Source organism: Lysobacter sp. TAB13 (assembly GCF_052113885.1).
Taxonomy (GTDB): Bacteria; Pseudomonadota; Gammaproteobacteria; order Xanthomonadales; family Xanthomonadaceae; genus Lysobacter; species Lysobacter gummosus.
Window position 1 is genome coordinate 56,131 of sequence record NZ_JBFRDR010000013.1, and the last position, 56,441, is coordinate 112,571.

Here is a 56,441-nt window from a genome sequence, read left to right on the forward strand (position 1 = left end):
CCGCCGGCTTCCATCGGCGGCGGCTGGTCGCGGATGAACAAATCCAGGTTCACGCCGCCCAGTCCCTTGACCAGCAGCGTCCACAGGATCCAGCCCAGGAACGCCAGGCCGAACACCGCGGCCGCGCAGGCCAGGGTGAGGGCGATGACGTTGACGACGCGGCGGCGGCGATACAGCTTGTCCGCGGCCCGGCTGCGGGCATCGGTGGCGAAGGCGGTGGCCATCAGTTGCCCTCCTTGCGGGACAGTTGCATCAACATCAGGCGAGCGGCGGCCAGCACCACGAAGGTGACGATGAACAGCACGAAGCCGAGCAGCACCAGCGCCGAGCGATAGGTTTCCGAGGCCTCGCCGAAGTCGTTCGCGATCAGCGCGGCGATGGTCGTGCTCGGATCGATCAGCGACGGGGTGAACTGCACCGCGTTGCCGATCACGAAGGCGACCGCCATGGTCTCGCCGAGCGCGCGGCCCAGGCCGAGGAACACGCCGCCGATCACCGCCGAGCGGGTGTACGGCAGCACGATGTCCCAGCTCACTTCCCACTTGGTCGAGCCCAGCGCGTAGGCCGATTCCTTGAGCCGGGTCGGCACGGTCAGGAAGACCTCGCGCATCACCGAGGAAATGAAGGGGATGATCATGATCGACAGGACCAGGCCCGAGGTCAGCATGCCCACGCCGATCGGCGGTCCCTGGAACAGCGGCCCGATCAGCGGCAGCGGGCCGAGGTGGTCGATGAGCCAGGGGATGATGTGTTCGCGCATCACCGGCATCAGCACGAAGAAGCCCCACATGCCGTAGATGATCGAGGGGATGCCGGCGAGCAGTTCGATCGCGGTGCCGATCGGGCCGCGCGCCCAGCGCGGCGCGACTTCGGTCAGGAAGAAGGCGATGCCGAAGCTGATCGGCACGGCGATCACCATCGCGATCAGCGCGGTGACGATGGTGCCGTAGATCGGCACCAGCGCGCCGTACTTGTCCGCGGCCGGGTTCCAGTCGCTGGAGGTGAAGAAGTTCAGGCCTTCCGATGCGAGCACGGCGCGGCCGCCCCACAGCATCGACAGCGCGGCGCCGGCCAGCGCGACCAGAACGAAGATGGCGGTGGAGGTGACGAAGTAACGGAAGAATCGATCGTTGCGCGCGTCGGTGCGATCGCGGGCTGAGACGCCGTTTGAAGCAGGTAGGGCGGTCGCGTTCATTGCGAGGGGAGATCCGTCTTGGCCGGGCTTGCGGTGGCGGGCTTGGTGCTAGTCATGAAGCAGGGTTTGCTGAGCGGGGCGGTTGCGCGAGGCTGACTGATCGGTGTGGGGTTCTTGCTCGTCATTCCCGTGAAAGCGGGAATCCAGCGACTTCATGGTGTGTGGCTGTTGCTGTAACTGGTGCCGGTGCGATTGCAGTTGTTGTTTCTGCTTTTGTTGCTGCTGCTCTACCGCTTCTGTTTTTGCCGTCATCCCCGCGAAGGCGGGGATCCAGGGCTTCACCGCGGCTGACCTTTCACGTGGGTGGTGGGGGTGCGCGGCGTGCTGAAGTAGGTGGGGTGGCGCTTAAGTCTCTGGATCCCCGCCTGCGCGGGGATGACGTTCCGGCAAAGCCGCGCCCGCAAAGCGGGCGCGGGCCGGAACGTCACTTGAACTCAGCCGCCCAATAAGCCTCGATCTGCTTGACCAGTTCCGGCGGCAGCGGCACGTAGTCCAGCGACTTGGCCTGCTCCTGGCCGTTCTCGAAGGCCCACTTGAAGAACGCGCGAGTGTCGGCGCTGCGCTTGGCGTCCTTGGGCTGCTTGTACATCAGGATGAAATTGGTCGCGGTGATCGGCCAGGACTTCTCGCCGGCGGCGTTGGTGATGATCAGGTTGAAGTCTTTCGCATTGGCCCAGTCGGCGGTGGAGGCCGCGGCGGCGAAGGCTTCCGCGTTGGGCTGCACGAACTGGCCGGCCGCGTTCTGCAGCTGGGTGTGCGCCATCTTGTTCTGCACCGCGTAGGCCAGCTCGACGTAGCCGATCGAGCCCTTGATCTGCATCACGTAGGAAGCCACGCCTTCGTTGCCCTTGCCGCCGACGCCGCCCGGCCACTGCACCGAGGTGCCTTCGCCGACCTTGGTCTTCCACTCCGGGCTGACCTTGGACAGGTAGTTGGAGAAGTTGAAGGTCGTGCCCGAACCGTCGGAACGATGGACGACGTTGATCTTCAGGTCGGGCAGGGTCACGCCCGGGTTGGCCGCGACGATGCTCGGGTCGTTCCACTTGCTGACCGTGCCCAGGAAGATGTTCGCCAGCAGCGGGCCGGTGAGGCGCAGCTTGCCGGCTTCCACGCCGTCCACGTTGATCACCGGGACCACGCCGCCGATCGCGGACGGGAACTGGCCCAGGCCGGCCGCGGCGAGTTCATCGCTCGGCAGCGGCTTGTCGGAGGAGCCGAAATCGACCGTCGCGGCCTTGATCTGGGCGATGCCGCCGCCGGAACCGATCGACTGGTAATTGACCTTGGCGCCGCTGGCCTTGTTGTAGTCCGACGACCACTTGGAGATCAGCGGGTAGACGAAGCTCGCGCCGGCGCCGGTGATCTGCGCGCCGACCTGGTCGCCGGCCGGAGCGGCCGCGTCGGTCTTGGCCTCGCCCGCGGCGGGGGACGGATTCTGTTTGCCGCCGCATGCGGCGGCCGCCAGCGCGATGGTGAGAGAGAGGACGGCGATGCGGGCCGGCGAGGATTTCATGCGGAACTCCGTGAGGGGAGGGGCCGGCATGGGCGCCGGCTTGGTGGCGCCATTTGATGATCTTTTTGTTACACCGCTATGACATCGATTCGTCATCAATCTGTAGTGAAAGGCCGGGGGTGGTGCCGAACGTCGCGGTTTTGCGTGGTTTCAAGATGATCGGAACGTAACAATCGGCTTGGCTGGGCGGGGCAGCCGCAGGCAGGCGGCCCTCATCCGGCCCCTTCGGGCCAGCTTCTCCCGCCAGCGGGAGAAGGGGCGTTGCCGCCCGGGGACTGGGGGAACGCCAAGCGCCCGGGCCAGGGGCGAAGGCCCGCGAGCCCCGCCCCTGAACACGCCCCACAAAAACAAAACGGGCCCGAAGGCCCGTTTCGTCCGATCTCCCCTGGTCTGCCGGAACCCCCCGGATCCGGCCGGCTTGCGCCGGACGACCTGGCCGATCAGTAGTTCATGTTCGCCGACCAGTAGCTCTCGACCTGCTTGACCAGGGCGTCGGGCAGCGGCACGTAGTCGAGCGACTTGGCCTGCTGGTCGCCGTTGGCGTAGACCCAGCGGAAGAATTCCTTCGCGTTCTTGGCGCCTTCGGCGTTCTTGGGCTGCTTGTACATCAGGATGAAGTTGGTCGCGGTGATCGGCCAGGAGTTCTCGCCCGGCGCGTTGGTCATGACCAGGTAGAAGTCCTTAGCTCCAGCCCAATCGGCGCTGGCCGCGGCCGCGCCGAAGGTCTCGTCGGTCGGCAGCACGAACTTGCCGTCGGCGTTCTTCATGCGCGAGTACGACATCTTGTTCTGCAGCGCGTACGACAGCTCGACATAGCCGATGCCGCCCTGGATCTGCTTGACGTAAGCGGCGACGCCTTCGTTGCCCTTGCCGCCGATGCCGGTCGGCCACTTCACGGCGGTGCCTTCGCCGACCGAGGTCTTCCACTCGGCGTTGACCTTCGACAGGTAGTTGGCGAAGTTGAAGGTGGTGCCCGAACCGTCGGAGCGGTGCACGACGGTGATCTTCTTGTCGGGCAGCTGCAGGCCGCCGTTGAGGGCGACGATGGCCGGGTCGTTCCAGTTGGTGATCTTGCCCAGGAAGATGTTGCCCAGGGTCTCGCCGTCGAGCTTCATCGCGCCCGAGGCCACGCCCGGCACATTGATCACCGGCACGACGCCGCCGATCACCGACGGGAACTGGGCCAGGCCGAACTTGGCCAGTTCGTCAGGCTTGAGCGGGGCGTCGGAGGAACCGAAGTCCACCGTCGCGGCCTTGATCTGGGCGATGCCGCCGCCGGAACCGATCGACTGGTAGTTGACCTTCTTGCTGGTGGCCTTGGCGTAGTCGGCCGACCACTTGGACATCACCGGGTAGACGAAGGAAGCGCCGGCGCCGGTCACGTCGGCGGCCTGCGCGCTGAATGCTGCGAACGAGACGGCCAGTGCAAGCGCGGTCACGCGGAAGGAACGGGAGTTGAACACGATGGGGCTCCTGAAGAGAGACGGCTGGCACGAATCCGTTGCGGCGAATTGCATAACAGTTCGATGACAGTCGCGGGTCGGAATCATGACAATCAGATGACTTGCCCGACTGGCCGATGCGCGGTAGCGGTCATTGCTCGCCGAATCGGGCGCCCGGCGGGCGCACGCCCGCGACGAGGGCGCGAGCAAAAAAAGGGCGCGGCACTGCCGCGCCCTGGAGTGACCGAATTCGATCGAGGGGGAGAGAGATGCATCCGCCGGCGCGAACGGGTCCGCGCCGGCGGCCTTGCCTTACCAGTAGAACTGCATGCGCGCTTCGAAGACGTTCGGGTTGTCTTCGGCCTTCGCGCGCAGCGTGGTGCTGTACTTTTCCTGCTCGACCATCACGTAGTTCAGCATGAACTTGAAGTTCGAGCGCCAGTACCAGTTCACGCCGAGCGTCCAGGAATCCATCTTGCCGCCGAGCACGCCGTTGACGCGGTTGGTGCCGACGATCGGGCTGCCGTCGTTGAGATCGATGGTGTCGTAGCGCAGGCCCACCTGCCACATGCCCTTGGCCGGATCGTTAGGCAGGGGCGTGGTCGGGGTGCCGGCCTTGTAGCCCCAGGTCTCGCCGCTGATGTTCCACAGACCCGAGACGTAGAAACCGTCGCCGCTGAAATCGCTCAAGCCGTTGAGGCGCTTGACGTCGATGGTCATGTACTCGCCCTGCAGCTTGAACGGGCCCTTGACCCACAGGCCTTCGGCGCCGATCACGCTGACGCGGTCGCTGCGGTTGTTGAGGGTGTTGGCGCTGGTGACGCTGCTGCCGGTGTCGATGAAGCGGGTCGCGACCATGTCGGCCATCGGACGCGCGCGCAGACGGATGCCGTCGGCGTCGGTGTCCTTGTCCGAGTAGGACGCGCCGAAGTGCAGGATGTTGCCGGCTTCGTTGATCGGAGCGTAGTAGCCGCGCAGGCCGTAGCCGGCGCCGTGCTCGCGGTTGCGGGTCAGCTCGCGGCCGAAGTAGCTCGCGGTCAGGCCCCAGTTGTTGTCGCCGTAGTTGTACTGCGCGCCGACGCGGCGCGCGGTGCCCAGGCTGTTGGTGATCGAGGACTTGGAGATGAAGTCGTTGTTCTTGGTCGAGGACAACTCTTCCATCGTCGCGCCCGGCTGCTTGAACTGGCCGACCTGGATGAAGTGGTTGGCGTTGTTGCCGAACTTGTACTTGACGTTGGCGTCGAGGAACTTGTCGTCCTTGGCGTCGTAGCCCAGCACCCATTCGATGTTGCCCGGGCCCTTGCCCTTGAGCACCAGCTCGGCGCGGCGCAGTTCGTTGAGCGAGTCCTTGCCGTCGACGTCGGTGCCCGGCACGTCGGCGCCGTAGTCGATGGTGTCGGTGTCGAACTTGTAGAAATCCGCCTGGACCAGACCTTCGAAGGAGACTTCCGAGTTGCCGATGACGTCGAGAGCGACTTCGGCGTGTGCGGCCGGCGCCACGAGGGCGGCGAGCAGCGCGACGGCAAGGGTGTTGCGCGAGAGTTTCATGGTCTAGCCCTGAGGCGTGGAGAGATGCCGCGCAGGCTAGGGTGTGAAAGTTGCGTAAATGTGACAGAACTGACTTATTTCGCGGGCATGACGGAGCGATGACCGTCGGGCAACGGCGGTGTTGCCGTTCCAATTGCCTTTGCGATCAAGCAGCTACGGGGTCGGGCTCGCCCGGCGTCTTGTCCGGAAAACGACAAAGATCACGGATCGCACAGTGCGGACAATCCGGTTTTCGTGCCTTGCAAACGTAACGTCCATGCAGGATGAGCCAGTGATGCGCATCCTGAAGGTAGGCATCGGGCACCACTTTGAGCAGCTTATGCTCGACCGCCAGCACATCCTTGCCCGGCGCCAGACCGGTGCGGTTGGAGACGCGGAAGATGTGCGTGTCCACCGCGATGGTCGGCTCGCCGAAGGCGGTGTTGAGCACCACGTTGGCGGTCTTGCGGCCGACGCCGGGCAGCGCTTCCAGCGCGGCGCGATCGCGCGGCACTTCGCCGCCGTGCAGCTCCAATAACTGTTGCGACAGCGCGACCACGTTCGCGGCCTTGGTGTTGAACAGGCCGATCGTGGCGATATAAGGCTTGAGCCCCTCGACCCCGAGGGCGGCGATCTGCCGCGGCGTATTGGCGATGGGAAACAACTTGCGTGTGGCTTTGTTGACGCCGACGTCGGTGGACTGCGCCGACAGCGCGACGGCGACCAGCAATTCATAAGGCGTGGTGTATTCGAGCTCGGTGGTCGGCGCGGGGTTGAGCGCCTGCAAGCGCGCGAACATGTCCTCGATCTGCGCCGGCTTCATCTGCGCGCCGCTGCGCTCCTTGACCGGCGCGTCGGCGGCGGCCACGCGCCTGGACGGTTTCGCGCCGGCGGTCTTGGCCGTGGCGCGTCCGGCGGACGCGGCCTTGCTCGCAGCGCGGGCGGTCTTCGCCGGCTGCTTCGTCGTCGGCGTGGACGCGCGGGTCAACGTTTTCTTTTTCGCCGCCGCGCCGGCCGGGGACGGCGCAGCCTTCGCCGCTTTCTTCGCCGGACCTTTGACGTCCGCGGGTTTGGGGGTGGTGGCCGACTTGGCTGGCTTCTTGGCGGGCGCGGTCTTGGGCATGCGGGATTCGTGACTCAGGTGGGTCCGCGCTGCGCGGCTTTGGCCTTGGCGCGCGCGAGCGCGGCCGCGGCGGCGTTGGGCAGGGCGGGGCGCGGCGGCGGTGTCGCTTCGATAACCGCATCGGCGGCATCGGCGACTTCGCTCGCAGCGACCGGAGCGGCGCCGGCACGTTGCGCCGCGCGTTCGTCGGCGCGGCGTTGCAGGCGTTGCGCGCGGGCGCGATAGCGTTCGCGCGCGGCCAATGCATTTAATCGATTCTCGCGCGCCTGGTCGATGGCGAGCGCGCACGCGGGCGTGCAATGCGCGCAGGCGCGCGCCGGGTCGGCGTCGTCGTTCAACAGGCCCAGGGCGATGGCGCGATCCAGATCATCGCGCGCCAGCGCGCGCGCGATCGCATGCGCCGCCGCGCCGAGCGGATCGGCGCAGCCGCACGCGCAGGCGGCATCGACCGGCGCGTCGCCGCTATCGGATGGACGATGGCCCGATGCGCTCACGCCGGACTCAACGGCCGTGGAACGCCGGCTTGCGCCGTTCCAGGAACGCGGTGGTGCCTTCGCGCATGTCGTCGGTGGAGAACATCAGACCGAATTGCGCGGTCTCGTATTCCAGGCCTTCCTCGATGCCGCATTCGCCGCCGACCGCGACGCAGTCGAGCACGCCGCGCAGCGCCAGCGGCGCGGATGCGGCCAGTTGCTCGGCCAGTTTGAAGGTTTCCGCTTCCAGTTCGGCCGCGGCGATGACCCGGTTGACGATGCCCAGCTCCTTCGCCCGCGCCGCGTCGATCGGCGCGCCGAGCAGGCACAGCTCCAAGGTGGCGGCGCGGCCGGCCAGGCGCAGCAGGCGCTGGGTGCCGCCGAAACCGGGGATCAGGCCGAGATTGATCTCGGGCTGGCCGATCTTGGCGCTGTCCGCGGCCAGGCGCAGATGGCAGCCCATCGCCAGTTCCAGGCCGCCGCCGAGGGCGAAACCGTTGATCATGGCGATCACCGGCTTGGGCATTTTCTCGATCCGGCGCATCAGTTTCTGCCCGCGCAGGGAGAAATCGCGGCCCTGGACCGGGGTCAAGGCGTTCATTTCCGAGATGTCGGCGCCGGCGACGAAGGCCTTCGGGCCGGCCCCGGTCAGGACCACGGCGCGCACCGCCGGGTCGGCCGCGGCGGCCTCGAAGGCGGCCAGCAGGGCGTCCAGGGTGGCCGCGTTGAGCGCGTTCAGCTTGTCCGGACGGTTCACGGAGATCTGGCGCACGGCGCCGCGATCGGCGATCAGCAAGGGCGATTCGGTCATGTGATGGCCGTAGGATTCTCGAAAATTGCGGGGGATGGGGATTGCGACCGCCGTTGAACTCCGCGGCCGCGGCGCTGTCATAGGCGGGCGGCGTCAGTGGCGGTTAAGCGCTGCCGCCGGTATCCTAACCCGTCCTGTCCGGGGCTTTCGACCGCAGGGCTTTACACATTGGGGCATTGGAAAGTGCTCCCAGCTGATCGGGGCGGCGAAGGTCGCCCCGTGCCATTACCGGAGGTTTCACCGAATGAAGTTGCGTTTGATTGCTGCCGCCGTCGCGGCCCTGGCACTGACCGCCGGCAACGCCGTCGCGCAGGACACTTCTTCCGAGAAGGGCAAGCTGAGCTACGCGCTCGGCTACGACCTCGGCAGGAATGCCGTGGAAAGCGGCGAGCAGGTTGATGTGAACACCATCATCAAGGGTCTGCAGGACGGCTATTCCAAGAAGCAGCCGTCCGTGCCGGTCGAACAACTGCGCACTGCCGTGCAGAACATGCAGAAGCGCCAGACCGAGCGCGCCAAGGCCGAGTGGGACAAGGCCGCGGCCGAGAACAAGACCAAGAGCGAAACCTTCATCAACGCCAATAAGTCCAAGGCGGGCGTGAAGGTGCTGCCGAGCGGCGTGCAGTACCGCGTGATCGACAACGGCACCGGCGCCAAGCCGACGTCGGCGAGCACCGTGGCGCTGGAAGTGGCCGGCCCGTTCCCCTGGGGCGAGCGTCCGGCGCAGCCGCGTCCGGCCAACTCGATCCCGTCGATCAAGGTCAGCGACATCGAAATGAAGGCGATGCAGGAAACCCTGCTGCAGATGCCGACCGGTTCCAAGTGGGAAGTGACGCTGCCCTCGGCCCAGGCTTACGGCGCCGATCCGCGCACCCCGTTCCCGCCGAACGTGGCGGTGCAGTTCGAAATCAAGCTGGTCAGCGTCAAGTAATACGACCACGAAGCTCGAACGCAGTTGTGTGACGCACTTGCGCCGGCCCGTCCGGCGCAAGTCGTTTGTGGGGTCCGGCGGCGCATGCCAGGCATGGCGCCGATTTCCCGTTCTGCTTGCCGCTTGCGCGGCGAGGCTTTACCCGGCCGGCCCGCCAGGCAAAATGGCGGCATGGCCCCGGTGGACGATATGACGACTTTTCGCGCGGTGCTGAGCCCCTGCATCGGCGTATGCCAACTCAGCGACGACGGCCTGTGCATGGGCTGCCATCGCACCACCGCGGAAATCGCGCGCTGGTCGCAAATGAACGACGACGAACGCCTGCGCCTGATGGAAGACGTGCTGCCCAAGCGCGAGGCGGGGTTGCGGTGAGTTCCGACGCCGCCTCCGGCTCCGGTGCGTCGTCCGCGTTCGCCGGCAATTTTCTCGACGGCGATTCGCGCGCGCGCACGCGCTTGCTGGCGGCGCTGCATCCGCTCGACGCCGCGCCCGAGAGCGACGGTTGGAATCTCGACGATGTCACCGACCTGCTGCCCGACAACGCCCTGCACGCGCAGGCCGCGGTGCTGGTCGGTCTGGTGCCGCGCGGCGACGGCGTGCAGGTGCTGCTGACCCGGCGCACCGACGGATTGCGCCAGCACGGCGGGCAGGTCAGTTTTCCCGGCGGACGCATCGAGCCCAGCGACGAAGACGCGGTCGCCGCGGCGCTGCGCGAGACCGAAGAAGAAATCGGCGTGCCGGCGGCGTTGATCGCGCCGCTGGGGTTTCTCGATCCGCTGGTCACCATCACCGGTTTTCGCGTGTTGCCGCTGGTGGCGGTGATCGACCCGGCTTACGTGGCGCGGCCCGATCCGGCCGAAGTCGCGGAAGTGTTCGAAGTGCCGCTGACCTTCCTGCTGGACCCGGACAACCTCAGCACGCGCACGCTTGAATACAAGGGCCGCGCACGCCACGTGCTGGAATACCGATATCCGAGCCAGCGCATCTGGGGCGCGACCGCGTCGATGCTGCTCAACCTGCGACAACGACTGGAGGCTGCGCGATGACCGCTTGGACCACCCTGGTATCGGCCGAGGATCTGGCCGCGGCGCTGGGCCGCGAAGATCTGATCGTCATCGATACCCGCACCTCGCTCACCGATCGCGCGGCCAGCGAGAACGCTTACCGGCAATCGCACATCCCGGGCGCGCGTTACGCCGACCTGGATCGCGACCTGTCGGATCATCGCAAGACCTCCGGCGGCCGCCACCCGTGGCCGGACGCCGCCGATTTCACCGCCACCCTGGGCCGCTGGGGCATCACGCCGCAGCATCAGGTGGTGGTCTACGACGCCGCCGACGGCGCACTCGCCGCTTCGCGCCTGTGGTTCCTGCTGCGCGTGCTCGGCCATCGGCGCGTGGCCGTGCTCGACGGCGGCTGGCAGCGCTGGAGCGCGCTCGGCTTGCCGACTGACGCTGAAATTCCGACGCCGCAAGCGACGCAATACGAAGCGAGCTTCGATGCGCGCCGCCTGCTCGATGCGCAGGACGTGCGCGCTTTGCTCGACTCCGGCGGCCTGCTGATCGATGCGCGCGCCGGCGAGCGTTTTCGCGGCGAAGTCGAACCGCTGGATCGCGTCGCCGGGCACGTGCCGGGCGCGAGCAATCGCGCGTACTCCACCAACCTGGCCGACGGCCGCTTCAAATCGCCGGAAGCGCTGGCGTCGGAGTTCGCGCCGTTGCTTGGCGGGCGCGAGCCGGCGCAAGTCGCGGCGATGTGCGGCTCGGGCGTGACCGCTTGTCATCATCTGCTGGCGATGGCGCACGCCGGTTTCGACGGCGCGGCCTTGTACACCGGTTCCTGGAGCGGCTGGATCGAAGATTCGCGGCGGCCGATCGCTACCGGCGAAGGCTGACGGCTCCGTCGCCGGCGTCCGATCCGGTCGCACAGCGAGCAGTTGCTTGTTTCGAGTAGTTCGTTCGCGACGACAAGTGCGACGCAAATCGACGCCTGCATCGTTTTTTGCGCCGCGAATTGTGCGATTGCCGCACGCGCGGCGCGTTCGCGCGACACCACCCAACTGTGCGGAATAAGTCGATCGCTTAACGTTATTGAAGTGACGCACGTCGCGTAACGGCCGCGTCACAGGCCGCGCCCATCCTTGCGCGCAATTCGCACAGGGGGAGTGCGCGCCATGCTGCGTGCCGTCGTTTCGCCGTTCTTGTTGGTTTTTGCCTTCGTCCTTTCAGCCTTCGCCGCGCCCGCCGACGCGCAGGACGCCGAGCGTGTGCGCATCCGCGGTTCCAACACCCTGGCGCATGCGCTGGTGCCGGAGGTCGCGCAATCGTGGCTGCGCGATATCGGCTACACCGGCATCCGCGTGGACCGGTCGAAACCGGCGCTGACCGAAATCCACGCCACTCGCGACGGCCAGCCCCTGATTGTGGAAATCGGCGCCAGCGATTCGGCGCGCGGTTTCAACGATCTGATCGAAGGCCAGACCCAGATCGCGATGATGACCCGGCGTCCGAACGCGGCCGAGCTCGATGCCGGCTGGCAACTCGGCGATCTGGGCACGCCCGATCAGGAATTCGTGATCGCGCTCGACGGCGTGGCGGTGGTGGTCAATCGCAACAACCCGGTCGTGCGCCTGGATTTCAATCAATTGCGCGCGTTGTTGTCCGGGCAATCGCACGACTGGCGCGAACTCGGCGCCGCCGGGCAAGTGCATGTGCATCTGGATTCCAGCGCCGGCGCGGTGCGCGATCTGATCAACGAGCGGGTGATGCGCGGCGCCGCCTTCGCCGAAGCGCAACAACATGCGAACGCGCGCGAACTGATCGCCGCGGTCGCCGCCGATCCGCTCGCGATCGGCCTGATTCCGCTCGGCGAACATTACGGCGCCGGCACCAAGCCGCTGGCGATCGCCGACGGCGGCCGCGCGATCGCGCCGACTCGCACCGAGGTGTTGAGCGAGGACTATCCGCTGAGCCGGCGCCTGTATCTGTACGGCGGCCAGATGATGGGCGCGCTCAGCCGCAGCTTCGCCCTGTATGCGATGACCCGGCCCGGCCAGCGCGCGGTCGCGCGCAGCGGTCATGTCGCGGTGACGCTGGTGCCCGGGCGCGAACGCCGCGTCACCCTCGGCCCGGGCGAATACCGTCAGCTGGTCGATAACGCCGTGCGCCTGCCGCTGAGCCTGCGCTTCAACTTCAACGGCCCCAGCGAAAGCGGCGTGGCGGCGAGCGTGTACGACAGCCGCGCGGTGCGCGACCTCGACCGTCTGCGCGCGTTCATGCAATTGCCGCCGAACCGCGGCCGGCGCCTGTTGGTGATCGGTTTCGCCGATGTCAGCGCCGGTTCGACGATGGCGGCGATGATGATGAGCAACGATCGCGCCGACCTGATCGCGCAGGAACTGGTTTCGCGCGGGCTCAAGGTGCAGCAGGCGCGCGGCATGGGCACCGCGTTGCCGGTGGCCGGCCCGCGCGACGCGGCGGCGCGTTATCGCAATGAGCGCGTCGAGGTGTGGCTGCTTTGAAGCGAGGAACGAGTGCGTAGGAGTGAGGAGTGAGTGAAAGCCCTTACTCACTTCTCACTCCTGCGCACTCGTTCCTGCTACATCACTTGCCCAGCTTGGCCACCAGCGCTTTCAACGCGATCTGCGTATCCGGCGAGTACCAGGATTCGACGAAGCGATCGAGCTCGATATGCTCCTGCCGCAGGGCTTCGATCAGGTCGGCGCGGGCCAGGGCGCGGGTCTGCAGCATCGCGCTGCGCGGCAGGCTCAGCAGTTGCTGCAGCCACTCGCGCGCGTGCTCGGAAACCGCGTCGATCTCGACCAGTTCATCGACCAGGCCGATGCGCAGCGCGGTTTCGGCGTTCACCATCGCGCCGGCCACCAGCAGGCGTTCGGCGCGATAGGTGCCGACCACGCGCCGCATCAGGCGCTGGATGCCTTCCGGCGCGACCAGGCCGACCTGGGTTTCGTTGAGGCCGATGCTGTAATTGCCCGAGGCCATCACCCGGTAATCGCAGCACAGGGCCAGCACGCAGCCGCCGGCCGGCGCATGGCCGGCCATAGCCGCGACCACCGGCACCGGCGAGGAGGCCAGTGTGCGGCTGAGGCCGAAGAAGGCCTGCCAGGCCAGCAGCAGATGATCGCGCTGATCGCCGAGCGAGAGCAGGTAAGGCACGTCCAGACCCGCGGAGAACACCTTCGGCCCGCCGCTGAGCACGATGCCGTGGGCGCCATGCAGGATCGCCTGTTCGATCGCTTCGCGCGCGGTGTTGCACAACACCGGATTGAGCGCGTTGACCGGCGCGCGCGCCAGCTTGATTTCGACGATGTCGCCGTGTGTCTGCATCTCTATCATGGTTTGACGTCCTGGGGCCAGCGGTAGCGCACGGTGTAAGTCAACTTGGTTTCGCCTTCGGCCGGCACGGGCACCTCGAACTGAGCGTGGCGCGCGTCCTTCTTCTTCGACGGCAGGCTGGAGGACACGATCTCCCAATCGGTCCAACGCGGCAAGGGTTCGGTGACGCGAACCGTGGCGAGATTCTTCTTCGCGTTCTTCACGGTGATCGCGAACGATTCGGTGATGGTCCGTCCGGTACGGTCGAGCTGGAACGCGGTGGCTTCGCGCTTGCCGCTCAGGTCGAAGACTTTGCCGAGTTCGAGCTTGATGTCGGCGCCCGACGGGGTGTGCTCGAGCTGGGATTCGCCGAGGAAATCGCCGCCGTCGAAAGCGCGCACGCGCCCGGCCGGCAACGGCAGGCCCAGGCCGGAGGCCTTGTCGTTCTTGAACTCGACCTTGGACAGCACCGGGATGTCGCCGGTCTGGCCGCCGTAGCCGCGATCGACCAGCGGCGTCGGCGGTTGCCAGCCGTTGTCGCTGGCTTCCAGCGAGTAGATGCGTTCGCAGGCGACCGCGTCGTTGCGCGGGAACAGCGCGATGCGTTCGGTGCCGCCGTTGTTCAGGCTGGCCGGTTGCGACAGATCGTAGGCGTGGTATTCACCGGCGGCGCGCTGCACGACCGGGCCGGCTTCCATCGGCGCCGGCAAGGCCGGCATCGCCGCGTCCATGGCGCGCGCCTCGGCATACATTTCCGGAGGCGCCGAGCGCGTGCGATTGGGCTCGCCCGCGACCAGGCTCAGGCGCACGTCGTTGAAGGCGCGGCCGCTGCGATTGGCGACCAGCGCCGCGCCGTCCAGCGCCAGCTTGCAGCCGCCGCCGGAGGCGAGGGTGGCGCGGTATTCGGCGCGCCAGGCCATGCCGCCCATGGGATAGCTCAATACGAAATCGGCGTTGCCGGCCTGCGCGGCATTGACCGTCCACTGCAGCGCCGACTGGCGCGGCAGCACGTTGTCGTTATCGACCAGGCTGAAGCTGTCGTAGCTGCGGATGACCTTGACCCGGCCGTCGTCGAGGGCGAGGGTGAGGCCGTCGCCGGCCGCCAGCAGCACGCCGCTGTCGGTCTGCTTGGCGCCGCCGGCGGTGTGTTCGACGCTGACCTTGCGGCCGATGGCGACGCCGACCACGTTCTGCGCGCCGGAGACCGGCGCGATGTAGCGCTGTCCCACCACGCTGACGCCGGGGCTGCGCGGCTGCAGCACCGCGGCCTCGATGTCCATCGACGGCGGCAGCGGTTTGTCCGACAGCGAATTGCCGCCGCGCTTGAGATCGAAGCGCAGCGGGCGTTCGACCAGGGCGTAGCCGGGCATGCCGGCGCTGGCGCTGCGCACGTTGGCCAGCGACTCGTAGTCGCCGCTGTAGACGGTCAGGCGGGTCGCGCCGCCGCTGCGCGCATCGCCGCCGTCGGCGTCGGCCGACGCGGTGGGTGCGGATTTGCCGGCATCGTCGCCGGAGGGGGAGGAACAGGCGCTCAGGGCCACGGCCAGGGCGAGCAGGCTCAGCTGTTTCATCGTCAACTCCATTGATGCTCGGGGGTTATGATAGGCCGATGAACGTATCGAGCATCCGAACGGGGTTGGCGCTTGCGGCTTTGATCGCCGCCGGCACGGCATTCAGCGTCGCGGCGAAGTCGCCGCCGAAGGCCGCCGCGGCCACGGCCGGCTGTCTGGCCCAGGTGCGCGAAGGCTGGGTGCGCTTGCCGCCGATGCAGATGCCGATGATGGCCGGGTTCGGCCGCATCGAGAACCGCTGCGCGGCGCCGGTGGTGATCGTCGGCGCGAGCAGCGCGGCCTTCGCCGACGTGTCGCTGCACGAGACCCGCATCGTCGATGGGGTCAGCAAGATGCGCGCCTTGCCCGAACTGCGCATCGCCCCGGACGGCGCGGCGGTGCTCAAGCCCGGCGGCATGCATCTGATGCTGATGCAGCCGCATGCGCCGCTCAAGGAAGGCAGCCGCGTGGCGATCGAATTCCGGCTCAAGGACGGCGGCTCGCTGTTGGGCGAGTTCGAGGTGCGTAAAGCCGCGCCCTGAAGGCCGGCGCGCTCGGTCAGTCCGCGGCGCGCAGATGGCCGACCACTAACGCGGCGCTGCGCTGCGGGTCTTCCACGAACGGCAGATGGCCGACGCCGTCGAGCACGAACACGGCATCGGAGCCGAAGATCCGCGCCAGCAGCGCGCTGGCGGCGGTCGGCGTGATGCGATCGTCGGCGCCCCAGATCACCCGGGTCGGAACACGCGACTCGGCGATGCGGCGGTACCAGGTTTCACCGTCGTGGATCGGCAGCTGGCGCACGCTGGCGAGCAGCGCGGCGGGGAAATGCGCCGGACGCAGCACGAAGCGCAGCAGCTCGCGAACGCGTTCGCGCACCGGTTCGGCGGTGGAGTAACGATCGGCGCGGCCCAGCAGCAGGCGCGAGGCCAGCAGCGGCAGCAGCAGGTCGCCGATCACCGGCGCCAACACCAGGCGCTCGCCCGGGCTGAAGCGGGTGGCGACGCCGTCGGGCGCTATCAACACGATCTTGTCGACCCGTGCCCGGAACGACTGCGCGAAGGCGGCGGCGAGAATGCAGCCCGACGCCAATCCGATCAGCGAGACCGGCTCGCTCAGCTTCAAGCCGTCGAGCAAGTCGGCGATCTGCCCGACGTGCGCATCCAGATCGGCGCGACCCTCGCGATAAGGCGAGGAGTGGCCGCGGCCGGGCAGGTCGTAACGCAGCACGCGGAATCCGGCCGCGATCAACGGCGCGATCAACGGCTCCCAAACCGCCAGCGGCAAGGTCGATCCGGGCACCAGCACGACGACGGGACCGCTGTCGCCGTCGAAGGCGTAGTGCGTGGTCGAGCCGCGATGCCGCAACAGCCGGTGTTGCCGGTCGATATCGTTCATGGCCGCCGAGCGCAGATTGGGTGGGCCAATGCTACGCGACGGTCGCGGCACGCCGTCGGCATCGATCGGCCGACGGCTTACCGGGGCGCCGGCTTCAACCGGCCGAGCAGGCCGCGCGCACGGGCTCGGGCAACGCCGCCGGTTGGCCGGTGTCGCGATGGATCCACACCAGCACGACGTTGCCGTCGCAATAAATCGCCGATTCGTCGTGAGCGCCGACGATGCGATGGCCGATGCTCAGGCTGGTGTTGCCCAGGCGTTCGACGAACAGCTCGACATCGATTTCGTTCGGCCATTCGATCGGCCGGCGATAGTTCAGATGCGCGGCGGCGACTACCGGCGCGACGTGTTCGTCCATGCCGTGGCCGGGCAGGGTCACCATCCAGCGCAGGCGCGCTTCCTCCAGATAGCTGAGGAACTGCGAATTGTTGACGTGGTTGAAGGCGTCAAGGTCGCGCCAACGCACCGACAACGGGATGCGGATCAATGCGGGCTGGACGGCGGGCGCCTGCGCCGCGACTGCGTTTGCCGTTGCGTTGGAAACCGCAGGCTGAGCGGTTACCGCGTTGTCGGTAACCGCCGCTGCTTCGGCCTGCTTGCGCGAACGCGGGCTGCGCTTGCGCGGCGCCGGCTTGGCCTTGCCGGCGTCGCGGCCGGCCGCCGGGGCCTTCTTCTTGCTATCGCTCATGCAGCGGATTTCTTCTTGGCGCGCGCGGCCGGCGCATCGGATTTCGCCGCCGGTTTCTTCTTCGCCGGCTCAGCGGGCTTGGCCTTCTTCGGCGTGCCCAGCAGCGGTGCGAGGAAGTGGCCGGTATGCGAATGCGGCAGCGCGGCGATGTCTTCCGGCGTGCCGGTGGCGAGGATGGTGCCGCCGCGATGGCCGCCTTCCGGACCCAGGTCGATGACCCAGTCGGCGGTCTTGATCACGTCGAGGTTGTGCTCGATCACCACCACCGTGTTGCCGTCGTCGCGCAGGCGGTGCAAGACCGCGAGCAGGTGCTCGATATCGTGGAAATGCAGGCCCGTGGTCGGCTCGTCGAGGATGTACAGCGTGCGCCCGGTGTCGCGGCGCRAGAGTTCCTTCGACAGCTTCACGCGCTGCGCTTCGCCACCCGACAGCGTGGTCGCGCTCTGGCCCAGCTTGATGTAGCTCAGGCCGACGTCCATCAGCGTTTCGAGTTTGCGCGCGATGGTCGGCACCGCCTCGAACAGGCTCAGCGCCGCTTCCACCGTCATCGACAGCACGTCGTTGATGTTGTAGCCCTTGTACAACACCTCCAGCGTCTCGCGGTTGTAGCGCTTGCCGTGGCAGACGTCGCAAGGCACGTACACGTCCGGCAGGAAGTGCATCTCGACCTTGATCAGGCCGTCGCCCTGGCAGGCCTCGCAGCGGCCGCCGCGCACGTTGAAGCTGAAACGGCCCGGCGAATAGCCGCGCGCGCGCGCCTCGGGCACCTGCGCGAACAACTCGCGCAGCGGCGTGAACAAGCCGGTGTAGGTGGCCGGATTGGAACGCGGCGTGCGCCCGATCGGCGACTGGTCGATGTCCACGACCTTGTCGAACAGCTCGATGTTCTCCACCGACTTGTACGGCGCCGGGGTTTGCGAAGCGCCGTTCAACTCGTTGGCGGCGATCACGTACAGCGTGTCGTTGATCAGCGTGGACTTGCCCGAGCCCGACACGCCGGTGACGCAGGTCAACAGGCCCGAGGGGATGTGCAGATCGACGTCCTTGAGGTTGTTGCCGGTGGCGCCGCGCAGATGCAGGGTGGTCTTCGGGTTCGGCTTGTGCCGGGTCTTGGGGATTTCGATCTTGCGCTTGCCGCTGAGGTACTGGCCGGTCAGCGAACGCGGCGCTTTCAGGATGTCGGAGAATTGGCCCTGGGCGACGATCTCGCCGCCGTGCACGCCGGCGCCGGGGCCGATATCGACGATGTAGTCGGCCAGGCGCATCGCGTCTTCGTCGTGTTCGACCACGATCACGGTGTTGCCCAGGTCGCGCAGGCGCGTCAGCGTGCCGAGCAGGCGCTCGTTGTCGCGCTGGTGCAGGCCGATCGACGGCTCATCGAGCACGTACATCACCCCGACCAGTCCGGCGCCGATCTGGCTGGCCAGACGGATGCGCTGGGCTTCGCCGCCCGACAGCGAGTCGGCCTTGCGTTCCAGGGTGAGGTAATCCAGGCCGACATCGACCAGGAAGCGCAGGCGATCGACGATCTCCTTGACGATCTTGACCGCGATCTCGCCACGCCAGCCCGGCAGTTCCAGACCCTTGAAGAAATTCAGCGCTTCATCGACCGGCAGCACCACCAGGTCCGGCAGCGGACGCTCGGCGACGAAGACGTTGCGCGCGGCGCGGTTGAGGCGCGCGCCGCCGCAGTCGGGGCAGGGGCGCTGGCTGATGAACTTCGCCAGTTCCTCGCGCACCGCCGCCGATTCGGTCTCGCGGTAACGCCGCTCCAGGTTCGGCACGATGCCTTCGAAGCGATGCTTGCGCTGGCTGCGGCCGCCGTTCTCGGTGATGTAGTTGAAGCTGATCTGCTCATCGCCGCTGCCGTACAGCACCGCCTGTTGCTGAGCCGCGGTCAGCGACTGCCAGGGCGTATCGACGTTGAACTTGTAGTGTTTGGCCAGCGACTGGATCAGCTGGAAGTAGTAGGCGTTGCGGCGATCCCAGCCGCGCACCGCGCCGGCCGAGAGCGACAGCTCCGGATGCACGACCACGCGCGCGGGATCGAAGAATTCCGCCACGCCCAGGCCGTCGCAGGTCGGGCAGGCGCCAACCGGCGAGTTGAACGAGAACAGCCGCGGCTCGAGCTCGGGCAGCGAGTAATCGCAGACCGGGCAGCTGTACTTGGACGAGAACAGCAGCGGCGCGGTCTCGGCGTTGTCCAGCGATTGCACCTGGGCCATGCCGTCGCCGAGCTTGAGCGCGGTTTCGAACGATTCGGCCAGGCGCTGCTTGATGTCGTCGCGCGGACGGAAGCGATCGACCACCGCTTCGATGGTGTGCTTGACGCGCAAGGCCAGCGGCGGCACCGCGTCGATCTCGTACAACTGGCCGTCCACGCGCACGCGCACGAAGCCCTGCGCGCGCAGTTGCTCGAACACTTGCGCGTGTTCGCCCTTGCGTTCGCGGATGACCGGCGCGAGCAGCATGTAGCGCTGTTCCGGATCGAGCGCGATGGCCTGATCGACCATCTGGCTGACGGTCTGCGCTTCCAGCGGATAGTGATGGTCCGGGCAGCGCGGCGAGCCGACGCGTGCGTACAGCAGGCGCAGGTAGTCGTAGACCTCGGTGATCGTGCCGACGGTCGAACGCGGGTTGTGCGAGGTGGATTTCTGCTCGATCGAAATCGCCGGCGACAAGCCTTCGATGTGGTCCACATCGGGCTTTTCCATCACCGACAGGAACTGCCGGGCGTAGGCCGACAGCGATTCGACGTAGCGGCGCTGGCCTTCGGCGTAAATGGTGTCGAAGGCCAGCGAGGACTTGCCCGAGCCGGACAGTCCGGTGATCACGATCAGCTTGTCGCGCGGCAGATCGAGATCGATGTTCTTGAGGTTGTGCGTCCGCGCGCCGCGGATGCGGATGTAGTCCAGCGCCATCGGGTGCCTGCAAGGGGGGAGAGTCGCCGGCGCGAAAGGCGACGGCGAACAGGGGAGCGTATCGAGTGGGGAAGGTGGGGGCAAATCCGCCGAACCAAAGCGCGCGAGGGCGTCACCGGCGATGTCATGCCGGGCCCGTGGGGCTTGGGATTCAGGCGTCGGCGCCGGACGGGCCCGGGATCGCCGTGAACGCGGCGGACTGATCCGGCAAAGCCGATTGCGCGAACTGGATGGGGCGAGCGGGCGGTTGCGGGCCGCGGGTGGCCCGGTGTCCGTCAGCGCAGATCGGCCCAGGCCGTTGCAGGCAGCCCTTGAGCCGAGCCCGATGCCCGGCACTCAGGGCCGCGAACCGAGCGCTGGCAACTTGTTGAAGGGCTTCAGCTCCGTGACGGCTTCAGCCCCGGGTCGGCTGTTGTGGGAGGGGCTTCAGCCCCGATGCTTTTCGTTCAGATCGCCGCGTCGGAACGAAAAGCATCGGGGCTAAAGCCCCTCCCACAGGTTCACCGAAGCCCTTTCCCAGGCTTACTTGACCACGCTGAAGCGCAACGGCGTGGTCGTGGTCCCCGGCTCGCCGCGAGTATCGAGAGCCCCCGGATTGACCCCGTTGACGATCAACTGAACCTTCACCGCTTCGGCGCGCTGGCGCGACAGGATTTCGTTGTCGGCGGCCTGGCCGGCGCCGCCGCCCGGGCCGACGATTTCGTAGCGCGCGTCCTTGGGCCCGGCCGCGATGGCCTTGGCCGCGCGACTGAGGATGTCCAGGCTGGCCGGGGCGATGCGCGCGCCGCCGTCGTCGAAGCGCAGGTTGATCTGGTTCAGCGCCTTGGCGATGTCGGCGGGGCCGGACTTGCCCGGCTCCAGCGCGGCCAGGGCCTGGGCGGCGGCGTCGCTGGACGCGGCGGTGCCGCCGACGCCCTCGAACAGGCCGCCGTAGCTGARACCGGGGAACAGGGTCTTGGCCTTCTCCAGCAGCACGGCGCGGTCGGCGTCGTTGACCTGGCCGCTGAGCTCGATCTTGTTGCCTTCGAAATTCACCGCCACCCCCGGCATGGTCAGCGCGGCGGCGAACTGCGGCAGCTTGTCCTGCCACGGCGCCGGCTTGGCGGCCTTGTCGGCGTTGAGGGTGCCGGCGATCTGGCCGGCGTAGGCCTGGGCCAGGGCAATGGTCAGGGCCTTGCGCGTGGCCTCGCTATCGACGGTGCCGTCGTAGCGGATCGCGCCGTTGTTGTTGACCAGGCTGAGCCTGGCGTCGAAGCGCACCACCGGCGCGGCCGCGGCGGCCGGAGCGGCGCCATCGGCGGGCGCGGCATCGGTGGAGGGCGCGTTGCGGTTGCAGGCGCTCAGGCCGGCGAGCGCGGCCAGCAGCAGGCCGCCGGCGAGATAGGAAGAGCGGGGCGTGCGGGAAACGGGCAGGGCGGTGCGCATGGAGTCTCCGCTGGGATGGGGCTTGGGGGGAAACGAGGTGATGCGGTGCGTGCGAGGCGGCGTTGCACGCGGCCACCGACAGTGGAGTGCGAAAGCGGGCCTCAAGTTCCGGCGAATTCGATGCCAGATTGCGTGCTTCTTCGCTCGTCATTCCCGCGAACGCGGCAATCCCGCGTCTCTCGCGCGAAAACCCGCGAAGCCCGCCGATGCCCGCCGATGCCCGCTTTCGCGGCAATCACGAACGGCAAACCGGCGAACGAATCCGCCGCGGCAACCCTCAGAAAAACAAAGGGCCCGGCACACCGGGCCCTTCGTCCTTGCTTACGCTGCTATCAGCGGCTGGAGTTGTACGTGATCGAAACCGGATCAGCGCATTCCTGCGTACCGTTGTTGCACAGCTTGTAGCTCATGGTGCCGCTGCCGATGATGCGGAAGGTATCGGTGTTGGCGCCGGTGTTGCGCACGGTCTTGAGGATCGCGCCGTTGCGGTACACGTCGATGTTCTTCTTGCCCTTCTCCCACGACAGGTTCACCGAGGTGCGGTGGTTGGACATGGCGCTGGCCTTGGCTTCGACGCGACGCGGATAGTTGGCGTCGACGAAGCTGGGGTACAGCGACATGCCGGCCGAAGCGCGGTAGCCCTTGACCTGGACGTACCACACGCCGCCCTGCGGGGTCGGGAAGAAGCAGGTCTCGTTGTTGGACGAGGTGAACGGACGGCAGTCGTAGGACGTGCTGGTCGGTTCCGCGCCGTACTTGACGTAGATGTCCGAGTCGCCGGTGCCGCCGTACATGGCGAACAACAGGTTCGACGCGCCGTTCGGAACCAGCAGCTGGTACTTGATGATGCCGTTGGCGCCGACTTCGATGTTGGTCACGGTGACGCCGTTTTCCAGCTCGATCGCCGGTTCCGGTTCCGGCGGGACCGGATCGGGCGGCAGCGGTTCGGTGCCCTTGGCCACGGCGACGGCGTAACGCGCATCGACGATGCCCGCGCCGCACCAGTTGGCGAAGCTGCAGCCGCCCGGCTGACCGCCGACGTGGGCGGTGTTGACCAGGATCTTCTCGATCTCGGCCGGGGTCTTCGGCGTGGTCACCGCCGACTGCATCAGCGCGACCACGCCGGCGACGTGCGGCGCCGCCATCGAGGTGCCGGCCATCCACGCATAACCTTCGCCCGCTTGTTCGTGCGCGCCCAGGTTCAGGGTGGACAGGATGTTGTCGGCCGCCGGCACCACGCCGGTACCGCCGGGAGCGGCGACATCGACCTTGGGACCGAAGTTGGAGTAGCTGGCCAGCGCGCCGGTCGGACCGACCGCGGACACCGCGATCACGTTGTCGCAGTTGGCGGGCGAGAAGTTGGCGACGTCGCCGCCGGAGTTGCCCGCGGCGATGACCACCGTGGTGCCGCGCGAACGGGCGCCGGCGAAGGCCACCTGTTCGGCCGCCGAGCAAGCGCCGCTGCCGCCGAGGCTGAGGTTGATGACTTCGGCCGGGGTGGTGTTGTCCGGCACGCCCGCGACGCTGCCGCCGGAGGCCCAGGTCACCGCGTCGATGATGTCGGAGGTGTAGCCGCCGCACTTGCCGAGCACGCGTACCGGCTGAACCTTGGCGCCGTGCGCGACGCCGGCCACGCCGGTGGCGTTGTTGGTCACCGCGGCGATGGTGCCGGCCACGTGGGTGCCGTGCCAGCTGCTGTCGTCGGGCTGGCCGAACAGATCGCATTCGCCGTCGTGCCAGTCGCCCGGATCGTTCGGATCCGCATCGCGGCCGTCGCCGTCGACGCTGACTTCCGGATCGACGATGAAGTCGTAGCCCGGAATGATGTTGGCGTTGAGATCGCTGTGCGGGGTGATGCCGGTGTCGAGCACCGCGACCACGATGCCGTCGCCGGTGGCGATGTCCCAGGCCGGTTCGAGGTTCAGGCCGCCGGGGCCGTTCTTGTAATGCCACTGCTGCGCATAGGCGGGGTCGTTGGGGACCATCGTCTTGTGCTTCAGCGTGTCGGGAATGACTTCGATGATGCTCGGGTCCTGCTTCATCAACTCGATCGCCAGTTCCTTCGTCGCGGCGGCGTCGAGCGCGGTATCGGTCTTGATCAGGTTCGAGCCGGTGGCGAGCGTGCGCAGCGGCATGATGCCCAGGCCGAGCGTGCTGGCGGCCTTGGAATAGAGCTGGCTGCTGGAAACGGCGGCCTTGCTGGAGGCGCCGGCGGCGCGGGTGATGATGAAGCGGTTATGAGTTTCGGCGGCGGCCTGCTTGGCGGCTGCCTTGGGCGCGACCACCTTGGCCACATGCGCCTTGTTGACGGCTTGGAACTTACCGCTGGAGTAGGCCACCGGCGCGATAATCGCCGCCGTCGCCAGCGCCAGAGCGGTCCATTTCATCGAACGTGCTTTGCGAGTCATGACAAACATCCTTGATCCTTCGTTTCGCATGATCCCCTTCGCATCCCCTGTTTAGCGTCGGGCCTTGGTCCGCGGCAGGCGTGCCGTTCTACCTCCGCGGGACTTCCTTGCGCAGCGCGCCCGGCGCGCATCGGCGCCGGCGTGCTGCAGGGTTGGATCGCGGACGCACTCTCCCGTTTCCATGCGCGCGCGGCGACATGGAAAACAAGAACACGTGCATCCGATTGCGCGCGGCAAAGCCGCTGCGCCGTAAACCGGTTTGACCGACGACTGCAAACCACATGCAGGAAATCCCCGAAGAACGCGACCGCCTCATCCTGGCGCGCATGCGTCGCATACGCTGCGCATCGATGCGGCTGTTCCTTGTCGCGCGACCCCCTGCAAGTCGCTCGCGTTCGAAACTAATTGAGCGCGCCCGGTGCGTGCAAGTGTCATCGAAGCTGTGATAGCCGCATGAATGCGACTGAGCGCACATACACGCACAATGCATACAGATGGTGCGATTTTCGATGCTGGCGGCAGGGCCTGGAAAATCAGCGGTTTTTATCGATCTGGGCGGCTTGGCCGCGGGGCGCGGCGATTTTCACGCTCGATCAGGTTTCTTTCAGAACTGTGAACTGAGTCGGCCTATTTTTAGCGGGCGCGTCTGCGGTTTTTATGAACTGCTACACGATTCTTCCGCAGCTTTGCGACGCGGCGCGATTTTTGCGCTGTCGGGGTGAAGAGGCTTCACGCGTTGGGAACTTGCGGTGTTGCAGGGGCGAAACGTGTTTGGAGCGGCGCGATGCGTGCGTGTGCATCGGCGATGTTTGTCGATGTGTTCGCGGCTGCGGCAGTGGATCGAGATCGTCGTCATGGTCTCGAATGCGCCTTTCGATACGAGCCTGCGGGTTGAATACGACGGCCATCGACCTTCCGACGATTGCCGTCATTCCCGCGAACGCGGGAATCCAGCGGCTTTCGTGCGACCACGTCAAAGTCACTGGATTCCCGCGTTCGCGGGAATGACGAGCAAAGGCGAAGCGAACAAGGGCGGGTTGTTTAGATTTCCTGAGGTGCCGGAACCGGTGTTGCGATTTTGGAGCCTGCAGGCGGTGATCATCCCGCGCCGGTAGCCGAGCCGGCGCCCAGCCGGCCGTCCAGCGTCGTTCGCCGGCCTGCCGGCCATGCTCCTCCGGGCCGGCGGACGAAGCCGGGCCGGGGCCGGGCCGAAGTCGGGCTGGCGCGCCGAGATCTGCCCTGAATGCCTCGGATCGACCCAGAATTGATGTAACTATTTGATTTTAAATGCCGAATTCACGGCGGACAGCGCCGCCACCCGGTCCGGCCACAACCCCCAGGCCGGGCCCGCCGCCCGCGCGACTTCCCCATAGTTGCCGTAACTCGCTGAAGTCCCTACAATTCCGCTTCTGTCCGCCCGCAGTTGGGCGCCGGCAGGACCAAAAATAACTACAGAGGAATCTGGTCATGTACGCAGTACTGGTCACCGGCGGTAAGCAATACCGCGTGATGCAAGGCGAGACGCTCCGCGTCGAGCTGCTCGATGTCGAAGCCGGCAGCGAAATCAAGTTCGATACCGTCCTGATGCTCGGCGACGGCGAAGGCGTGAAGCTCGGCGACGCGCTCAAGGGCGCCAGCGTCACCGCGAAGGTCGTCGGCCACGGCCGCGCCGACAAGGTGCGCATCGTCAAGTTCCGCCGCCGTAAGCACCATCGCAAGCAGATGGGCCACCGTCAGCACTACACCGAAATCGAAATCACCGGCATCGCCGGTGGTGACAACAAGTAAGGAGCAGCAGCCATGGCACATAAAAAGGGCGTAGGTTCCACCCGCAACGGCCGCGACTCCAACCCGAAGTACCTGGGCGTGAAGATCTACGGCGGTCAGGCCATCGAAGCGGGCAACATCATCGTGCGTCAGCGCGGCACCCAGTTCCATCCGGGCGCCGGCGTCGGCCTCGGTCGCGACCACACGCTGTTCGCGCTGGTCGATGGCAAGGTCGAGTTCTCGACCAAGGGCCTGAAGAAGCGTCGCACCGTCAGCGTCGTCGCCGCCGAGTAATTCCGGCGCGATGTCCTGCGAGGAGCCCCGCTTCGGCGGGGCTTTTCGTTTGTACGCCGGGAATCGGGAATGGGGAGTCGGGAATCGTTGAGCCGACTATCACTTCCGTTCTCGGCGACTCAGGCGCAAGGCGTTAAAATCATGTCGAACTGCTGTACCGATTCCCCATTTCCGATTCCCCATTCCCGGCTCTTATGAAACTCGTAGACGAAGCAGAAATCCAGGTCATCGCCGGCAACGGCGGCAACGGCTGCATCGGCTTCCGTCGCGAGAAGTACATTCCGCTGGGCGGGCCGGACGGCGGCGACGGCGGCAGCGGCGGCAGCGTGTTCATCGTCGCCGACGAGAACGTCAACACCCTGGTCGATTTCCGCCATCAAAAGCAGTTCCGCGCTCAGCGCGGCGAGAACGGCATGGGTCGCCAAGCCTACGGCAAGGGCGGCGAAGATCTGGTCATCACCGTGCCGGTCGGTACCGTGGTCACCAACGTGGAAACCGACGAAATCATCGGCGACCTGACCGCGCACGGCGACCGTCTGCTGGTCGCGCGCGGCGGCAAGGGCGGCCTGGGCAACATGCATTTCAAGAGCTCGGTCAACCGCACGCCGCGCAAGGCCCTGCCGGGCCTGCCGGGCGAGGAGCGCGAGCTCAAGCTGGAGTTGAAGCTGCTGGCCGATGTCGGCCTGCTCGGCTTCCCGAACGCGGGCAAGAGCACGCTGATCCGCGCGGTCTCGGCGGCGACGCCGAAGGTCGCGGACTATCCGTTCACCACCTTGTATCCGAACCTGGGCGTGGTCAGCGTCGAAGCGCATCGCAGCTTCGTGATCGCGGACATTCCCGGCCTGATCGAGGGCGCGGCCGACGGCGCCGGCCTGGGCGCGCAGTTCCTACGCCATCTGCAGCGCACGCGTCTGCTGTTGCACCTGGTCGATATCGCGCCGATGGAAGGCGGGGTCGAGGGCGTGAGTCCGGCCGAGCAGGTGCGGGCGATCGAGAACGAGCTGCGCAAGCACGATCCCGAATTGCTGGCCAAGCCGCGTTGGCTGGTGCTCAACAAGGCCGATCTGCTGCTGGAAGAAGAGCAGCAGGCGGCGGCGAAGGCGATCATCGACGAACTGGGCTGGACCGATCGCTGGTATCTGGTCTCGGCCATCAGCCGCGACGGCACGTTCCCGATCATGCAGGACGTGATGGCGTTCTTCGACCGTCAGCGCGCGGACGCCCTGGAAGCGGCGAACGCTGCCGGCGAACATGTGCCCTGAGCCGCGGGCTCGGCGTTATCGCATCGTCATCGGCTCGCGGCGCGCAATGCGCCGCAGCGCCGGCGCTCGCGGCTTCAATCTGACTTCACACCTCGCGCCGATCATGCGCGACGTGCCGCACGACCACTCCCGTTCCGCATCCGTCTCCCGCGCCGCCGCGCGGGCAGGGGCGCGCGCCTGCGCCGGACAAAACACGCACGCAAACAAAAGCCCGGCCGAAGCCGGGCTTTTGCATGCACAAGTCCTTGCGGACTGCGTATCAGGCGGCGGACAGCGCCTTGATGCGGGCCGTCAGACGGCTCTTGTGGCGGGCGGCCTTGTTCTTGTGGATCAGGCCACGGGAGCTGAAACGGTCGAGGATCGGCTGAGCGACGTCGAACGCGGACTTGGCACCGGCGGCGTCGTTCTCGCCGAGGGCCTTGAGCACCTTCTTGACGGCGGTACGCAGCATCGAACGCTGACTGGCGTTGCGGGCGTTACGCACGACAGTCTGCTTGGCGCGCTTCTTGGCGGACTTGATGTTTGCCACGGGTGGATTCCTGAAAAATTTAGGCTGTTAAGCGTTGAAGAAACTAAGCGAGGAACTACGGTTGAAAAAGCGGTTCAATTCGCAGTTGCGGAAAATCAGACCCAAAAGTATGGCCGATTCAGTGGGTTGGGTCAACTGGCTGGAGGCGCGGGATGAGTAAGGGCGGCGGTTTGTTGCGCTCCTCGGTCATTTTCAGCGCCATGACCCTGATCTCGCGGGTCTCGGGGCTGGTCCGCGACCAAGTGTACGCCTGGCAGTTCGGCGCCAGTCCGGCCATGGACGCGTTCTTCATCGCGTTCAGGATTCCGAACTTCATGCGCCGGATCTCGGCCGAGGGCTCGTTCTCGATGGCCTTCGTGCCGGTCCTGGCCGAGTACAAGGAAAAACAGGACCACGCCGCGGTCAAGGAACTGGTCGATCGGGTCACCGGCACCCTGACCGCCGCGCTGCTGACGATGACGGCGGTGGTGGTGCTGGCCGCGCCCTGGGTCATGCAGTTGTTCGCCCCGGGCTGGGACCCGCTGAGCGAGCAGTACCGGCTGGCCACCGAAATGCTGCAGATCACCTTCCCGTACGCCTTGTTCATCTCGCTGGCCTCGCTGGCCGGCGGCATCCTCAACAGCTACGAGAAATTCGCGATCCCGGCCCTGTCGCCGGTGCTGCTGAACATCTCGATGATCGCCGCGGCGGTGTGTTCGGTGCCGCTGACCCAGCCGTTCAACGTCAACCCGGTGCTGGCGCTGGCCTGGGGCGTGTTCTTCGCCGGCATCTTGCAACTGGCGTTCCAGTTGCCGGCGCTGGCCAAGCTCGGGCTGCTGCCGCGGCCGCGCTGGGGCGGGGCGCACCAGGGCGTGCGCAAGATCATGCGGCTGATGGTGCCGACCTTGTTCGGCTCATCGGTGGCCCAGGTCAATCTGCTGCTGAACACGGCGCTGGCCTCGTTCCTGATCGTCGGCAGCGTGAGCTGGCTGTACCTGACCGACCGCTTGCTCGAATTCCCGCTGGGCATGTTCGGCGTGGCGATCGGCACGGTAATCCTGCCGCACTTGTCCAAGCGCCATGCCGCCACCGACACCGACGGCTATTCGAAGGGGCTGGATTGGGGTTTCCGCCTGTGCCTGCTGATCGGCGTGCCGGCCTGCCTGGGGCTGGTGCTGTGCGCCGAGGCCCTGATCGCGGCCCTGTTCCAGTACGGACGGCTGCATGCGCACGACACCGAGATGATCCGCCTGAGCCTGATGGCGCAATCCACCGCGGTGCCGGCGTTCTTGCTGGTGAAAGTGCTGGCGCCGGCGTTCTATTCGCGCCAGGACACCAAGACCCCGGTCAAGTCGGCGGTGGTGTCGGTGCTGGTGAACCTGGCTTCGACCGTGCTCCTGCTGCTGGCGGTGCTGTACCTGACCGACGCCGGCCAGGTCGCGCTGGCCAAGACCGGCGGCGATCCGCGCGAAGCCCTGGGCGAAATCCCCGGCGCGCACGCCTGTCTGGCGGCGGCGATCGCGATCGCCGGCTGGACCAATGCGCTGCAACTGGCCTGGTATCTGCGCCGGGCCAAGGTCTATCGGCGCCAGCCGGGCTGGGGCCGGTTTCTGCGCCAGATCGGCGTGGCCAGCGTGGCCATGACGGTGGTGGTGCTGAGCCTGCTGTGGCTGTGGCAGGACTGGACCGTGTGGCCGTGGTGGGAGCGCCTGATCAAGCTGGCGGTGGTGGTCGGCGCCGGTGGCGGCGCCTACGGCGCGCTGCTGTGGCTGCAGGGCATCCGCCTGCGCGATCTGCGCGGCCACTGAGGCCAACGCCGCGGCGATGGCGGCCCGCCGCCGCCATCGTCGGCGATTGACCGTTGCCGGTGCCGTTGAGACTTGCGGGCGGCGGCTATACTTCCTTATTCATCCTTCGAGCATGTCCCGGGTTCGCCCGGGATCCCACGCCAGAATATTAATGAGCAGGCTGTTTCGTGACGTCGATAGCGGGCCGCGTTGCCCGCACGGCAGTGTGGTCTGTATCGGCGCCTTCGATGGCCTGCATCTCGGGCATCGCGCGCTGGTGCGCCACACGGTTTCGCGCGCGCACGCGCTGGGCTTGCCCGCGGTGGCGCTGAGTTTCGAACCGTTGCCGCGTGAGTTCTTCGCCCCCGGCGCGCCGCCGCCGCGGCTGCTGTTGCCGCGCGCCAAGGCCGAGGGCCTGTTGGCGCTGGATGCCGACCAGGTCGGCCTGCTGCGTTTCAACAAACGGTTGAGCAGCCTGAGCGCGGAAGAATTCGTCGAGCGCGTGCTGGTCCGGCGACTGGCCGCGCGCGAAGTCTGGGTCGGCCCGGAGTTCCGTTTCGGCAAGGCGCGCGGCGGCGATATCGCGCTGCTGCGGCGCATGGGCGAAAGCGCCGGCTTCAGCGCGCACGAAATCGAACCGGTGCACCTGGACGGCGAGCGCGTGTCCAGCACCCGCATTCGCGAAACCATCCTGGCCGGCGATTTCACCGCCGCGGCGCGGCTGCTCGGCCGCCCGTACGCGATCGGCGGCCACGTCGTGCACGGCAAGCAGCTCGGCCGCACCCTGGGCTTTCCGACCGCCAACCTGCGTTTCGGCGGCAGGACTCCGGCCTTGTCCGGCATCTACGCCACCTGGGTGCACGGCGTCGGCGATCGGCCCTGGCCGTCGGTGTCGAGCCTGGGCACGCGGCCGACCGTGGCCGGGGTGGAGCCGCTGCTGGAAGCGCATCTGTTCGATTTCGACGGCGACCTGTACGGTCGCAGGATCGAGGTCGAATTCGTCGCCCACCTGCGCGCCGAGCTCAAGTTCCCCGACCTGGCCTCGCTGACCACGCAGATGCACCGCGACGCCGCGCAAGCGCGCGAGCTGCTGCACCTCGATGCGCAGCGCCGGCCGCCGTACGCATCGCCTGTTTCGCAACACGACCCTCGACGTGCGTCTACGTCGCCAGCTCAAGCCGCAAGCGCGGCCGAGAAAACTGCCTGAGACCCGCTGTGACCAACGACCCGAGCCAATCCGCCCCCGGCAATCCGTACAAGGCCACCTTGTTGCTGCCGGAGACCGACTTCCCGATGCGCGGCGATCTGCCCAAGCGCGAGCCGGAAACCCTGGCGCGCTGGGAGAGCGAAGGTCTGTATCAGCGAATTCGCGAAAAGACCGGCGGCCGCGAGCGCAGCTTCGTCCTGCACGACGGCCCGCCGTACGCGAACGGCGAGATCCACGTCGGCCACGCGGTCAACAAGGTGCTCAAGGACATCGTGGTCAAGTCCAAGCTGCTGGCCGGCTTCGACGCGCCCTACGTGCCGGGCTGGGATTGCCACGGCCTGCCGATCGAGCACAAGGTCGAGAAGGAATTCGGCAAGGTCGGCGACAAGCTCGACGCCGCCGCGTTCCGCGCCAAGTGCCGCGAATACGCCACCACCCAGATCGACCTGCAGCGCCGCGGCTTCAAGCGCCTGGGCGTGACCGGCGATTGGGACAACCCGTACCGCACCATGGATTTCCGCTACGAGGCGGACATCATGCGTTCGCTGGCGAAGATCGTCGAACGCGGCCATCTGCTGCGCGGCTCCAAGCCGGTGCACTGGTGCTTCGACTGCGGCTCGGCGCTGGCCGAGGCGGAGATCGAATACCAGGACAAGGAATCCACCCAGATCGATGTCGGCTACGTCGCCAAGCACGCGCGCTCGCTCGCGGCGCTGTTCGGCGCGGCGATCGACGACGACACTCTGATCGCGGTGCCGATCTGGACCACCACGCCGTGGACGCTGCCGGCCAGCCTGTCGGTCACCGTCGGCCCGGAGCTCGACTACGTGCTGGTAGACGGCCCGCAGCGCGCCGACGGAGGCCGCCGCTTGCTGGTGCTGGCCGAGGCGCTCGCGGCCAAGGCGCTCAAGCGCTACGGCATCGAAGACGTGGTCGTGCACGGCCGCGCGCGTGGCGTCGAACTCGAAGGCCAGCGCCTGCAGCATCCGTTTTACGCCGAGCGCGAACTGCCGGTGCTGGTGGACAGCTACGTGTCGGCCGAAGACGGTACCGGCATCGTCCACAACGCGCCCGGTCACGGCCAGGAAGACTATGCGGTCGCGCTGAAGTACGGCCTGCTGGATCACTACACGCCGGCGCAGTTCAATCCGGTCGATGGGCGCGGCCTGTATCTGCCGTCGACGCCGCCGGCCGATCAGCACGCGCTGGCCGGCGTGCATATCTTCAAGGTCGATCCGATCATCCTGGAAGTGCTCAAGGCGCACGACGTGCTGTTGGCGTCGGGCCGGCTCAAGCACAGCTATCCGCACTGCTGGCGCCACAAGACGCCGGTGGTGTTCCGCGCCACGCCGCAGTGGTTCATCTCGATGGATCAGGCCGGGCTGCGCCGCGACGCGCTCGACGCGATCGGCGGCGTGTCGTGGGTACCGGGCTGGGGCGAGGCGCGCATCTACAACATGATCGAGGGCCGTCCGGACTGGACGATCTCGCGCCAGCGCTACTGGGGCGTGCCGATCGCGCTGTTCTTCGATCGCGAAAGCGGCCAGCCGCATCCGCGCACGGTCGAGATCATGCGCCAGGTCGCCGACGCGGTCGAACGCGAGGGTGCCGACGCCTGGTATGCGATGACCGCCGAACAATTGCTGGGCGATGAAGCCGGCAACTACGAGAAGGTCAACGACATTCTGGATGTCTGGTTCGACTCGGGCACCAGCCACGAGTGCGTGCTCGCGCAGCGTCCGCAGGACGGCCTGCGCAAGCCGGCCGATCTGTACCTGGAAGGCTCCGACCAGCATCGCGGCTGGTTCCACAGCGCGCTGCTCAGCGGCGTGGCGATGGACGGCGCGGCGCCGTACCGACAAGTGCTGACCCACGGCTTCACCGTGGACGAGCACGGCAAGAAGATGTCCAAGTCGATGTTCAACGCGCTCGCGCCGGAGAAGGTCACCGACACCCTGGGCGCGGACGTGCTGCGCCTGTGGGTGGCATCGACCGAGTTCCGCAACGAGATGACGGTCTCCGACAAGATCCTCAAGCAGAACGCCGATGTCTATCGCCGCATCCGCAACACCGCGCGCTTCCTGCTGGGCAATCTGAGCGGGTTCGATCCCACCCGCGATCTGGTCGGCCTGGACGAGATGGTCGCGCTGGATCGCTGGATCGTGCATCGCGCCGCCGAGCTGCAGGACCGCATCGCCTCGGCCTACGAGCGTTACGACTTCGCCGAAATCGTGCAGGCGCTGTCGAATTTCTGCAGCGTCGATCTGGGTTCGCTGTACCTGGACGTGACCAAGGACCGCCTGTACACGATGCAGGAAAACTCGCGCGGCCGGCGTTCGGCGCAGAGCGCGATGTACCGCATCGCGGAAGGCTTCGTGCGCTGGATCGCGCCGATCCTGGCGTTCACCGCCGACGAAATGTGGCGCCACCTGCCGGCCAACACCGAGCACGGCCCGCGCGAAGACAACGTGCTGTTCACCACCTGGTACGACGGTCTGGCCTTGTTGCCGGCCGACGCGGTGTTGTCCGATGAAGACTTCAAGCGCCTGCTCGGCCTGCGCGACAGCGTCGCCAAGACCCTGGAGCCGATGCGCGCCGCCGGCCAGATCGGCGCCGCGCTGGAAGCGGAGATCTCGCTGCGCTGCGGCGTCGCCGATCAGAACTGGCTGGCGCCGCTGGCCGATGAGCTGCGCTTCTTGTTCATCAGCGGCGATGTGGAAGTGATCGCCGACGACGACATCAAGGACATCGCCGTGCTCGCCGCGCGCACCGGCAAGACCAAGTGCGTGCGCTGCTGGCATTACCGCGCCGATGTCGGCGTGGACGAGCAGCATCCGGACCTGTGCGGCCGTTGCGTGAGCAATGTCGCAGGCCCGGGCGAGGACCGTCACTGGTTCTGAGTTGCGCGCACCCGCGCGCGGCGTTAAGGCCGCGCGCGTTCCGGTTCCATTCTTTTCTTCGCAGACCCCAGGCCCGATGATCGATACCGCAAGCAAACCCGGCAAGAACGCGCTCGTATGGCTGATCGTCTCGGTCGTGGTGATCGTGCTCGACCAGCTCAGCAAGGCCTGGGTGCTGGCATCGCTCCCCGAGTACACGCCGGTGCCGGTGATCGACGGCTTCTGGAACTGGTATCGCAGCTACAACACCGGCGCGGCCTTCAGCTTCCTCAGCGACGCCGGCGGCTGGCAGAAGTATTTCTTCATGGTCCTGGCGGTGGCGATCAGCGGCCTGCTGGCGCGCTGGCTGGCACGGACCGAGCGCGGCGACTGGAAATCGGCGTTGCCCTTCGCCCTGGTGATAGGCGGCGCCATCGGCAACGTGATCGACCGCATGCTGCACGGCCACGTGGTCGATTTCATCCAGTGGTACGTGGGCGATTACCACTGGCCTTCGTTCAACATCGCCGACTCGGCGATCGTCGCCGGCGCGATCGGCATCGCCATCTACGGCCTGTTCCCGAGCCGCGCCGACGCCAAGCGGCGGGCGGGCGAGGGCAAGGCCTGAGCGGCTGCGCCCGGCTCGTCCGGGCCTGAACGATCCGGGCCGCGACGGCGCACAGGTCCAGCGCGCAGCGCCGGGTCTCGGCCGCTGCGGCCCCTTCGCAGCCTCCAGCCCGTCGCGCCGCCCGTGTACGGCCTGCATCACGGCCGCTTTTCCGCCACAGGAGTACAATCGCGTTCCATGGACGTCCTGCTAGCCAACCCCCGCGGCTTCTGCGCCGGCGTCGATCGCGCGATTGAAATCGTCAAGCGCGCCATCGAAACCCTCGGTGCGCCGATCTACGTGCGCCATGAAGTCGTGCACAACCGTTTCGTCGTCGATGACCTCAAGCATCGCGGCGCGATCTTCGTGGAAGAACTCGACGAAGTCCCCGACGGCGCGACCGTGATCTTCAGCGCCCACGGCGTGTCCAAGGCCGTGCGCGAAGAAGCCGAACGACGCCAGCTCAAGGTGTTCGACGCGACCTGTCCGCTGGTCACCAAGGTGCACCTGGAAGTTTCGCGCCACTGCCGCGCCGGCCGCGATGTGATCCTGATCGGCCACGCCGGCCATCCGGAAGTCGAAGGCACCATGGGCCAGTGGCGGCGCGAAGCCGGCCTGGGCCGGATCTACCTGGTCGAGGACGCGGAAGACGTCGCGCGCCTGCAGGTCGATCAGCCGGAAAACCTCGCTTACACCACGCAGACCACTTTGTCCGTGGACGACACCCGCAGCGTGATCGAAGCGCTGCGTGGCAAGTACCCTGCGATCCAGGGCCCGCGTCACGACGACATCTGCTATGCCACGCAAAATCGCCAGGACGCGGTGCGCGAACTGGCGGCCAAATGCGATCTGGTCCTGGTGGTCGGCTCGATCAACAGCTCCAACTCCAACCGCCTGCGCGAGCTGTCCGAGCGCGAAGGCGTGCAGGCCTACCTGATCGACGGCGCGGTCGAAATCGATCCGCAGTGGGTGGTGGGACGCAAGCGCATCGGTGTCACCGCCGGCGCATCGGCGCCGGAAGTGCTGGTGCGCGGAGTGATCGAGCGCCTGCGCGAACTCGGCGCGCAGCACGTCGGCGAACTCGACGGCGAGCCGGAAAACATGGTGTTCGCGCTGCCGAAAGAACTGCGCCTGCAACTGGTCGGCTAAAGGCTTCGCGCGTCGGCCGGGCCAGCCCCTGCCGACGCGACTTCACACGTATTCGTATCGCGCCTGCGCCGCCGCGCGGCGGCCGCGCAGCATCCAGCGGAACAGCGGACCGGTCAGCACCGTCGATAGCACCGCCAGCGTCACCAGCGCGGCGAAGGCGTGTTCCGACAACAGGCCTTTGTCGCGCAGGATCGTCGCCGCGACGATTTCCATCAGCCCCTTGCACTGCAGCAGCGCGCCGACGGCCAGGGCCTCACGCCGCGGCAGGCGGGCGATCGGCGGGCACATCAGCAACGCCGCCAGCTTGGCCGCGACCGACACCAGCAGCAGCGCCAGCGCCGCTTGCAGCGAGGCCCAGCCCAGCACGTCGCCATCGATGCGCAGGCCGCTGTGACCGAAGAACAGCGGCGCCAGGCCGATCAGCGCATAGCCGCCCAGGCGTTCCAGCGGCAATTGCCGCGCCCAGCTCGGCGCCAGCACCGCGCCGGCGAAATACGCGCCCAGCAAGGCGTGCAGGCCCAGTTGCGAACTCGCCCACGCGCCGGCGGCCAGATACAGCGGCAGCGCCAGCCACACCGCCGCGCGCGGCGGCGAGGGATAGCGGCGATGCAGCCACGCGCCCAGCGTCGCCAGCGCGATCATGGTCGCCACCGCCAAGGCATCCAGCCCGCCCCAGCCGCTCAGGCCGGTGCCTTCGGCGAGGAACAGCAGCACCGCCAGCCCGATCCACAGCACCGCGTCGTCCACCACCGCGATCGCCAGCGCGACCTGGGTCAGCGGCCGATGCAGCGGCCCGAGCTCGCGCACGATCCCGATCAGCACCGGCAGCGCGCTGACCGCCACGCACAGCCCGATCGCGACCGCGCCCAGCCAGCCGCCGCCGCGCGGCGCGGTCCAGCCGGGCAGTTGGTTGAAATAGCCGTAGGCGGCGAGGGTGCCCACCGCGAACGGCAGGACCAGGGCCAACCCGGCGCTGAGGGCGAAACGCGAGACCGACCGTCGCGCCCGCACCGGCCCCGCGGCCGGCGTGGGCGCCGCCGGCGTCGCCTCGGCCTCCGGCTGCGGCCGGTAGTGACTTTGCCGCGTCTCCAGCCCCGCGCTGAACGCCAGCGCCAGCACGCCGACCCAGCCGAGCTTGTCGCCGATGGCCGACGGCACGCCCAGCTCCGGCGGCAGCCAGCCGCTGGCGGCCAACACCAGCCCGATCACGATCGGCAGCACCGCCAGCGGCACCGAGCGGCCGAGCAGGCGCCACAGCCCCCAGGACAGGAGAACGAAGATCAGCGCATCGGCGCAGGCGGCGAGGATGGGGTGCATGAGGCGGATGATATCGCCGTCATGCTGCGCGCAGGGCGCAAGAGCGGCCTTGCGGGCCCTCGCGGAGACTATGCGCAGAAGACGCGGATCGTAGCTGCGCGGCGTCGGCGGAGGCCGCCGCCGCTGTCCAGTACAAGTCTGAATTGACCGCCCGGGGGCCGGCCGCCTAGAATTGCGATCCTTCGCCGGAATAGCTCAGTTGGTAGAGCGGCGCATTCGTAATGCGTAGGTCGTAGGTTCGATTCCTATTTCCGGCACCACGTAATCCCGAGAAGAAAACAACCGCCCGGCCAACGATCCAACGGCCGGCACCTTCCCGGAAAAAGAAAGCCCCGCCACCCGCGGGGCTTTTTCTTTAAGGGCCTAACAGCCCGCGCGCCGGCCCAACGGCCAGCACCTTCCCGGAAAAGAAAACCCCGCCAGCCGCGAGGTTTTTTCTCTAAGCCCCCGACGCCGGACCAATGGAAAGCCCTGCTACCCACGGGGCTCTCTTTTAGCCGTTACGCACAGCGGTCTCAATCGCCCGAGCGCTGATCCAACTGACAGCCCGGCCCAGCCAAAAAAGCCACGCGGACATCACCTCAATCCCGCCTTTTTTGTTTCAGCCACTGAGCAACCAGCGCGCCACCCGGCACCGCCCGCGACCCACAAGAAATAATACGGTCCAACCCGGCGACGGAAGCTCTATGATCCGCGCAGAACAGTCGCATGGAGCGGTATTTACCGCGGCGCGATACACGGTCGAAACATACCGAGCGGCAGCACTTCTCGAGGGAGCGAAGATGAGAGCGAAGCGATATTCCAAGGTATTTGGTGCTGTGACGTTGCTTTGCCTCGCAGGTGCGCATGCCGCGCCCGCGCAATCGCCGCCGTCTCGCTACTCGCTTGAGATTGCAAGGGCTTACGTCAGCATCTTCGAGTACCCGACGTCGTGGAGAGCCACGGAAGTTGGCGATATCAATGGGGACGGTCGCGCGGACATCGCCTCTCTCGTCCTTAATGGTTTTGGCCCGATCAGGTTTGACGCCGAGGTGACTCGGCAAAATTCCGACGGCACTAGCGAGTATCTGCGCGCGCCTGTGCCCACGCTGGCAGCGTCATTCCTCGGCACCGGCATGGCCGATGTAAATCACGACGGCCGGCAGGACCTGGTGATCACCTCGAAGAAATCGTTCGACATCCTGCTATACGGCAGCGACGCTATGCCGGCCGTCAGCACCTACACACCAACTGCGGGCTTGACCGCCGACGTTCCCGCTCGCCTGATCGACGTCGATGGCGACGGCACGATGGACATCGTGACTCACTACAGCGCGGCCGGCAGCGACCAGCCAGCCACGCCGGGCAGCCGCTTGATCGTGTTCAAGGGCGACGGGCAGGGTGGGGTCGCGGAAGAAATCGCCCTGGTGACCGGCGCGGTGAATGCCGGCGACGTACAAAAAGCCCGCTCGATGGCCGGAGGCGATTTCAATCACGACGGTCTGCCCGATCTGGCGATCCGTTTCGACGAATTCGATGCCGCCGGCCAATCGTGGTCGTATCCGGTCAAGGTATTTCTCAACGATGGCGTCGGCGGTTTCCAGGCGCCGTATGCGATCGACAGCAGCGCCCCAGTCCTGTATCTGGCCGCCGGCGATCTCAACGGCGATGGCCGCGACGATCTGGCCGCCACCGGTACGCTGTCGCCGCCCGACAGCAAGATTCACGTATTCCTGCAGAGCGAAGACGGAGTGCTGGGCTCGGATGTTGTCTATCCGGTTGCGGCGCCAGCTGAGGATCTGGAGATTGCCGATCTGGATCGTGACGGGCGGCAGGATCTGTTGGTCGGTGTCACCTCCACACGAAGCATCGGTTTTTACCTGCAGCGCGAGGGCGAATTGGCTGATCCGGTGTATCTCAAGCTCCAGAACCCGTTAGCTTCCGCGTGGTTCAGCGCTTCCAGTATGGCCATAGGCGATCTCAACGGCGACGGCTGCACCGACGTGACTGTCGCCGGCGGAGCCGGATTTTGGGCCCTGCACGGGAAGGGCTGCGTACCGCCGTCCTCCAGCGACATCAACGACGACCGTAAATCCGACCTGCTATGGCGCGACGACGCCCGCGAGAATCTGGCGATCTGGCGCATGGACGGCGGCGATGTCGTCGAAGGCATCGGCCATGCGGTGGGGGCGGATTGGAGGGTTCTGGCGACCGGCGATTTCCAGGGCGATCGCAAGCTCGATGTAATCTGGACCAACGGCGCGCAGATGCAGTTGTGGGAAGGCGACGGCAAGGGCGGTTTCGTCGGCACCCAGATGCGCGACTATCCGAGCGGCTGGCGCGTGGTGGCGGCGGGCGACGTCAACGGCGACGGCAAGGCCGATCTGCTGTGGCGCGACGAGGCCAACATCTCGGTCGCGCTGTGGGTGATGCAGGGCGCGCAGGTGATCGACAGCGCCGGGTACTCGACCGGCCCGCAGTGGTGGGTCGCCGGCAGCGGCGATTTCAACGGCGACGGCCGACTAGATGTGGTTTGGACCGACGGCGTGCAGATGCAGTTGTGGAAGGCCGGCACGGGCCTGGCCTTCGACGGCGAGACGATGCGGGACTATCCGCAAGGTTGGGAGCTGGCCGCGACCGGCGACGTCGACGGCGACGGCAAGGCCGATCTGATGTGGCGTTATCCGGTGTCGGGCCATTTCGCGATATGGCATATGGACGGCGGCGCATACGTATCCAGCGAGGGTTACCTGCCCGGCGTGGATTGGCGCGTGGCGCAGACCGGTGATTTCACCGGCGACGGACGCACCGATATCGTCTGGACCAACGGCAGCGCGATGCAGTTGTGGCAATCGCAGGGCGCGAGTTTCATCGGCGTGCCGATGCCGGACTATCCGAGCGGCTGGTCCGTCGTGCGGCGCTGAGATCGGCGCACGGATCGGCGGGCACGTGCCGCCGGTCCGATTTGCACGGGTGAATTCTGCTAAGAAAGACGGCGTTGTATGGGTTGCTTACTGCCCCAGCGCCGGCCTGAAACCGGCCTCGGCTGGCGTCGTCTCTGACAGTTCACAGATGTGAGACCGAGGAGGAACCATGAAACGCACGTGGACCATCATCGGCGTCGCCGATGTCGCTCGCAGCTTCGGTTGGTATCAGTCGTTGTTCGGCCAGGCGCTCACCGCTCCGGCGCACGATTACTTCGGGCAGATCCTGGACACGGACGGGACGGTGTTGATCTGCCTGCATCGATGGGGCGATCACGAACACCCGCCCTTGGCCAGCCCCGAGCGCGCCGAACCCGGTAACGGGCTCATCTTGTTTTTCCGCGTGGACGATTTCGAGCCGGCGCTGCTCAGGGCGCGGTCGCTCGCGTCCAAGCTGGAAGAAGAGCCGCATTTAAATCCCAGCACCGGAACGCAGGAGTTCGCGCTTCGCGATCCGGACGGGTACTACGTGATGGTCAGCGCGCTTGCCCAGGGCTGAGCGCTTGTTCAAGCCGAAGCGGCTTGATTGCCTGCGCATCTGAGATTTCGAACGACGTTATGGCCGGTGCAAGACGCCAGGTCCGTTATGTTCAATCGGTTCACGGCCTAAAAGGGAAGCGCTCATGAACGGCGAGATCAAGGATTGGGCAGGTCGTTACAAGGAAATCGGCTTCGACGCCAAGCTCAAGCACTTTTCCGAAGAAGTGTTCCGGATCGTCGAGTGGACCACCCTGGTCGCCGCCGTGGGTTATGTCGGCGCGAAGTTCAGCAGCGGCTTGTTGACGTATGCGTCGTATGCACTGGCCGTGTTGCTCTCGATCTACATCGGCAACCGATCCGTCTACATCGTGGCCGGATTGCAGGGCGCCGTGCCTGGCGCGCGCACCGGATGGGGATGGCGCGTGCTTCTGGCCGCACCGATCACCTTCGGTTCCATCTGGCTGATCATGTATGTGATCGGTTATCTGGTTAAAGCGCAGGTCGGCTAGATATTCGCGGCGAATACGAAATCGCCCCGACTGGTGGGGCGTGACTCGGCCAACCAGATCTCCCGAATGCCCGTTACTCCGATCCGCTGCGTGTTCATCCAGCGGTTCAGCTCGGATAACAGGCTGGCGATCATCGGTCCGCTATCGTCCGGCGAGCCGACGCGTCCGAGCGCGTTCATATCGGCGACGTGCTTGTTGAATTCGTCCGTGTCCCGCACCCCGCCGCCGAGAAGGTCGGTTTCGATGTCGCCCGATACTACCGAAACGCGCCGCCAAGGCTCCCACCGCCCCAATCGCAGCCAATGCGACCGCCTTCATACAAACTTTGCCTAACCCGGCGCTTGTCATCGGCGTGCATAGAAGGTGAACCCAAACTACGCGGCGGCGGCGTCTTCACCAATTCGCCATTCCTTTTTCACTATTTTTTATCAGGCCGATCGACACCATGCGCCGGCTTGCGGATCAACAGCAAAGGCAGTGACGAAAATGCGCGTAGACGTATTCGTGGTGGGCGAGGATGAGGGGTTCGTGGTGGCGCCTGCCGACAGTTGGCTGCCCCTGGACGAGATGAAGGCGCTGGGCGCATTGCGTTTCGGCTGGACCATCGATACCGCGATGGCCATGCCGAAGCTGGACTGGCACGCGATCGCGAACGATATCGATGCGCGCGGCTACAGCATCGTCGCGGCGAACGACGTCGGCGGCTTGCTGGCGCGGCCGCAGCAGCATCTGTATGCGATCTATCCCGAGCAGCACCGTCCGGACCGGCCGATGGCGGCCTGATGCCGACGCGCGGATGAATCCGTTGGCCGGGGGTAAACGCCGGCCAGCGCGGTGACCGGGCCCAGACGGCTTCGTGCCGACTTGCGTCGGGATGGCCGGGCCCCAGTCCGGCGGCAGACGCGGCGTAAGCCGCGATGGCGATCTCGGCCTGCACCGCAGGCGTGTTTCGCGGTCGCGGCTTACGCGGCGCCTGCCGACCCGCCGGCACCGCGCGGCGCAATGTAGGACTTTGCCGCGACAGCGCCGCCACGTCTCGCACGATGCGACCGGCAGCCGCTACAGTGCGGTTCCGCTCCATCGCAGTGCCGCCCGCCGTGTCCAATCTTTCCAAACCGCCCGCCAAATCCGCTGCCACCAAGGCCCGCACCGCCTACGTGTGCTCCGAGTGCGGCGCCGACTACAGCAAGTGGCAGGGCCAGTGCGGCGAATGCGGCGCCTGGAACACGCTCAGCGAATTCGTGGTCGAACCGGCGGCCAAGGCCGGCGCCGGCGGGGTCGCCGCCAGCCGCCGCAGCAGTTGGGCCGGCCGCGCCGACGCGCCCGCGGTCACCGCGCTCAAGGACGTCAGCCACAGCGAGGAATCGCGGGTCAGCACCGGCATCGGCGAGTTCGACCGGGTGCTCGGCGGCGGTCTGGTGCACGGTGCGGTGGTGCTGGTCGGCGGCGATCCGGGCATCGGCAAATCCACCTTGCTGCTGCAGGCGATCACGCGCATGGCCCAGACCCTGCCGGGCCTGTACGTCACCGGCGAGGAATCGCTGTCGCAGGTCGCCGGCCGCGCCTCGCGCCTGGGCTTGCCGCTGGACGGCGTGCACGCGCTGGCCGAGACCGGGGTCGAGCGCATTCTCGAACACGCATCCAGGATGAAGCCGGCGCTGATCGTCGCCGACTCGGTGCAGACCCTGTGGACGGAACAACTCGCCGCCGCGCCCGGTTCGGTCAGCCAGGTGCGCGAAAGCGCCGCGCGCCTGGTGCGTTACGCCAAGGAGACCGGCACCGCGGTGTTCCTGGTCGGCCACGTCACCAAGGAGGGCGGCATCGCCGGCCCGCGCGTGCTCGAGCACATGGTCGATGCGGTGCTGTATTTCGAAGGCGAGAGCGGCAGCCGCTTCCGCGTGCTGCGCGCGTTCAAGAACCGCTTCGGCGCGGTCAACGAGCTCGGCGTGTTCGCGATGAGCGACAAAGGCCTGCGCGAGGTGCCCAATCCGTCCGCGATCTTCCTCTCCGGCAGCCGCAGCCCGCAGCCGGGCAGCTGCGTGATGGTGACCCGCGAAGGCACCCGCCCGCTGCTGGTGGAAGTGCAGGCGCTGGTCGATGCCTCGCCGCTGTCCAACCCGCGCCGGGTGGCGGTCGGCATGGAACAGAACCGCCTGGCGATGCTGCTGGCCGTGCTGCATCGGCACGGCGGCATCGTGGTCGGCGACCAGGACGTGTTCGTCAACGTGGTCGGCGGCATCCGCGTGCAGGAAACCGCGGTCGATCTGCCGCTGCTGCTGGCGGTGCTGTCGTCGCTGCGCGACCAGCCGCTGGCCGAGCAGACCGTGGCCTTCGGCGAGGTCGGCCTGTCCGGCGAGATCCGCCCGGTGCCCAACGGCGAAGACCGTTTGAAAGAAGCCGCGACGCACGGCTTCAAGCGCGCCATCGTGCCCAAGGGCAACGCCCCGCGCGGCGGCCGTATCGGCGAGATGGAAGTGATCGCGGTCGAGCGGCTGTCCGAGGCGCTGGACGCGGCCTAGTCGGTGGCGGAGCCGGCGTATCGCCCAGCGCGCGGGTAGCCGTCTGCCTGCCTGATGAGAACCGCGGCATGCGGAGATGCGGACCGCCAAGTCCCGCGGCCGCGTTCGCAGTTTCAGCGAAGCCCGCGGCGATACTGATATGGCGACACGATCGTCGCGACCGCATTCATCAGAAAGGACGCAAGCATGAACTCACGTATCAGTCTCTGGGCCGCGCTCATGGTCATCGCCGGCGCGGCGCAGGCGCAATCTCCCGTGGTCCTGGAATGGACTTCGCCGCGCCTGGAGGGCTCCGCCGGCCACCCCAACGGGTCGTGCAGCTGCAGTCCCATCGAAAAGAACGCCATGGCCACCGACGCCGCCGGCAATGCCTACGTCGCCGGATACCGCAATGTCGGCCCGGCCACGGTCTGGACGGTCAGCAAGATCGATCCTTCCGGCGCGGTGGTGTGGCAGGTGAGCAATCCCGGTCCGGAGCGGCGTTTCGACTACGCCTATGCCGTGGCCGTCGATCCGAACGGCAATCCGGTGGTGACCGGCTCGTCCTATGTGCCCAGCGGTACCAGCTATCTCACCATCAAGTTCTCCGCCGCCGACGGCAGCCAGTTGTGGGAACGGCGCTATAGCGGCGTGGAAGGCGGCAGTGTCGCGACCGCCATCGCCATCGATGCCGCCGGCGACGTGGTCGTCGCCGGCAGTTCGCAAAAGCGCAGGGAAATCGGCACCGCCTATGCCACGGTCAAGTATCGCGGCAGCGACGGCGAGCAGTTGTGGGCCAGCCGCTACTCGCGCGTGACCAACGAAGGCGACCGGGTCGGCAGCCTGGCCCTGGACCGCGGCGGCAACGTGTTCGTCACCGGCGCGTCGGGCAGTTCGCAGTTCAGCAAGTTCGCTACGGTCAAATACGACGGCGCCACCGGCGCTCAGCAGTGGGTGGCGCTGTACGGGCCGCAGACCTGGACGCCGCAGGCGCATGCCGCGCTCGGCATYGCCGTCGACAGCCATGGCGATCCGGTGGTGGTCGGACAATCGTTCGGCCTGTTCGAGGATTTCGCCACGATCAAGTACGACGGCGCCACCGGCGATCCGCGTTGGGTCGCGCGTTTCGACGGTGCGGTGCGCGCCGACCTGGCCAAGGCGGTGGCCATCGACGGCAACGATGATGTCTACGTCACCGGCGCCTCGGTCGGCGGGCCCGGCTCGACCTGGAACATGGCCACCCTGAAGTACGCCGGCGCCTCCGGCAGCGAGTTGTGGCGGGCGATCGGCGAATCGCCGTGGGCCCGCAACGAAAGCGCCTACGCAATCCTCGTCGATGCGAGCGGCGTGCAAGTGGCGGGCTGGGCGACCGACACCGACGGCAAGTACCACCCCTACGCGATCGGCTATTCGGCCGCGACCGGAGCGCAGTTGTGGTCCTCGACCTTCGACCAGCCGCCGGCGACGGACACGGCGACGATCGCATTGAAGCCGGCGGGCAACGGCGCCTATTACCTCGGCGTCGAGAATTACTACGCGCGCGATGCGCATTTCCTCAAGCGTTTCCGGTTGACGCCGTAACCCGGCGGCCGAGCCTGGTTTCGCGCCAGCGGGCGGTTTCGCCCGCTGGCGGTTCGTGGCGGCGTGGCCGGATCGGCGCCGTGCGCGGGCGAATGCATGGATTCGAAAGCCAGCCGCGATAGCTTCAAGAGCGCCACGTTGCGCACGGGCAATGGCCATGCGTTTGGCCCCATCGATGAGACGAAAGCGCTCTTGACCGAACGCTTATCCGCGACGTCGGTCACGGCCCGGGCGGTATAATTTTTCCGGGCATAACAGCCCACTCTTACCTACAAGGATGCAAGCAATGCAGCGACGTCATTTTATCGGGGCGCTTCCTGTCGCCCTGGCCGCCACCGCCGTTCCGGCCGCGCTGGCCAATCCGCCCGCGACGCCGGTCTATAAGACTTCGGTCAACGCCATCGACTTCGGCGTGGTCGCCGACGGCGGTGCGGTCAACGGCACCGACAACACCGCGGCGATGACCCAGGCGATCAACTACTGCATTGAGCACGAACTCGAGCTGATCCTGCCGGCCGGCGATATCGATCTGCGCGGCGGCCTGGTGATCGCGCCGATCAACGGCGGCGATGCGCTCAAGATCAGCGGCGTCGACGCCGGCTCGCAGGGCACCCGTCTTTGGATCAAGGCCGACGCGCCGGCGTTCACCATCAAGACGCAGTGCACGCTGGAGAACTTCGGCATCATGGGCGATGCCGTCGCGGTGGGCGGTCGGGGACAGCAGGATGGCGTGCTGTTGTATGGAGTCAATCTCAGGCTGGCGCCGACGCCCGAGGAACCGAACAGGATTGTGAACGACGGCGTCGGTAACGTTTACCTGCGCAACATCGTGTTCGACGGCTGCCAGAACAGCATCCACCTGTTCGGCGTCGTGTTTTATTCCTACTTCGAGAACATTCGCTGGTTCTCGTGCGTGAACGCGCACGTGAACGGCGCGGGCGATCCGGCGCGGGACAAGCCGGGCTACGCGGTGGCGTTCCTGCAATGCCAGATGAGTCCGCCGTCCGGAAAGTACGGCTTCTATCTGGAGAACGCCGGCTCGGTGGTGCTTTCCGATTGCGCGCTCTCACCGGCCAAGCTGTCGGAGCAGTGCTTCCGCCTGGTGTCCAATGCGAGCCTGTCGGGTATCCATCAGATCGACAACACCGTCTTCGAAGGCTCGGTCAAGGAAGCGCTGCGCATCGACGGGTTGGGCACGCCGTGCCGGTTCATGTTCTTTTCCAACTGCTATTTCAACCAGTCCGGCGCCGCCGCCGATGCGATCACGCTGGTCAACGCCGAACACATATATTTCTCCAACTGCTACATCTCCGGCACCAATGCGGGCGTCACCTTCCAGGGCCGGGCGAAGAAAATCAGCCTGACCAACTGCGAGTTCCAGATCGGGGGCGCGGTACCGGTGATCCGCACGCTTCCCGGCTCGGCCGTGCATGGCCTGGACATCGTCGCGCCCAATTACGACGGCGCGCAGCGGTTTCTTGAACTGGGCAACGCGGCGGTCGGCGAGATCTCGCGCATCCACGTGTCCGGTGGCGTGCTGGGCGTGAATCCCTCGCCGGTGAATTGTCAGTCGCAAGACGCCAGCAAGGTCATGATCCTCAACACCAACAACGCCCAGACGCGCGCCGGCGGCACGGCGAGCTTCAGCGGCGGCACCAGCTTGTTCACGATCGGTCACGGCCTGCTCGGTAAGCCGAGCAAGTTCAGCGTGGTGCCCGGCAATGCGGCCGCGGGCGATGCCGAAATCCGCTGGATCGACGCCGACAGCGGCTTCATCCGTGTCCAGTGCAAGGGCGTGGCCAGCGGCGAAACCCGTTGGGTCTGGAATGCCGAGACCTGAAGCCGACAGTCGGCTTCCCGCGAACACGCTCCCCGGCAAAGGGGGCGTGTTCGCGCGCTGGGTGTCGATACTGCTGCACCCGTTCGTGGTGTTCATCGCCCTGACGATGCTGAGCGCGCGCGCTTTGGCGCCGCGAGGGCTGTGGCCGTCGTTGATCGGGGTGGCGCTGGCGGTGGCGGCGACGGGCGCCTTCGTCGCGCAGAGGCGCCGTGGCGGGCATTGGACGACGGTGGATGCATCCCGATCCAGCGAGCGGCCGTTGCTCTACGCCGTGCTGTTGTTGGTTCTGGCGATCTGTTGGTGGTGGATGCGCGAGCGGGCGCCGGCGCTGGCGCCGGGCATCGTCGCGGTCGCGGCGATGCTGGTCGCGGCGGCGTTGTGCAATCGCTGGATCAAGCTGTCGCTGCACATGGCCAGTCTGACCTTCGCGGCGGTGTCGCTGAGCGTGCTGTCGCCGTCGTGGGCGCTGGCCGGCGCGGTGTTGTTGCCGCTGCTGGGCTGGGCACGCGTGCGCATGGCGCGGCATATGCTGGTGGAAGTGATCGGCGGAACCATGCTCGGCGCGGTCGCGGCGCTGGCGTTGCAGGTGTGGGTGGGCTGAGCCGGCGCGGCCAAGCGACGGCGTCGTCGCAACGAGGTACGCCGCGAGACGCCGCAGCGCACGCGGCAGCGCGAACGCATGGGAACGAGTCGAACCGCCCGGCGGGCCGCTAACCGCCGCCCGCCGATGCGCTTAGGTTCCGAAGCAGCCCGATCAGACCGCCGGCTTGGCCTTGGCCTTGCCGTGGGTGTTGAGCAGCTCGACCAGCTTGGCTTCGTTGTAGCCGCGCATGCTGCTGTCGCCGATGAAGATCACCGGCACGCTGTTGATCTTGAGGCCGTCGGCTTCCTTGCGCGCGACTTCGTCCTTGTCGATCACGCGCTCGACGAAGCTGACGTTCTGCTTCGCCAGCAGCGCCTTGGCCTGCTGGCAGAACGGGCAGGTGGACAAGGTGTAGACGACGACGTCGCCGCCGGTCTTGGCGTAGATCGCCGAGTAATCGCCCTGGGTCACCTCCACGCCGCCGCCACCGCCGCCGCCGCCCATCAGGCCGCTGTGGCGGACCAGGTAACCGGCGCCGACGCCCAGGCCCAGCGCCAGCGCAATCACCGCAATGGTGGTCAGGATCGACTTGAAGTTCATTCCTTGTCCTCAGATAGGTCGTCGGTGTGTCGTGCGCGATCGCTCGCGCCGAGGTGGGTGCGGATCGGCGGCGGCCGCATGCGCCGATCGATGAGCGCTAGGGTTATAACACCGCCGAGGTGCCTCGCCATGGCCGCGGACGGCGGCCGATGTGACCGGCGTTACGGAATTTACGTGCGCTGCGCAGCGGCGCGGTTCGCGACGGCACGCACATCGGCGCAGGGTGCGCCGGGGCGGCACGGATTGCGGCGAATTCGTTGCGCCGCCGCACGACTTTGCGCGTCACCCGGGCCGGCGAAGCGGGGAGCGCGTGCGCTCCCCGGCCGTGTCCGCCTCAGGGAATCTGGCAGCCGCAGGCGCGGCCGCAAGCGTTGTAGTTGATCAGGCACACCGAGGCCGGCGTGCCGGCGGCGCGGCAGGCCACGCGTTGGGCGAAGCAGCTTTGCCAGCACTCCTCGCAGGTCGCGGCGAACGCGCTGAGCGAAAACGCCACGCCGAAACAGAACGCGCACATCGCCAGCATCCGGTGGTTCTTGCGCTTGAACATCGACTTCTCCTTGGTCGGTATCGACAACGCTCGGCATGAGCGCGATGGCCGCGCGCCGCGCCGCCGCCGATGCGCGGCACCGACGGCGAGCGCGTTCGTTCGACGCAGGCGCGCGGCCGAGGGCGGCCGTCGCCGCGACGTGTGCGCGACGGCTTCGGACAACGCAATACCCGCGAGCCAACGGACACGAAATCGCCGCCTTCCGATCAGGCGTGCAAGGAACAGCGATACCCGTCGAAAAATCGAAACCCCGCTGCGGTGCAGCAGGAATCTGTGATCTCCGCTCATGTTTATGAACACGTGTTGGCACACATTCGATCCTTCGTCGTGACGAAGGAGCGTGCGATGTCGCTGCGGATCTTGTTCCTGTGCACCGCATACAACGGACTGGCGCAGCGCGCCTGGGCCGAGTTGACCGATCTGGGCCATCAGGTATCGGTACAGATCGCATCCGATCCCGACACGATGCGCGCCGCCGTCGCCCGCGAGCGGCCGCAGCTGATCGTCGCGCCGATGCTCAAGACGGCGATTCCGGAAGACGTGTGGCGCCGCCACACCTGCCTGATCGTGCATCCGGGCATCGTCGGCGATCGCGGCCCGTCCTCGCTGGACTGGGCGATCCTGGAAGGCGAGCACGACTGGGGCGTCACCGTGCTGCAGGCGGCGGCCGAGATGGACGCCGGCGACATCTGGGCCAGCGCCGGTTTCGCCATGCGCGGCGCGTCCAAGAGCCAGCTGTACCGGCACGAAGTCACCGACGCGGCCAGCCGCGCGCTGTTGCAGGCGGTGGAGCGTTTCGAAACCGGCCGCTACGTGCCGCAACCGCTGGACTACGCCGCGGCGGGTGTGCGCGGACGCCTGCGCGCGAGCATGCGCGCGGCCGACCGCAGTCTGGACTGGGAGATGGACAACGCCAGCCTGCTCGCGCGCATCCGCAGCGGCGACAGTTTTCCCGGCGCGCGCGGCGAAATCGCCGGCGTGCGTTGTCACGTGTTCGGCGCGCATGTGGAACCGTCCCTGCGCGGGCGTCCGGGCGAGTTGCTGGGACGGCGCGACGGCGCGATCTGTATCGGCACGCGCGACGGCGCGCTGTGGCTGAGCCATCTGCGCGAGAAGGACGGAATCAAGCTGCCGGCGACCCTGGTGCTGGGCGAGAAACGCCTGCGCGAAGTGGCGCAGCGGCCGCTGCGGCCGGCGACTTCGGTGGCCGGGCGGCGCGATCTTGCCTATCGGCAGATCCGTTATCGCGAAGTCGGCGCGGTCGGTTACCTGCATTTCGATTTCTACAACGGCGCCATGTCCACGGCCCAGTGCGATCGCCTGCGCACCGCGTTCCTGCAGGCGCGGCAGCGGCCGACGCGGGCCATCGTGCTGATGGGCGGCAGCGATATCTGGTCCAACGGCATTCACCTCAACACCATCCAGGCCGCGGCCGATCCGGCGTTGGAATCGTGGCGCAACATCCTGGCCATGAATGCGCTGGTGCGCGAGATCGTGCTGACCGATTCGCACCTGGTGATCTCGGCGATGCAGGGCAATTCCGGCGCCGGCGGAGTGATCCTGGCGCTGGCCGCCGATCAGGTGTGGGCGCGGCGCGGGGCGGTGATGAATCCGCATTACAAGAGCATGGGCGGCTTGTACGGATCGGAGTACTGGACCTATCTGCTGCCGCGCCGGGTCGGCGAGACCTTGGCGCAGGAACTCACCGAAGGCCTGCGTCCGATCGGCGCGACCGGCGCCGAGCGCATCGGTTTGGTCGACGCCGCTTTCGGCGCCAGCGCGGCGGATTTCCTCGCCCATGTCGAACAGCGCGCCGAACGCGCGGCCGATCCGCTCAGCGTGCGCAAGGCCCTGGCCGGCAAGCGCCGTCGCCGCGCCGCCGACGAGCGCCGCAAGCCACTGGAGAGCTACGGCGCGGAGGAGTTGGCGCACATGTACCGCAACTTCTTCGGCAGCGATCGCAGCTACCACGAAGCGCGGCGGCGTTTCGTGCTCAAGTGCGCGGCGACGGCGTGCGAGGCTGCGCCGGAGCAAAGCGTGTCGCGGCGCGCGGAGGTGTCGGCTTGAGTGCGGGTGGGTGATGCGGCGTCTTAGCGAAAAGCATCGGGCCTGAAAGGCCCTCCCACAAAAAGACCTCGGCGGTACGAAGTCTCTTGTGGGAGGGCCTTTCAGGCCCGATGCTCTTCGCTCAGCAGCCGCGCACAAAACACGCCACGGGCCACTGCCCGCAGCGCGGATCATCCATCAGCCGATCAGAGCACCTCGCAGTCGCAACTGCGAACGCAGGCCCGATAAGTCGCCCCACAGGCGGCTTCATCGCCGACCACCTGCATGCATTCGGCGTACTCGATTTCGCAGGTGCGCTCGCACGTCGGAACCGCGTCGCCGGCGCTGGCGCCGAACGAGAACGCAAAGCCGAAGACCACGGCGGCCAATGCGTACATGCCGAGCTTGTTCGATTCCTTTCTCACGATGTATTCCCCGATCGCCCCGAAGCGGGGCGCGGGCATCATGCGAAGCGCGGAAGGCGCCGGTCAATATGCCGCGAAGCGGTATCCCGCCCTCGCGCGATCAGTGCCCGCCCGCCGCCGCGCCGCCCGCCGCCTTGGCGCTGAACGGCGGCTTGGCGAACCATACGAACACCGTCACCACCAGGAACAAGATGCCGATCAGATGCAGCATCTCGTTGAAGCCAATCTGCGCGGCCTGCTGCGAAATCATCTGATTGAGCACCAGCGCGCCGCGGGTGGCGTCGCCGTTGCCCAGCGTGTTGACGGTCTGCTGGATCGCCGGATCGTAGGCGCCGATATGCTCGGTCAACTGCGCGTGGTGGATGGTGCTGCGTTGGCTCCAGGCCCAGGTCGTCAACGAGGCGGCGAAGCTGCCGCCGAGTGTTCGCACGAAGGTCGCCAGGCCCGAGCCCGCCGCGATCTCATGCGGCTCCAGATCCGACAGCAGAATGGTCAGCACCGGCATGAAGAACAGCGCCACGCCCAAGCCTTGCCACAACTGCACCAGCGCCACGTGCTGGAAATCCACGTCGAGATTGAAACCCGAACGCACGAAGCTGGTAAACGCCATGACGATGAAAGCCGCGCTGGCGACCATGCGCAAGTCGAAGCGCGCCGCGTACAGGCCCACGAACGGCGTCAGCAACACCGGCAGGATGCCGATCGGCGCGGTCGCAAGACCCGCCCAGATCGAGGTGTAGCCGAGGTTGCGTTGCAGCCACAGCGGCACCAGCAGGCTGATCGAGAAGAACGCCGAGTAGGCCAACACCATCGCCAAGGTGCCGCTGGCGAAGTTGCGATGGCGGAACAGGCGCAGGTTGACGATCGGATCGCGTTCGGTCAGTTCCCAGATCACGAACACCGCCAGCGCGATCACCGCGACCACGGTCAGCACCACGATCTTGGTCGAGTTGAACCAGTCCTCGTCGTTGCCCAGGTCGAGCATGATCTGCAGCGCGGCCACGCCGATCACCAGCATCGCCAGGCCCATGTAGTCCATCTTCGGGTTTTCCAGCCGCTCCGGCCGGCCGCGCAGCTGATTGGCCACCACCAGGCTTGCGAAGATGCCGATGGGAATGTTGATGAAGAAGATCCATTCCCAGCTGTAGTTGTCGGTGATCCAGCCGCCCAGGATCGGCCCGGCGATCGGCGCGACCACGGTGACCATCGCCAGCAAGGCGATGGCTTGCCCGCGTTTGTGCGGTGGATAGATCGAAATCAGCAGCGCCTGGGTGACCGGATACATCGGTCCGGCGACGAAGCCCTGCAGTGCGCGCGCGGCGACCAGCAGACCCATGCTGTTGGCCAGGCCGCACAGGAAGGACGCGATCACGAACAGCATCGTCGCCCACATGAACAATTTACGTTCGCCGAACTTGCGCGTGAAGAAACCGGTCAGCGGCAGGGCGATGGCGTTGCTGACCGCGAACGAGGTGATGACCCACGTCGCCTGACTGCTGCTGCCGCCGAGGTTGCCGGAGATGGTCGGCAGCGAAACGTTGGCGATGGTGGTGTCGAGCACCTGCATGAACGAGGCGAGGGCGAGGCCCAGCGTCGTCAATGCGATATTCGGCGGCCGGAATGCCCCGGGGGCGGCGGGCGCCGCGGGCGCGGCTCCGGCGTTGGCGGTGGTGGCGGACATGGATCTGCCTGTCGGTTCGGGTGAGCCGCGCGCGGGCGCGGGACCAAGAGCGGAGGTGAGGCCTTCCTGTGTCCGTCATTCCGGCCAAGGCCGGAATGACGGCTTCGGAGCTCGCGCGGCATCGTTGGGGGAGCTCGAGGCAGCGCGCATGGCGCGCCGGCTTCGAAACGATGCGTTGCGAACGACAGACGAAGAACGACGTGGGGGAGGCGCTTCGTCTTTGCTGCGGGGCGAAACTTCTAAACGGTTTTGCGGGTGAGGCTCGGCGTTTGTGGGAGGGGCTTGCGTCCCGACGCCCTTCGGTCAGATCGCGGTGTCGCAGCGAACGGCGTCGGGATTGAAGTCCCTGCTGACCCGCTCCGACACGCACCGATCAACCGTGCTGCATGCCCGGCAAGTTCTCGCGAACGATCTTCTCGATCATCGCGTCGGCATCGTGCAACTGCTTGGCATAGGCGTCGGTGCTCAGCACGCCCTTGGCCGGCGGCGCGCCGGCGAGCACGGCGCCGTTCTGGTCGCGGATGGCGACATCGACGTGCATGCTCAGGCCCAGGCGCAGCGGATGATCGGCCAGTTGCTTGGGTTCGATCTCGATGCGCACCGGCACGCGCTGGATGATCTTGATCCAGTTGCCGCTGGCGTTCTGCGCCGGCAACAGCGAGAACGCGCTGCCGGTGCCCAGGCCGAGACTGACCAGCTTGCCCTGATAGCTCACGTCCGAGCCGTACAGATCCGAATGCAGTTCCACCGGCTGGCCGATGTGCATCTTGGCCAGTTGGGTTTCCTTGAAGTTGGCTTCGACCCAGACCTGATCCAGCGGAATGATCGTCATCAGCGCGCTGCCCGGCTGCACGCGCTGGCCGAGCTGCACGCTGCGCTTGCCGACATAACCGCTGACCGGCGCGAGGATAGCCGAGCGCTGCAGATTCAAATACGCCTGACGCAGTTGCGCGGCGGCCGCGGCGACTTGCGGCTGCTTGGCGACGGTGGTCGCATCGACCAGTGCGCGGTTGCGCGCCAACGAGCCGCGCGAGGACGACATCGCCGCTTCGGCCGAGGCCAGCTCATCGCGCGCATGCGCCAGTTCTTCCGCCGAGACCGCGCCGCCGGCGACCAGTCCCTCGCGACGCTTCACGTCGGCGCGGGCCTTCTGCACCGCGACTTCGCGCGCCGACAGGTCGGCCTGGCCGGCATCGACCGCGCTGAACAAGCCGCGCACCTGTCGCACGGTGTTGGCCAGATTGGCCGTGGCCTGATCGTAGGCGACCTGCGCATCGTTGGGATCGAGCTGCACCAGCACCTGGCCGGCACTGACCTTCATGCCGTCGTCGGCGCCGATGCTGACCACAGTGCCCTGGACTTGCGGAGTGATGTTGACGACGTTGCCCTGCACGTAGGCATCGTCGGTGTCCTGATGCCAGCGCAACACCAGCAGGTAATACGCGGTCCATGCGATCGCGGCGACCACCACCACGGTCAGCAGGATCAACAAGGCCTTGCGGCGATTGTTCTTCGGCGCCGGCGCGGCGGCGGCCGCGGCGGCTTGGGGATTGACTTCGGTAGTCATGGCGTGGGGGCCTTGGCGATAACGTTGCTATTGGAAGATTCGTTGGGAACGGTGGAGGCGACCGGGTCGGGCGAGCTCAGTTCGAGTCCGCCGCCGAGCGCGCGATCCAGGTCGATCTGCGTGGCCAGCCGCTGCGCGCGCAGGCCGGCGAGCTGCTGATCGAGTTGTAGCAGCGGGCGCTGCGCCGACAGCACGTCGAGCTGCGTGCCCAGGCCGGCGCGGTAACGGGTGCTGGCGATCTGCCAGGCCTGCTGCGCGGCATCGCGCGCCTGTTGCGCCGACACCAGTTGGCCGTCGAGCGAACGCGAGGCCTGCAGGGCGTCGGCGACTTCGCGCAGCGCGCCGACCAGATTCTGGTTGTAGTTGGCGACGGCGAGGTCGTACTCGGCGTCGGTTTCGGCCAGCTGGTTGCGCAGGCGGCCGCCGTCGAAGATCGGCATGCTGATCGCCGGGCCGCCTTGCAGCAGCTTGGCGTCGCTGGAGAACAGATCCGACAGATGGCCGCTGCCCAGGCCGATGATCGCGCTGAGGTTCACGGTCGGATAGAAGTCGGCCTTGGCCGCCTTGATTCCGTGCGAACTGGCTTCCACGCGCCAGCGCGCGGCGACCACGTCGGGGCGATGGCCCAGCAGTTCGCTCGGCAGCACCGCCGGCACCGCCGGCGGCTTGGCCGCGAGCAGGGTCGGGCGGGCGATGTCCAGGCCGCGATCCGGGCCCTTGCCGAGCAGCGCGGCCAGCGCGTTGCGGGCGGCGTCGATCTGCTGCTGCGCCGCCTGCATCTGCTGGTCGGCGCTGGCGCTCGCGCTCTGCGCGTTGCGGATCTGCAATTGGTTGTCCAGGCCGGCCTTGACGCGCTGCTGGCCCAGGCCGAGCAGGCGCTCGGAGCGTTGCTTCTCCGAGCTCGCCACGTCCAGCGCTTCGAAGGACTGCGCCAGCGACACATAGGCGCGGGCGATGTTCGACGACAAGGTCAGGCGCGCGGCCTGCGCTTCGACTTCGGCGGCGCGCGCTTGGCCCAGCGCGGCCTGCCAGCGGGCGCGCTTGCCGCCCCACAGGTCCGGGCTGTACTTGAATTGCAGCATCAGCACGTGCGCGCCGAGGTATTTGCCGCCGATCGGTTCCGGCGCCAGCGTCTCGGGCAGTTCCACGCCGGAGTACTGCGCCGAGCCGCCGACGGTGGGCTTGCGCGCGGCATCGGCCAGACCGGCCTGGGCGATGGCCTGGCGCACGCGCGCATCGGCGGCGTCCAGGTTCGGCGTGCCGGTCAGGGCTTCATCGATCAAGCCGTTGAGTTGCGCATCGCCCAGCGCCGTCCACCAATCGCGCTTGGGAAATTCCGCCGCCGACACGTCGGCGAGGCTGCGCTTGGCTTGCAGGCTGTCGGCGTCGAGCGCGTGGCCGGCGGGCTGCAGGCCGTGGGTGCTGGCGCAGCCGGCGAGGATCAGCGCGGCGGCGAGGGGAGTAAGCACGTAAAGCAGCCCGCGGCGCGGGCGAGTGTCGAGACGTGACATGGCTCAGGAACCGGAGAGAGTGAGGTTGTCGCGAACCTGTTCGAGCAGGCGGTACAGCTGTTCGCGGTCGGAATCGCTGAGGCCGGCCATGGCGCGCTCGCGCACGCGCTTGCCGCACTGGTCGATGTCTTCCCAGATCGCCGTACCGGCTTCGGTCAGGTGGATGTTGAGGGCGCGGCGATCGTCGGGATCGGCCACGCGCATGACGAATCCGCGGCTTTCCAGCTTGTCGAGCAGGCGGGTCATGGCGCCGGGATTGAGCTGGGCCGCGCGCGCCAGTTCGGTGACCCCGGCGGTGCCGATCGCCAGCTCCTTGAGGGTGATGAACTGGCTAAAGGTCAGATCGTGGCCGGCCTGCGCCAGCTCGCGTTCCATCTGGGCCCACATGGCGTCGCGCACCTGGCGGAACAGCAGGCCGAGGTTCGAAGTCGAGCAGGGCTGGTTGGGGGTCGGGGTCGTCATGGCGCGGAATAATCTGCGCCCGCGCAATAGTTGTCAAGGCAAATATTGATCCGGCAAGGGCCTATTCAGGCAAGTGCCAGGGAGGTGTGGAATCCGTGTAGACCGGGCCCGCGCCGGGACCGTTCAGCCGGCCGCGGCCAGGGCCCAGACGTCCAGCAGAACATGCGCCAGCACCAGCGGCCACAGCCGGCCGGTGCGCGCGTACAGCCAGGCGTAGGCCAGGCCCATCGGCACGATCGAGATCACCCCGGCGCTGCCCTGGTACAGGTGATAGGCGATGCGGATCGCGGTGCTGAGGTGGATCGCCGCCCACATCGAGCGCTTGTCGCGCAGGGCGGTGATCAGATAGCCGCAGACCAGGGCTTCCTCATACAAGCCGTTGACCAGCGAGGTGGACAGCATCACCGGCCAGCTCAGGTCGCCGTCGATCGGCACCGATTGCTCGACGCTGGGAAGGTTGAAACCCAGGCCGATCACCAGCGCCTGCAGCAGCCAGAACATCAGCGCGGTGGCGATGGTCAGCACCAGCCCCGCCCCGAGATCGCGCCAGCCCGGCGCCGGGCCGAGCCGGCCCGGGGTCCAGCCGCGCAGGGCCAGGATCACTGCGATTACCGCCAGGATCGGCACTTCCA

Annotated in this window: 51 protein-coding genes, 1 tRNA gene and 2 pseudogenes (2 of these 54 only partly in view); 26 read left to right on the forward strand and 28 right to left on the reverse strand. The window is 67.1% G+C overall.

Features of this window, described 5'->3' with window-relative positions:
* From pstA to nth, 7 genes are all read right to left on the reverse strand, one after another.
* Window positions 1-224 carry the 5' portion of a phosphate ABC transporter permease PstA gene (pstA, locus tag AB4Y92_RS16280; RefSeq protein ID WP_441820605.1) on the reverse strand. It extends 685 nt beyond the left edge of the window, so only the first 224 of its 909 coding nucleotides appear in the window; its start codon is at window positions 222-224; the stop codon falls past the left edge of the window.
* Window positions 224-1,195, reverse strand: a complete 972-nt coding sequence (gene pstC, locus AB4Y92_RS16285) for a phosphate ABC transporter permease subunit PstC (protein WP_441820606.1) — start codon at window positions 1,193-1,195, stop codon at window positions 224-226. The genes pstA and pstC overlap by 1 nt, the downstream gene beginning before the upstream one ends.
* A gap of 48 nt (window positions 1,196-1,243) precedes the next feature.
* A complete protein-coding gene (locus tag AB4Y92_RS16290) occupies window positions 1,244-1,477 on the reverse strand; it encodes a hypothetical protein (protein WP_441820607.1) in 234 nt (77 codons plus the stop codon).
* 142 nt (window positions 1,478-1,619) lie between these two features.
* Entirely contained in the window at window positions 1,620-2,708 is a 1,089-nt protein-coding gene (pstS, locus tag AB4Y92_RS16295) for a phosphate ABC transporter substrate-binding protein PstS (RefSeq protein ID WP_441820608.1), read from the reverse strand.
* Window positions 2,709-3,148: 440 nt separating this feature from the next.
* Window positions 3,149-4,225 carry a phosphate ABC transporter substrate-binding protein PstS gene (gene pstS / locus AB4Y92_RS16300; RefSeq protein WP_441820609.1) on the reverse strand — a complete coding sequence of 359 codons (1,077 nt, stop codon included), beginning with the start codon at window positions 4,223-4,225 and terminating at the stop codon, window positions 3,149-3,151.
* A gap of 237 nt (window positions 4,226-4,462) precedes the next feature.
* The gene (locus AB4Y92_RS16305) at window positions 4,463-5,698 is read right to left on the reverse strand and encodes an OprO/OprP family phosphate-selective porin (RefSeq protein WP_441820610.1); all 1,236 of its coding nucleotides are present in this window, start codon (window positions 5,696-5,698) and stop codon (window positions 4,463-4,465) included.
* Window positions 5,699-5,843: 145 nt separating this feature from the next.
* Entirely contained in the window at window positions 5,844-6,500 is a 657-nt protein-coding gene (nth, locus tag AB4Y92_RS16310; RefSeq protein WP_441820684.1) for an endonuclease III, read from the reverse strand.
* Between nth and AB4Y92_RS16315 the strand changes: the two genes are divergently transcribed.
* Complete coding sequence (locus tag AB4Y92_RS16315) at window positions 6,475-6,813, forward strand: hypothetical protein (protein ID WP_441820688.1); 339 nt, start codon at window positions 6,475-6,477, stop codon at window positions 6,811-6,813. The two genes, nth and AB4Y92_RS16315, sit on opposite strands and share 26 nt — an antisense overlap.
* A gap of 1 nt (window position 6,814) precedes the next feature.
* On the opposite strand, the gene AB4Y92_RS16320 is transcribed toward AB4Y92_RS16315, so the two are convergent.
* Both AB4Y92_RS16320 and AB4Y92_RS16325 read right to left on the reverse strand, forming a co-directional pair.
* A complete protein-coding gene (locus tag AB4Y92_RS16320) occupies window positions 6,815-7,192 on the reverse strand; it encodes a hypothetical protein (protein ID WP_441820685.1) in 378 nt (125 codons plus the stop codon).
* Window positions 7,193-7,301: 109 nt separating this feature from the next.
* On the reverse strand, window positions 7,302-8,084 hold the full coding sequence (locus tag AB4Y92_RS16325) for an enoyl-CoA hydratase/isomerase family protein (RefSeq protein WP_441820611.1): 783 nt from the start codon (window positions 8,082-8,084) through the stop codon (window positions 7,302-7,304).
* A 244-nt stretch (window positions 8,085-8,328) separates the two neighbouring features.
* On the opposite strand from AB4Y92_RS16325, the gene AB4Y92_RS16330 reads away from it, so the two are divergent.
* The 4 genes and pseudogenes from AB4Y92_RS16330 to AB4Y92_RS16345 all read left to right on the forward strand — a co-directional run bounded on the left by AB4Y92_RS16330 (window position 8,329) and on the right by AB4Y92_RS16345 (window position 12,535).
* A complete protein-coding gene (locus tag AB4Y92_RS16330) occupies window positions 8,329-9,015 on the forward strand; it encodes an FKBP-type peptidyl-prolyl cis-trans isomerase N-terminal domain-containing protein (protein WP_441820612.1) in 687 nt (228 codons plus the stop codon).
* Window positions 9,016-9,186: 171 nt separating this feature from the next.
* A pseudogene (locus tag AB4Y92_RS16335) lies at window positions 9,187-10,061 on the forward strand (NUDIX hydrolase).
* Window positions 10,058-10,909 carry a sulfurtransferase gene (locus AB4Y92_RS16340; RefSeq protein ID WP_441820613.1) on the forward strand — a complete coding sequence of 284 codons (852 nt, stop codon included), beginning with the start codon at window positions 10,058-10,060 and terminating at the stop codon, window positions 10,907-10,909. The pseudogene AB4Y92_RS16335 and the gene AB4Y92_RS16340 overlap by 4 nt, the downstream one beginning before the upstream one ends.
* A 279-nt stretch (window positions 10,910-11,188) precedes the next feature.
* Window positions 11,189-12,535, forward strand: coding sequence for a substrate-binding domain-containing protein (locus AB4Y92_RS16345; protein WP_441820614.1), 1,347 nt, complete (start codon window positions 11,189-11,191; stop codon window positions 12,533-12,535).
* Window positions 12,536-12,617: 82 nt separating this feature from the next.
* Here AB4Y92_RS16345 and AB4Y92_RS16350 read toward each other — a convergent pair whose 3' ends face one another.
* Together AB4Y92_RS16350 and AB4Y92_RS16355 are read right to left on the reverse strand one after the other, a co-directional pair.
* Window positions 12,618-13,370, reverse strand: a complete 753-nt coding sequence (locus tag AB4Y92_RS16350) for an enoyl-CoA hydratase/isomerase family protein (protein ID WP_441820615.1) — start codon at window positions 13,368-13,370, stop codon at window positions 12,618-12,620.
* Window positions 13,367-14,920, reverse strand: coding sequence for a DUF4139 domain-containing protein (locus tag AB4Y92_RS16355; protein ID WP_441820616.1), 1,554 nt, complete (start codon window positions 14,918-14,920; stop codon window positions 13,367-13,369). The genes AB4Y92_RS16350 and AB4Y92_RS16355 overlap by 4 nt, the downstream gene beginning before the upstream one ends.
* Before the next feature lie 38 nt (window positions 14,921-14,958).
* On the opposite strand from AB4Y92_RS16355, the gene AB4Y92_RS16360 reads away from it, so the two are divergent.
* On the forward strand, window positions 14,959-15,441 hold the full coding sequence (locus AB4Y92_RS16360) for a copper chaperone PCu(A)C (protein ID WP_441820617.1): 483 nt from the start codon (window positions 14,959-14,961) through the stop codon (window positions 15,439-15,441).
* A gap of 16 nt (window positions 15,442-15,457) precedes the next feature.
* Here the strand turns inward: AB4Y92_RS16360 and AB4Y92_RS16365 are convergent, their stop codons facing one another.
* The 6 genes and pseudogenes from AB4Y92_RS16365 to AB4Y92_RS16390 all read right to left on the reverse strand — a co-directional run bounded on the left by AB4Y92_RS16365 (window position 15,458) and on the right by AB4Y92_RS16390 (window position 23,739).
* The gene (locus tag AB4Y92_RS16365; RefSeq protein WP_441820618.1) at window positions 15,458-16,297 is read right to left on the reverse strand and encodes an alpha/beta fold hydrolase; all 840 of its coding nucleotides are present in this window, start codon (window positions 16,295-16,297) and stop codon (window positions 15,458-15,460) included.
* 94 nt (window positions 16,298-16,391) lie between these two features.
* On the reverse strand, window positions 16,392-16,784 hold the full coding sequence (locus tag AB4Y92_RS16370) for an acyl-CoA thioesterase (RefSeq protein WP_441820686.1): 393 nt from the start codon (window positions 16,782-16,784) through the stop codon (window positions 16,392-16,394).
* Window positions 16,785-16,981: 197 nt separating this feature from the next.
* Window positions 16,982-19,906, reverse strand: a complete 2,925-nt coding sequence (gene uvrA, locus AB4Y92_RS16375; RefSeq protein WP_441820619.1) for an excinuclease ABC subunit UvrA — start codon at window positions 19,904-19,906, stop codon at window positions 16,982-16,984.
* A gap of 377 nt (window positions 19,907-20,283) precedes the next feature.
* A pseudogene (locus AB4Y92_RS16380) lies at window positions 20,284-20,352 on the reverse strand (DUF6053 domain-containing protein); the annotation flags it as partial.
* A 76-nt stretch (window positions 20,353-20,428) separates the two neighbouring features.
* Window positions 20,429-21,331 carry an OmpA family protein gene (locus AB4Y92_RS16385; RefSeq protein ID WP_441820620.1) on the reverse strand — a complete coding sequence of 301 codons (903 nt, stop codon included), beginning with the start codon at window positions 21,329-21,331 and terminating at the stop codon, window positions 20,429-20,431.
* Window positions 21,332-21,663: 332 nt separating this feature from the next.
* Complete coding sequence (locus tag AB4Y92_RS16390) at window positions 21,664-23,739, reverse strand: S8 family peptidase (RefSeq protein WP_441820621.1); 2,076 nt, start codon at window positions 23,737-23,739, stop codon at window positions 21,664-21,666.
* Window positions 23,740-24,233: 494 nt separating this feature from the next.
* Between AB4Y92_RS16390 and AB4Y92_RS16395 the strand changes: the two genes are divergently transcribed.
* The 5 genes from AB4Y92_RS16395 to cgtA all read left to right on the forward strand — a co-directional run bounded on the left by AB4Y92_RS16395 (window position 24,234) and on the right by cgtA (window position 27,062).
* Window positions 24,234-24,461: a hypothetical protein gene (locus tag AB4Y92_RS16395; protein WP_441820622.1), complete on the forward strand. Its 228-nt coding sequence runs from the start codon at window positions 24,234-24,236 to the stop codon at window positions 24,459-24,461.
* Window positions 24,462-24,554: 93 nt separating this feature from the next.
* Window positions 24,555-24,854 (forward strand): hypothetical protein, encoded by a 300-nt coding sequence (locus tag AB4Y92_RS16400; RefSeq protein WP_441820623.1) that lies wholly within the window; start codon window positions 24,555-24,557, stop codon window positions 24,852-24,854.
* Window positions 24,855-25,206: 352 nt separating this feature from the next.
* A complete protein-coding gene (rplU, locus tag AB4Y92_RS16405) occupies window positions 25,207-25,527 on the forward strand; it encodes a 50S ribosomal protein L21 (protein WP_036113830.1) in 321 nt (106 codons plus the stop codon).
* A 12-nt stretch (window positions 25,528-25,539) separates the two neighbouring features.
* A complete protein-coding gene (rpmA, locus tag AB4Y92_RS16410; RefSeq protein ID WP_031371911.1) occupies window positions 25,540-25,800 on the forward strand; it encodes a 50S ribosomal protein L27 in 261 nt (86 codons plus the stop codon).
* Between the two features lie 194 nt (window positions 25,801-25,994).
* Entirely contained in the window at window positions 25,995-27,062 is a 1,068-nt protein-coding gene (gene cgtA, locus AB4Y92_RS16415; RefSeq protein WP_441820624.1) for an Obg family GTPase CgtA, read from the forward strand.
* Between the two features lie 259 nt (window positions 27,063-27,321).
* Here the strand turns inward: cgtA and rpsT are convergent, their stop codons facing one another.
* Window positions 27,322-27,591 carry a 30S ribosomal protein S20 gene (gene rpsT, locus AB4Y92_RS16420; RefSeq protein WP_055910472.1) on the reverse strand — a complete coding sequence of 90 codons (270 nt, stop codon included), beginning with the start codon at window positions 27,589-27,591 and terminating at the stop codon, window positions 27,322-27,324.
* Between the two features lie 152 nt (window positions 27,592-27,743).
* Between rpsT and murJ the strand changes: the two genes are divergently transcribed.
* From murJ to ispH, 5 genes are all read left to right on the forward strand, one after another.
* Window positions 27,744-29,378, forward strand: a complete 1,635-nt coding sequence (gene murJ, locus AB4Y92_RS16425; RefSeq protein ID WP_441820625.1) for a murein biosynthesis integral membrane protein MurJ — start codon at window positions 27,744-27,746, stop codon at window positions 29,376-29,378.
* A gap of 151 nt (window positions 29,379-29,529) precedes the next feature.
* Window positions 29,530-30,564: a bifunctional riboflavin kinase/FAD synthetase gene (locus AB4Y92_RS16430; protein WP_441820626.1), complete on the forward strand. Its 1,035-nt coding sequence runs from the start codon at window positions 29,530-29,532 to the stop codon at window positions 30,562-30,564.
* Between the two features lie 86 nt (window positions 30,565-30,650).
* The gene (gene ileS / locus AB4Y92_RS16435; protein WP_441820687.1) at window positions 30,651-33,464 is read left to right on the forward strand and encodes an isoleucine--tRNA ligase; all 2,814 of its coding nucleotides are present in this window, start codon (window positions 30,651-30,653) and stop codon (window positions 33,462-33,464) included.
* Window positions 33,465-33,540: 76 nt separating this feature from the next.
* On the forward strand, window positions 33,541-34,071 hold the full coding sequence (gene lspA, locus AB4Y92_RS16440) for a signal peptidase II (protein WP_441820627.1): 531 nt from the start codon (window positions 33,541-33,543) through the stop codon (window positions 34,069-34,071).
* A 177-nt stretch (window positions 34,072-34,248) separates the two neighbouring features.
* Window positions 34,249-35,199 (forward strand): 4-hydroxy-3-methylbut-2-enyl diphosphate reductase, encoded by a 951-nt coding sequence (ispH, locus tag AB4Y92_RS16445; protein WP_057943500.1) that lies wholly within the window; start codon window positions 34,249-34,251, stop codon window positions 35,197-35,199.
* A gap of 42 nt (window positions 35,200-35,241) precedes the next feature.
* Here ispH and AB4Y92_RS16450 read toward each other — a convergent pair whose 3' ends face one another.
* A complete protein-coding gene (locus AB4Y92_RS16450) occupies window positions 35,242-36,516 on the reverse strand; it encodes a cation:proton antiporter (protein ID WP_441820628.1) in 1,275 nt (424 codons plus the stop codon).
* A gap of 184 nt (window positions 36,517-36,700) precedes the next feature.
* Here AB4Y92_RS16450 and AB4Y92_RS16455 point away from each other — a divergent pair.
* The 4 genes from AB4Y92_RS16455 to AB4Y92_RS16470 all read left to right on the forward strand — a co-directional run bounded on the left by AB4Y92_RS16455 (window position 36,701) and on the right by AB4Y92_RS16470 (window position 40,468).
* Window positions 36,701-36,776, forward strand: a tRNA-Thr gene (locus AB4Y92_RS16455).
* Between the two features lie 855 nt (window positions 36,777-37,631).
* Window positions 37,632-39,419, forward strand: a complete 1,788-nt coding sequence (locus AB4Y92_RS16460; RefSeq protein WP_441820629.1) for an FG-GAP repeat domain-containing protein — start codon at window positions 37,632-37,634, stop codon at window positions 39,417-39,419.
* A 169-nt stretch (window positions 39,420-39,588) separates the two neighbouring features.
* Window positions 39,589-39,978, forward strand: coding sequence for a VOC family protein (locus AB4Y92_RS16465; protein ID WP_441820630.1), 390 nt, complete (start codon window positions 39,589-39,591; stop codon window positions 39,976-39,978).
* A gap of 124 nt (window positions 39,979-40,102) precedes the next feature.
* Window positions 40,103-40,468 carry a hypothetical protein gene (locus tag AB4Y92_RS16470; protein WP_441820631.1) on the forward strand — a complete coding sequence of 122 codons (366 nt, stop codon included), beginning with the start codon at window positions 40,103-40,105 and terminating at the stop codon, window positions 40,466-40,468.
* On the opposite strand, the gene AB4Y92_RS16475 is transcribed toward AB4Y92_RS16470, so the two are convergent.
* Window positions 40,465-40,761: a hypothetical protein gene (locus AB4Y92_RS16475; RefSeq protein WP_441820632.1), complete on the reverse strand. Its 297-nt coding sequence runs from the start codon at window positions 40,759-40,761 to the stop codon at window positions 40,465-40,467. The two genes, AB4Y92_RS16470 and AB4Y92_RS16475, sit on opposite strands and share 4 nt — an antisense overlap.
* 193 nt (window positions 40,762-40,954) lie before the next feature.
* Between AB4Y92_RS16475 and AB4Y92_RS16480 the strand changes: the two genes are divergently transcribed.
* The 5 genes from AB4Y92_RS16480 to AB4Y92_RS16500 all read left to right on the forward strand — a co-directional run bounded on the left by AB4Y92_RS16480 (window position 40,955) and on the right by AB4Y92_RS16500 (window position 46,988).
* On the forward strand, window positions 40,955-41,251 hold the full coding sequence (locus tag AB4Y92_RS16480) for a hypothetical protein (RefSeq protein ID WP_441820633.1): 297 nt from the start codon (window positions 40,955-40,957) through the stop codon (window positions 41,249-41,251).
* A gap of 314 nt (window positions 41,252-41,565) precedes the next feature.
* A complete protein-coding gene (gene radA / locus AB4Y92_RS16485; protein ID WP_441820634.1) occupies window positions 41,566-42,987 on the forward strand; it encodes a DNA repair protein RadA in 1,422 nt (473 codons plus the stop codon).
* A gap of 186 nt (window positions 42,988-43,173) precedes the next feature.
* On the forward strand, window positions 43,174-44,547 hold the full coding sequence (locus AB4Y92_RS16490; RefSeq protein WP_441820635.1) for an outer membrane protein assembly factor BamB family protein: 1,374 nt from the start codon (window positions 43,174-43,176) through the stop codon (window positions 44,545-44,547).
* 286 nt (window positions 44,548-44,833) lie between these two features.
* Entirely contained in the window at window positions 44,834-46,387 is a 1,554-nt protein-coding gene (locus tag AB4Y92_RS16495) for a hypothetical protein (RefSeq protein WP_441820636.1), read from the forward strand.
* A gap of 46 nt (window positions 46,388-46,433) precedes the next feature.
* Window positions 46,434-46,988 (forward strand): hypothetical protein, encoded by a 555-nt coding sequence (locus tag AB4Y92_RS16500; RefSeq protein WP_441820637.1) that lies wholly within the window; start codon window positions 46,434-46,436, stop codon window positions 46,986-46,988.
* Window positions 46,989-47,141: 153 nt separating this feature from the next.
* On the opposite strand, the gene AB4Y92_RS16505 is transcribed toward AB4Y92_RS16500, so the two are convergent.
* The gene (locus AB4Y92_RS16505) at window positions 47,142-47,570 is read right to left on the reverse strand and encodes a glutaredoxin family protein (RefSeq protein WP_441820638.1); all 429 of its coding nucleotides are present in this window, start codon (window positions 47,568-47,570) and stop codon (window positions 47,142-47,144) included.
* 334 nt (window positions 47,571-47,904) lie between these two features.
* On the reverse strand, window positions 47,905-48,117 hold the full coding sequence (locus AB4Y92_RS16510; RefSeq protein WP_441820639.1) for a hypothetical protein: 213 nt from the start codon (window positions 48,115-48,117) through the stop codon (window positions 47,905-47,907).
* Window positions 48,118-48,462: 345 nt separating this feature from the next.
* Here AB4Y92_RS16510 and AB4Y92_RS16515 point away from each other — a divergent pair, with 345 nt between their 5' ends.
* The gene (locus tag AB4Y92_RS16515; protein WP_441820640.1) at window positions 48,463-50,184 is read left to right on the forward strand and encodes a hydrogenase maturation protein; all 1,722 of its coding nucleotides are present in this window, start codon (window positions 48,463-48,465) and stop codon (window positions 50,182-50,184) included.
* Window positions 50,185-50,369: 185 nt separating this feature from the next.
* Here AB4Y92_RS16515 and AB4Y92_RS16520 read toward each other — a convergent pair whose 3' ends face one another.
* From AB4Y92_RS16520 to AB4Y92_RS16545, 6 genes are all read right to left on the reverse strand, one after another.
* Window positions 50,370-50,588: a hypothetical protein gene (locus AB4Y92_RS16520; RefSeq protein WP_441820641.1), complete on the reverse strand. Its 219-nt coding sequence runs from the start codon at window positions 50,586-50,588 to the stop codon at window positions 50,370-50,372.
* Window positions 50,589-50,688: 100 nt separating this feature from the next.
* Window positions 50,689-52,269 carry a DHA2 family efflux MFS transporter permease subunit gene (locus AB4Y92_RS16525; protein WP_057943490.1) on the reverse strand — a complete coding sequence of 527 codons (1,581 nt, stop codon included), beginning with the start codon at window positions 52,267-52,269 and terminating at the stop codon, window positions 50,689-50,691.
* Window positions 52,270-52,642: 373 nt separating this feature from the next.
* The gene (locus AB4Y92_RS16530; RefSeq protein WP_441820642.1) at window positions 52,643-53,836 is read right to left on the reverse strand and encodes an efflux RND transporter periplasmic adaptor subunit; all 1,194 of its coding nucleotides are present in this window, start codon (window positions 53,834-53,836) and stop codon (window positions 52,643-52,645) included.
* Window positions 53,833-55,347, reverse strand: a complete 1,515-nt coding sequence (locus tag AB4Y92_RS16535; protein WP_441820643.1) for an efflux transporter outer membrane subunit — start codon at window positions 55,345-55,347, stop codon at window positions 53,833-53,835. Before AB4Y92_RS16535 ends, AB4Y92_RS16530 begins: the two co-directional genes overlap by 4 nt.
* 3 nt (window positions 55,348-55,350) lie before the next feature.
* Window positions 55,351-55,809 carry a MarR family winged helix-turn-helix transcriptional regulator gene (locus tag AB4Y92_RS16540; protein ID WP_441820644.1) on the reverse strand — a complete coding sequence of 153 codons (459 nt, stop codon included), beginning with the start codon at window positions 55,807-55,809 and terminating at the stop codon, window positions 55,351-55,353.
* Between the two features lie 123 nt (window positions 55,810-55,932).
* Window positions 55,933-56,441: the 3' portion of a CPBP family intramembrane glutamic endopeptidase gene (locus tag AB4Y92_RS16545; RefSeq protein ID WP_441820645.1), read on the reverse strand. 157 nt of this gene lie beyond the right edge of the window; 509 of the gene's 666 nt are visible here — the last part of the coding sequence; its start codon lies beyond the right edge, outside the window; the stop codon is at window positions 55,933-55,935.

Coding starts and splice junctions, on each gene's coding strand:
- pstC (WP_441820606.1), bottom strand. CDS start 1,195: ATGAACGCGACCGCCCTACCTGCTTCAAACGGCGTCTCAGCCCGCGAT.
- pstS (WP_441820608.1), bottom strand. CDS start 2,708: ATGAAATCCTCGCCGGCCCGCATCGCCGTCCTCTCTCTCACCATCGCG.
- pstS (WP_441820609.1), bottom strand. CDS start 4,225: ATGCAATTCGCCGCAACGGATTCGTGCCAGCCGTCTCTCTTCAGGAGC.
- AB4Y92_RS16305 (WP_441820610.1), bottom strand. CDS start 5,698: ATGAAACTCTCGCGCAACACCCTTGCCGTCGCGCTGCTCGCCGCCCTC.
- AB4Y92_RS16315 (WP_441820688.1), top strand. CDS start 6,475: ATGTCCTCGATCTGCGCCGGCTTCATCTGCGCGCCGCTGCGCTCCTTG.
- nth (WP_441820684.1), bottom strand. CDS start 6,500: ATGAAGCCGGCGCAGATCGAGGACATGTTCGCGCGCTTGCAGGCGCTC.
- AB4Y92_RS16325 (WP_441820611.1), bottom strand. CDS start 8,084: ATGACCGAATCGCCCTTGCTGATCGCCGATCGCGGCGCCGTGCGCCAG.
- AB4Y92_RS16330 (WP_441820612.1), top strand. CDS start 8,329: ATGAAGTTGCGTTTGATTGCTGCCGCCGTCGCGGCCCTGGCACTGACC.
- AB4Y92_RS16340 (WP_441820613.1), top strand. CDS start 10,058: ATGACCGCTTGGACCACCCTGGTATCGGCCGAGGATCTGGCCGCGGCG.
- AB4Y92_RS16345 (WP_441820614.1), top strand. CDS start 11,189: ATGCTGCGTGCCGTCGTTTCGCCGTTCTTGTTGGTTTTTGCCTTCGTC.
- AB4Y92_RS16350 (WP_441820615.1), bottom strand. CDS start 13,370: ATGATAGAGATGCAGACACACGGCGACATCGTCGAAATCAAGCTGGCG.
- AB4Y92_RS16355 (WP_441820616.1), bottom strand. CDS start 14,920: ATGAAACAGCTGAGCCTGCTCGCCCTGGCCGTGGCCCTGAGCGCCTGT.
- AB4Y92_RS16360 (WP_441820617.1), top strand. CDS start 14,959: ATGAACGTATCGAGCATCCGAACGGGGTTGGCGCTTGCGGCTTTGATC.
- AB4Y92_RS16365 (WP_441820618.1), bottom strand. CDS start 16,297: ATGAACGATATCGACCGGCAACACCGGCTGTTGCGGCATCGCGGCTCG.
- AB4Y92_RS16390 (WP_441820621.1), bottom strand. CDS start 23,739: ATGACTCGCAAAGCACGTTCGATGAAATGGACCGCTCTGGCGCTGGCG.
- AB4Y92_RS16395 (WP_441820622.1), top strand. CDS start 24,234: ATGGTGCGATTTTCGATGCTGGCGGCAGGGCCTGGAAAATCAGCGGTT.
- AB4Y92_RS16400 (WP_441820623.1), top strand. CDS start 24,555: ATGTGTTCGCGGCTGCGGCAGTGGATCGAGATCGTCGTCATGGTCTCG.
- rplU (WP_036113830.1), top strand. CDS start 25,207: ATGTACGCAGTACTGGTCACCGGCGGTAAGCAATACCGCGTGATGCAA.
- rpmA (WP_031371911.1), top strand. CDS start 25,540: ATGGCACATAAAAAGGGCGTAGGTTCCACCCGCAACGGCCGCGACTCC.
- cgtA (WP_441820624.1), top strand. CDS start 25,995: ATGAAACTCGTAGACGAAGCAGAAATCCAGGTCATCGCCGGCAACGGC.
- murJ (WP_441820625.1), top strand. CDS start 27,744: ATGAGTAAGGGCGGCGGTTTGTTGCGCTCCTCGGTCATTTTCAGCGCC.
- AB4Y92_RS16430 (WP_441820626.1), top strand. CDS start 29,530: ATGAGCAGGCTGTTTCGTGACGTCGATAGCGGGCCGCGTTGCCCGCAC.
- ileS (WP_441820687.1), top strand. CDS start 30,651: ATGCGCGGCGATCTGCCCAAGCGCGAGCCGGAAACCCTGGCGCGCTGG.
- lspA (WP_441820627.1), top strand. CDS start 33,541: ATGATCGATACCGCAAGCAAACCCGGCAAGAACGCGCTCGTATGGCTG.
- ispH (WP_057943500.1), top strand. CDS start 34,249: ATGGACGTCCTGCTAGCCAACCCCCGCGGCTTCTGCGCCGGCGTCGAT.
- AB4Y92_RS16450 (WP_441820628.1), bottom strand. CDS start 36,516: ATGCACCCCATCCTCGCCGCCTGCGCCGATGCGCTGATCTTCGTTCTC.
- AB4Y92_RS16460 (WP_441820629.1), top strand. CDS start 37,632: ATGGCCGATGTAAATCACGACGGCCGGCAGGACCTGGTGATCACCTCG.
- AB4Y92_RS16465 (WP_441820630.1), top strand. CDS start 39,589: ATGAAACGCACGTGGACCATCATCGGCGTCGCCGATGTCGCTCGCAGC.
- AB4Y92_RS16470 (WP_441820631.1), top strand. CDS start 40,103: ATGAACGGCGAGATCAAGGATTGGGCAGGTCGTTACAAGGAAATCGGC.
- AB4Y92_RS16480 (WP_441820633.1), top strand. CDS start 40,955: ATGCGCGTAGACGTATTCGTGGTGGGCGAGGATGAGGGGTTCGTGGTG.
- AB4Y92_RS16495 (WP_441820636.1), top strand. CDS start 44,834: ATGCAGCGACGTCATTTTATCGGGGCGCTTCCTGTCGCCCTGGCCGCC.
- AB4Y92_RS16505 (WP_441820638.1), bottom strand. CDS start 47,570: ATGAACTTCAAGTCGATCCTGACCACCATTGCGGTGATTGCGCTGGCG.
- AB4Y92_RS16510 (WP_441820639.1), bottom strand. CDS start 48,117: ATGTTCAAGCGCAAGAACCACCGGATGCTGGCGATGTGCGCGTTCTGT.
- AB4Y92_RS16515 (WP_441820640.1), top strand. CDS start 48,463: ATGTCGCTGCGGATCTTGTTCCTGTGCACCGCATACAACGGACTGGCG.
- AB4Y92_RS16525 (WP_057943490.1), bottom strand. CDS start 52,269: ATGTCCGCCACCACCGCCAACGCCGGAGCCGCGCCCGCGGCGCCCGCC.
- AB4Y92_RS16530 (WP_441820642.1), bottom strand. CDS start 53,836: ATGACTACCGAAGTCAATCCCCAAGCCGCCGCGGCCGCCGCCGCGCCG.
- AB4Y92_RS16535 (WP_441820643.1), bottom strand. CDS start 55,347: ATGTCACGTCTCGACACTCGCCCGCGCCGCGGGCTGCTTTACGTGCTT.
- AB4Y92_RS16540 (WP_441820644.1), bottom strand. CDS start 55,809: ATGACGACCCCGACCCCCAACCAGCCCTGCTCGACTTCGAACCTCGGC.